General features: G+C 71.8%; 44 protein-coding genes (1 of these 44 running past the window's edge). 22 read left to right on the top strand and 22 right to left on the bottom strand.

The features are described 5' to 3' along the window. The 3 genes from C0010_RS00220 to C0010_RS00210 all read right to left on the bottom strand — a co-directional run. Positions 1 to 568 carry the beginning of an ammonium transporter gene (locus C0010_RS00220; protein WP_105565064.1) on the bottom strand. Its footprint begins 671 nt before the window's first position, so the window shows 568 of its 1,239 coding nt (coding positions 1–568); its start codon is at positions 566 to 568; the stop codon falls past the left edge of the window. 150 nt (positions 569 to 718) lie between these two features. Continuing rightward, positions 719 to 1,744: a cell division protein ZapE gene (zapE, locus tag C0010_RS00215; protein ID WP_105565063.1), complete on the bottom strand. Its 1,026-nt coding sequence runs from the start codon at positions 1,742 to 1,744 to the stop codon at positions 719 to 721. 98 nt (positions 1,745 to 1,842) lie between these two features. Continuing rightward, positions 1,843 to 3,021, bottom strand: a complete 1,179-nt coding sequence (locus tag C0010_RS00210; RefSeq protein WP_105565062.1) for an alpha/beta hydrolase family protein — start codon at positions 3,019 to 3,021, stop codon at positions 1,843 to 1,845. A 25-nt stretch (positions 3,022 to 3,046) separates the two neighbouring features. Between C0010_RS00210 and C0010_RS00205 the strand changes: the two genes are divergently transcribed. The 4 genes from C0010_RS00205 to C0010_RS00190 all read left to right on the top strand — a co-directional run bounded on the left by C0010_RS00205 (position 3,047) and on the right by C0010_RS00190 (position 8,239). Continuing rightward, complete coding sequence (locus C0010_RS00205; RefSeq protein ID WP_105565061.1) at positions 3,047 to 3,625, top strand: DUF3000 domain-containing protein; 579 nt, start codon at positions 3,047 to 3,049, stop codon at positions 3,623 to 3,625. After that, positions 3,618 to 4,820, top strand: coding sequence for an HRDC domain-containing protein (locus C0010_RS00200; protein WP_408631057.1), 1,203 nt, complete (start codon positions 3,618 to 3,620; stop codon positions 4,818 to 4,820). The genes C0010_RS00205 and C0010_RS00200 overlap by 8 nt, the downstream gene beginning before the upstream one ends. Before the next feature lie 72 nt (positions 4,821 to 4,892). Beyond that, positions 4,893 to 6,098 carry a thiolase family protein gene (locus tag C0010_RS00195; RefSeq protein WP_105565060.1) on the top strand — a complete coding sequence of 402 codons (1,206 nt, stop codon included), beginning with the start codon at positions 4,893 to 4,895 and terminating at the stop codon, positions 6,096 to 6,098. 5 nt (positions 6,099 to 6,103) lie between these two features. Next, entirely contained in the window at positions 6,104 to 8,239 is a 2,136-nt protein-coding gene (locus tag C0010_RS00190; protein ID WP_105565059.1) for a 3-hydroxyacyl-CoA dehydrogenase NAD-binding domain-containing protein, read from the top strand. Positions 8,240 to 8,302: 63 nt separating this feature from the next. On the opposite strand, the gene C0010_RS00185 is transcribed toward C0010_RS00190, so the two are convergent. From C0010_RS00185 to C0010_RS00170, 4 genes are all read right to left on the bottom strand, one after another. Then, positions 8,303 to 10,117, bottom strand: coding sequence for an ABC transporter ATP-binding protein (locus C0010_RS00185; RefSeq protein ID WP_105565058.1), 1,815 nt, complete (start codon positions 10,115 to 10,117; stop codon positions 8,303 to 8,305). Further along, positions 10,114 to 11,988 (bottom strand): ABC transporter ATP-binding protein, encoded by a 1,875-nt coding sequence (locus C0010_RS00180; RefSeq protein ID WP_105565057.1) that lies wholly within the window; start codon positions 11,986 to 11,988, stop codon positions 10,114 to 10,116. Before C0010_RS00180 ends, C0010_RS00185 begins: the two co-directional genes overlap by 4 nt. 101 nt (positions 11,989 to 12,089) lie before the next feature. Beyond that, entirely contained in the window at positions 12,090 to 14,054 is a 1,965-nt protein-coding gene (gene dxs, locus C0010_RS00175; RefSeq protein WP_105565056.1) for a 1-deoxy-D-xylulose-5-phosphate synthase, read from the bottom strand. Between the two features lie 165 nt (positions 14,055 to 14,219). Next, a complete protein-coding gene (locus C0010_RS00170) occupies positions 14,220 to 15,113 on the bottom strand; it encodes an aldo/keto reductase (RefSeq protein ID WP_105565055.1) in 894 nt (297 codons plus the stop codon). 61 nt (positions 15,114 to 15,174) lie between these two features. Between C0010_RS00170 and C0010_RS00165 the strand changes: the two genes are divergently transcribed. After that, the gene (locus C0010_RS00165; protein ID WP_198410840.1) at positions 15,175 to 15,543 is read left to right on the top strand and encodes a MerR family transcriptional regulator; all 369 of its coding nucleotides are present in this window, start codon (positions 15,175 to 15,177) and stop codon (positions 15,541 to 15,543) included. A gap of 180 nt (positions 15,544 to 15,723) precedes the next feature. Next, complete coding sequence (locus tag C0010_RS00160; RefSeq protein WP_105565054.1) at positions 15,724 to 16,638, top strand: dihydrodipicolinate synthase family protein; 915 nt, start codon at positions 15,724 to 15,726, stop codon at positions 16,636 to 16,638. A 578-nt stretch (positions 16,639 to 17,216) separates the two neighbouring features. Here the strand turns inward: C0010_RS00160 and acnA are convergent. The 4 genes from acnA to dut all read right to left on the bottom strand — a co-directional run bounded on the left by acnA (position 17,217) and on the right by dut (position 22,066). After that, positions 17,217 to 20,012 carry an aconitate hydratase AcnA gene (acnA, locus tag C0010_RS00155; RefSeq protein ID WP_408631063.1) on the bottom strand — a complete coding sequence of 932 codons (2,796 nt, stop codon included), beginning with the start codon at positions 20,010 to 20,012 and terminating at the stop codon, positions 17,217 to 17,219. A gap of 157 nt (positions 20,013 to 20,169) precedes the next feature. After that, entirely contained in the window at positions 20,170 to 20,952 is a 783-nt protein-coding gene (locus C0010_RS00150) for a DUF3159 domain-containing protein (protein WP_105565052.1), read from the bottom strand. Then, positions 20,949 to 21,593, bottom strand: a complete 645-nt coding sequence (locus tag C0010_RS00145) for a DUF3710 domain-containing protein (protein WP_105565051.1) — start codon at positions 21,591 to 21,593, stop codon at positions 20,949 to 20,951. Before C0010_RS00145 ends, C0010_RS00150 begins: the two co-directional genes overlap by 4 nt. Continuing rightward, the gene (gene dut, locus C0010_RS00140; RefSeq protein ID WP_174150311.1) at positions 21,590 to 22,066 is read right to left on the bottom strand and encodes a dUTP diphosphatase; all 477 of its coding nucleotides are present in this window, start codon (positions 22,064 to 22,066) and stop codon (positions 21,590 to 21,592) included. Before dut ends, C0010_RS00145 begins: the two co-directional genes overlap by 4 nt. An 18-nt stretch (positions 22,067 to 22,084) precedes the next feature. Here dut and C0010_RS00135 point away from each other — a divergent pair, with 18 nt between their 5' ends. Next, entirely contained in the window at positions 22,085 to 22,552 is a 468-nt protein-coding gene (locus C0010_RS00135; RefSeq protein ID WP_105565049.1) for a DUF3093 family protein, read from the top strand. 60 nt (positions 22,553 to 22,612) lie between these two features. Here the strand turns inward: C0010_RS00135 and C0010_RS00130 are convergent, their stop codons facing one another. Further along, complete coding sequence (locus C0010_RS00130; RefSeq protein ID WP_105565048.1) at positions 22,613 to 22,903, bottom strand: DUF4193 domain-containing protein; 291 nt, start codon at positions 22,901 to 22,903, stop codon at positions 22,613 to 22,615. 224 nt (positions 22,904 to 23,127) lie between these two features. Here C0010_RS00130 and sepH point away from each other — a divergent pair, with 224 nt between their 5' ends. The 6 genes from sepH to glgX all read left to right on the top strand — a co-directional run bounded on the left by sepH (position 23,128) and on the right by glgX (position 33,885). Then, a complete protein-coding gene (sepH, locus tag C0010_RS00125) occupies positions 23,128 to 24,219 on the top strand; it encodes a septation protein SepH (RefSeq protein WP_105565047.1) in 1,092 nt (363 codons plus the stop codon). A gap of 152 nt (positions 24,220 to 24,371) precedes the next feature. Then, positions 24,372 to 26,807 carry a glycogen/starch/alpha-glucan phosphorylase gene (locus tag C0010_RS00120; RefSeq protein ID WP_105565046.1) on the top strand — a complete coding sequence of 812 codons (2,436 nt, stop codon included), beginning with the start codon at positions 24,372 to 24,374 and terminating at the stop codon, positions 26,805 to 26,807. A gap of 44 nt (positions 26,808 to 26,851) precedes the next feature. Then, positions 26,852 to 29,032 (top strand): 1,4-alpha-glucan branching protein GlgB, encoded by a 2,181-nt coding sequence (gene glgB / locus C0010_RS00115; RefSeq protein WP_105565045.1) that lies wholly within the window; start codon positions 26,852 to 26,854, stop codon positions 29,030 to 29,032. Positions 29,033 to 29,034: 2 nt separating this feature from the next. Beyond that, positions 29,035 to 30,318, top strand: coding sequence for a glucose-1-phosphate adenylyltransferase (glgC, locus tag C0010_RS00110; RefSeq protein WP_232531646.1), 1,284 nt, complete (start codon positions 29,035 to 29,037; stop codon positions 30,316 to 30,318). Between the two features lie 10 nt (positions 30,319 to 30,328). Next, positions 30,329 to 31,786: a glycogen synthase GlgA gene (gene glgA, locus C0010_RS00105; RefSeq protein WP_105565043.1), complete on the top strand. Its 1,458-nt coding sequence runs from the start codon at positions 30,329 to 30,331 to the stop codon at positions 31,784 to 31,786. Further along, on the top strand, positions 31,783 to 33,885 hold the full coding sequence (gene glgX, locus C0010_RS00100) for a glycogen debranching protein GlgX (protein WP_105565042.1): 2,103 nt from the start codon (positions 31,783 to 31,785) through the stop codon (positions 33,883 to 33,885). The genes glgA and glgX overlap by 4 nt, the downstream gene beginning before the upstream one ends. Positions 33,886 to 33,898: 13 nt before the next feature. On the opposite strand, the gene C0010_RS00095 is transcribed toward glgX, so the two are convergent. Further along, on the bottom strand, positions 33,899 to 35,032 hold the full coding sequence (locus C0010_RS00095) for an alkaline phosphatase family protein (RefSeq protein WP_105565041.1): 1,134 nt from the start codon (positions 35,030 to 35,032) through the stop codon (positions 33,899 to 33,901). A gap of 107 nt (positions 35,033 to 35,139) precedes the next feature. On the opposite strand from C0010_RS00095, the gene C0010_RS00090 reads away from it, so the two are divergent. Beyond that, positions 35,140 to 37,587, top strand: coding sequence for a DNA gyrase/topoisomerase IV subunit A (locus C0010_RS00090; RefSeq protein WP_232531645.1), 2,448 nt, complete (start codon positions 35,140 to 35,142; stop codon positions 37,585 to 37,587). A gap of 67 nt (positions 37,588 to 37,654) precedes the next feature. Here C0010_RS00090 and C0010_RS00085 read toward each other — a convergent pair whose 3' ends face one another. Continuing rightward, positions 37,655 to 39,739: a DNA gyrase/topoisomerase IV subunit B gene (locus C0010_RS00085; RefSeq protein WP_105565040.1), complete on the bottom strand. Its 2,085-nt coding sequence runs from the start codon at positions 39,737 to 39,739 to the stop codon at positions 37,655 to 37,657. 182 nt (positions 39,740 to 39,921) lie between these two features. On the opposite strand from C0010_RS00085, the gene C0010_RS00080 reads away from it, so the two are divergent. Beyond that, positions 39,922 to 40,140, top strand: coding sequence for a DUF7455 domain-containing protein (locus C0010_RS00080; RefSeq protein WP_105565519.1), 219 nt, complete (start codon positions 39,922 to 39,924; stop codon positions 40,138 to 40,140). Between the two features lie 81 nt (positions 40,141 to 40,221). Here the strand turns inward: C0010_RS00080 and C0010_RS00075 are convergent, their stop codons facing one another. After that, on the bottom strand, positions 40,222 to 41,262 hold the full coding sequence (locus C0010_RS00075; RefSeq protein WP_105565039.1) for an alanine racemase: 1,041 nt from the start codon (positions 41,260 to 41,262) through the stop codon (positions 40,222 to 40,224). Further along, positions 41,259 to 41,921 carry an alanine racemase C-terminal domain-containing protein gene (locus C0010_RS00070; RefSeq protein WP_232531644.1) on the bottom strand — a complete coding sequence of 221 codons (663 nt, stop codon included), beginning with the start codon at positions 41,919 to 41,921 and terminating at the stop codon, positions 41,259 to 41,261. Before C0010_RS00070 ends, C0010_RS00075 begins: the two co-directional genes overlap by 4 nt. Positions 41,922 to 42,050: 129 nt before the next feature. Here C0010_RS00070 and C0010_RS00065 point away from each other — a divergent pair, with 129 nt between their 5' ends. The 4 genes from C0010_RS00065 (at position 42,051) to C0010_RS00050 (ending at position 48,860) form a co-directional block, all read left to right on the top strand. After that, a complete protein-coding gene (locus tag C0010_RS00065) occupies positions 42,051 to 42,755 on the top strand; it encodes a hypothetical protein (protein WP_158685203.1) in 705 nt (234 codons plus the stop codon). Next, positions 42,752 to 44,365 (top strand): DNA polymerase Y family protein, encoded by a 1,614-nt coding sequence (locus C0010_RS00060; RefSeq protein ID WP_105565036.1) that lies wholly within the window; start codon positions 42,752 to 42,754, stop codon positions 44,363 to 44,365. Before C0010_RS00065 ends, C0010_RS00060 begins: the two co-directional genes overlap by 4 nt. A 2-nt stretch (positions 44,366 to 44,367) precedes the next feature. Then, positions 44,368 to 47,745 carry an error-prone DNA polymerase gene (locus C0010_RS00055; RefSeq protein WP_105565035.1) on the top strand — a complete coding sequence of 1,126 codons (3,378 nt, stop codon included), beginning with the start codon at positions 44,368 to 44,370 and terminating at the stop codon, positions 47,743 to 47,745. A 98-nt stretch (positions 47,746 to 47,843) separates the two neighbouring features. Continuing rightward, positions 47,844 to 48,860 (top strand): sugar-transfer associated ATP-grasp domain-containing protein, encoded by a 1,017-nt coding sequence (locus C0010_RS00050; protein WP_105565034.1) that lies wholly within the window; start codon positions 47,844 to 47,846, stop codon positions 48,858 to 48,860. Positions 48,861 to 48,944: 84 nt separating this feature from the next. Here the strand turns inward: C0010_RS00050 and C0010_RS00045 are convergent, their stop codons facing one another. From C0010_RS00045 to C0010_RS00020, 6 genes are all read right to left on the bottom strand, one after another. Next, positions 48,945 to 49,247, bottom strand: a complete 303-nt coding sequence (locus tag C0010_RS00045) for a 4a-hydroxytetrahydrobiopterin dehydratase (protein ID WP_105565033.1) — start codon at positions 49,245 to 49,247, stop codon at positions 48,945 to 48,947. 61 nt (positions 49,248 to 49,308) lie between these two features. Beyond that, positions 49,309 to 49,680, bottom strand: a complete 372-nt coding sequence (locus tag C0010_RS00040) for a hypothetical protein (RefSeq protein ID WP_232531643.1) — start codon at positions 49,678 to 49,680, stop codon at positions 49,309 to 49,311. 23 nt (positions 49,681 to 49,703) lie between these two features. Further along, positions 49,704 to 50,381, bottom strand: a complete 678-nt coding sequence (locus C0010_RS00035) for a hypothetical protein (protein ID WP_105565031.1) — start codon at positions 50,379 to 50,381, stop codon at positions 49,704 to 49,706. An 80-nt stretch (positions 50,382 to 50,461) separates the two neighbouring features. Further along, a complete protein-coding gene (locus C0010_RS00030) occupies positions 50,462 to 51,157 on the bottom strand; it encodes a coenzyme F420-0:L-glutamate ligase (RefSeq protein ID WP_105565030.1) in 696 nt (231 codons plus the stop codon). Next, on the bottom strand, positions 51,157 to 52,407 hold the full coding sequence (locus C0010_RS00025) for an RNA polymerase sigma factor (RefSeq protein ID WP_105565029.1): 1,251 nt from the start codon (positions 52,405 to 52,407) through the stop codon (positions 51,157 to 51,159). Before C0010_RS00025 ends, C0010_RS00030 begins: the two co-directional genes overlap by 1 nt. Before the next feature lie 244 nt (positions 52,408 to 52,651). Next, positions 52,652 to 53,581: a proteasome assembly chaperone family protein gene (locus tag C0010_RS00020; RefSeq protein ID WP_105565028.1), complete on the bottom strand. Its 930-nt coding sequence runs from the start codon at positions 53,579 to 53,581 to the stop codon at positions 52,652 to 52,654. Between the two features lie 110 nt (positions 53,582 to 53,691). Here C0010_RS00020 and C0010_RS00015 point away from each other — a divergent pair, with 110 nt between their 5' ends. From C0010_RS00015 to C0010_RS00005, 3 genes are all read left to right on the top strand, one after another. Further along, a complete protein-coding gene (locus C0010_RS00015) occupies positions 53,692 to 55,170 on the top strand; it encodes a leucyl aminopeptidase (protein WP_105565027.1) in 1,479 nt (492 codons plus the stop codon). Positions 55,171 to 55,231: 61 nt separating this feature from the next. Further along, entirely contained in the window at positions 55,232 to 56,605 is a 1,374-nt protein-coding gene (gene lpdA, locus C0010_RS00010) for a dihydrolipoyl dehydrogenase (protein ID WP_105565026.1), read from the top strand. A 91-nt stretch (positions 56,606 to 56,696) separates the two neighbouring features. After that, the coding region (locus tag C0010_RS00005; protein WP_332835775.1) for a biotin/lipoyl-containing protein at positions 56,697 to 57,671 on the top strand (975 nt) is incomplete at its 3' end.

The raw sequence follows: 57,671 nt of genomic DNA, 5'->3' as shown, positions 1-57,671 counted from the left end.
CGCGCTTGCCGAGCACGAGGGCCAGTGCCAGCGCCGCCGCACCCGCGTTGATGTGCACCGCGGTACCGCCGGCATAGTCGATCACCTCGACGGCGCCGTCGAACATCCAGGCGCCCAGCTCCATGATCCAACCGCCGCCCCAGACCCAGGCCGCGACGGGGAAGTAGACGAGCGTGACCCAGACGCCGGCGAAGCCCATCCAGGGCCAGAACCGCGCCCGGTCCGCGATAGCGCCCGAGATCAGGGCGACCGTGATGATCGCGAACGTCGCGCCGAACGCGGCGCCGACGCCGAGCTCACCGGTCGGATCGTCCGCGATCGTGTTCACGAGGCCGAGGTCGGCGAAGGGGTTGCCCGCGAAGGCGAACGGGCTGTCGACGGCCGTCATCGCGAAGCCGTAGAGCACCCACAGCACGGCGGTGAGGGCGAGCCCGCCGAAGCTCATCATCATCATGCTGACGACGCTCTTGGCCTTGACGAGGCCGCCGTAGAAGAACGCCACGCCGGGCGTCATCAGCAGCACGAGCGCCGTGGCGATCATCAGCCACGCCAGATTTCCGCTGTCCATGAGGTGTTTCCGTTTCGTCAGTCGAGGATCCGGGTATTCCGGATGTCCTCATCCTGACGAGCGGGTGCTTCCGCCCTGCGGCGCCGAGGTTTCGCCTGCGTTACGGATCGGCCGGGGTGTTTCCGGCGCGTTACCGACCGCGCGGAATGCTCAGGCGTGGGTGGACGCGTTGAGGCGCGAGACGGCGCGCAGGTACTTCTTGCGGTAGCCGCCGGCGAGCATCTCGGCGCTGAACACGTCGTTCAGCGGCAGGCCCGTCGCCCGGATCGGCAGCTGCGCGTCGTAGACGCGGTCGACGAAGGCGACGAAGCGCAGCGCCTCCGATTGATCGGTGATCTGCCGCACGCCCGTGAGGCCGACGGCGTCGAGGCCGTCGATCAGGCGGATGTAGCGCGAGGGGTGCACGTGCGCGAGGTGGCCGAGCAGGTCGTCGAACGCGTCGTCGGAGACCGTCGCTCCGGCCGCGTCCAGCGCGGCGTCGTACTCGTCGGGGTCGAGGACGACCGAGGTGCCGTCGATCGAGCGCTGGCGGAAGTCGACGCCGTCGATCCGGATCGTCTGGAAGCTGTCGCTCATCGCGTGGATCTCGCGGAGGAAGTCCTGGGCGGCGAAGCGCCCCTCCCCGAGCGCGTTCGGCGGGGTGTTGCTCGTGGCGGCGAGGCGGGTTCCCGAGGCGACGAGCTCGCCGAGCAGCCGCGTCATCACCATGGTGTCGCCAGGGTCGTCGAGCTCGAACTCGTCGATGCAGAGCAGCGCGGACCCCTTCAGCAGCTCGACGGTGTTCTGGTAGCCGAGCGCGCCGACGAGCGCCGTGTACTCGATGAACGAGCCGAAGTACTTCCTCCGCGCGGGCACGGCGTGGAAGACGGCCGCGAGCAGGTGGGTCTTCCCGACCCCGAAGCCGCCGTCGAGGTAGACGCCCGGCTTCATCGGCTCGACCTTGGGCTTGCGCGAGAAGAGGCCGCGCTTGGGCGGCATCGCCCCCGCCGAGAAGCGCGCCAGAAGCTCCTTCGACTCCGCCTGCGAAGGGTACTGATCGTCGGCCCGGTACGAGTCGAAGGTCGCGGCGTCGAACTGCGGCGGCGGGACCAGACTCGCGAGCATCTCCTCCCCGGAGAGCTGGGGGTTCCGCTCGGTGAGGCGGACGCGGCCGGTCATGGTGCCGATGTGAGTCATATGCCGTTCGTTTCGCTGTGCATGGGCGCGCCGGGCGCCGGGGCGATGTGCCCCGTGAAGTCTACGCGGCCGCTCCTGCGCGGCCTCCCGGCGCCGGATCAGCGCGCGAGGCCCCGCGCGGCGAGCCAGTCGCGGATCGCCGCGGTCCACGCCTTCTCGTCGTGGTTCCAGATCTTCGTGTGCCTCGCCCCCGTGAAGCGCGGCATCGTCACGATGTCGGGGCGCGCCTCCGCGAGCGCGCGGGACGGGCCGACCGGCACGTAGCCGTCGTCGTCGCTGTGCAGGATCAGGATCGGCTCGCTCAGCTCGTCGGCGCGCGCCACCATGTCGAGGTCGTCGAACCGGATGCCGTCGCCGACCCGCACCGCGCGCGCCGCCCACGGGGTCTCGAGGAGCCCCAGCGTCGCTCGGGCGGCCGCCTGCGGGACGCGCATCTGCGTCGCCTGGAAGCCGAGCACATCGCGCCAGTCCACGACGGGCGACTCCAGGATGGCGCCGGCGATCCTCTCGCGGTAGGCCGAGTTCACGAGCGCCTGCATCGCGATCGCCCCACCCATCGACCATCCCATCAGGAGCACGCGCGCCGCGCCGTTCGCGAGGGCGTACTCGATCGCCGCCTCGACATCCGGCCACTCTGTCGTCCCGAGCCCCTGCAGGCCGGACGGGCCATCCGGCGCGACCCCGTCGGCGCGGTACGAGACGAGCAGCGAGGTGACGCCGGCGTCGCGCAGCAGGGGCACCGCCCTGAGCCCCTCGGACCGGGTGCCGCCCCTGCCGTGCACCACGATCGCCCAGGTGTCGCTTCCCTCGGCCCGCACCAGCCACGCCGGCGCGGGGCCCACGGGTGTCGGTATCGGCACATCGTCGTACGGGAGGTGCAGTTCATCCGGCGAGACGAAGTACCAGCCGCTGAACCGCCCCCAGCGCCCGATGTCCTCGCCAGCGCCGATCTGCGTGAGGAGCTTGCGCGTGACCGACGCCCCGTCGGCGCGCAGAACCGCCCCGAGCTTCAGGTAGGACTGCTCGCCGTTGGAGAACAGGCCGTAGCGACCCGCCAGCTCCGTGTCGGGCGTGCGGCTCAGCGTGATCGTCTGCGCCCGAGTGTCCACGCCCAGGATCTCGAGGTCGGCGACCGCCTTGGCGGGCGTGACGACGGAGCGGGCGACCCTGGTGATGCGGGAGCCGACGGTCGCGACGGCACCGGCGACGAGGCCGACGCCGAGACCGAGGAGGACGAGACCAGCGCCGAGCGAACCGGCGCGCCTGGAGGAGTTCATGTCATGCTCACTCTAATCTGTCGGCGTGATCGATTCCGGCCGTCTCGTTCCCTTCGAGTCGCTGGCCGCGCGCGTGCGCGACGTCGAGTTCCGCGACGACTTCGCGGTCAGCGAGATCCCCGCGCCGCGCGGCCTGGCGCCCGACGCGATCGCGCTCGCCGGTGACGTGCGCCCCGACGAGACGGGCGCGTCCGCCTACGGCACCGGCCGATTCGTGCTGCTGCGCGACGCCGACGAGCCGGATGCGTGGGACGGCCCGCTGCGCATCGTCGCGTTCGCGCAGGCCCCGCTCGAGACCGAGATCGGGACCGACCCGCTCCTGGCCGACGTAGCATGGTCGTGGCTGATCGACGCGCTCGCGTCACACGGGGCCGAGCACACCGCTGCTTCCGGCACCGCAACGAAAACGCTCTCGACGGGCTACGGAACGCTCGCGGGAGAGGGCGACGGCGCGCAGATCGAGCTGCGCGCGTCGTGGTCGCCCCTCGGCGATCCCCGCGCGCACGTCGAAGCCTGGGCGGAGCTGGTGTGCATGCTGGCCGGCCTGCCGCCCGGCTCAGAGAAGATCGCCGTGTTCGGCGCTCGGAAAGCAGAACGTGACTGATTCCTACGACGTCATCGCCTCCGAAGAACGGTTCCTGGAGGCGGTGGGTGCGCTCGCCGATGCCGACGGCCCCGTGGCCGTCGACGTGGAGCGGGCATCGGGGTTCCGCTACTCGCAGCGCGCGTACCTCGTGCAGGTGTTCCGCCGCGGCGCCGGCGTCTTCCTCTTCGACCCCGTCGAGATCGATGGCTTCGCCCCGCTGCAGGAGGCGATCGGCTCCGCGGAGTGGGTCTTCCACGCGGCCAGCCAGGACCTCCCCTCCCTGCGCGAGCTCGGCCTCGTGCCCGAGCGCATCTTCGACACCGAGCTCTCGGCCCGCCTCCTCGGCTGGCCGAAGGTCGGCCTCGCCGCCGTCACGGAGCGCACGATCGGCGTCGAGCTGAAGAAGGAGCACTCGGCCTCGGACTGGTCGACCCGCCCGCTGCCCGCCGCGTGGCTCGAGTACGCCGCCCTCGACGTCGCGCACCTCCTCGACGTGCGCGACGCCGTCGCGGATTCGCTCGACGCGGCGGGCAAGGCGGCGTGGGCCGCCGAGGAGTTCGAGCACGTCAGGGCGATGCCGCCGAAGCCGCCGCGCCGCGAGCCCTGGCGGCGGCTGAGCGGCCTGCACACCGTGAGGGGGCGCCGCGGGCTCGCGGTCGCCCGCGAGCTGTGGCGGGCGCGCGAGGAGTACGCGATCGAGCGCGACGTCTCCCCCGGCCGGCTCATCCCCGACCGCGCGATCGTCGCCGCGGTGAAGGCGGGGCCGACGTCGCGCGGCGCCCTCGCCGCGCTGAAGGAGTTCACGGGCAGGGCGAGCCGCTCGCAGATCGACCGCTGGTGGAGCGCGATCGACGCGGGCCGCCGGAGCCAGGAGCTCCCGCCGGAGCGCCTTCCCAGCGAGAGCGCGTTCCCCCCGCCGAAGGCGTGGCGCGACCGGAATCCGGACGCCGACAAGCGCCTGAAGGCGGCGCGCGCCGATCTCGCCGACATCGCCGAGCGGCTCGAGATGCCGGCCGAGAACCTGCTCACGCCCGATGCCCTGCGGCTCGTGGCGTGGGAGCCGCCCGCCGAGATCGCGGCAGAATCCGTCGGCGACGCGCTGCGCGCGTCCGGGGCCCGCGAGTGGCAGATCGAGCAGACGGCCGCCCCGATCGCCGCGGCGTTTGTGCGGGCCGCCCAAGCCGCCGACCTCGCCGAGGAGCGCGCTTCGTAGACACCGCCCAACCGACTCGCGCCGCGCATCCGGCACCGCCCTAGGCTGGGATGAACCAACTAGGGAGGCAGAGTGGCCAAGCTGTCTGACGTCTACTTCGTAGACGGAGTCCGCACGCCCTTCGGGCGCGCAGGAGACAAGGGAATGTACGCGCACACGCGCGCTGACGACCTCATCGTGAAGGCGACGATGGGTCTGATGGACCGCAACCAGGACGTGCCGAAGGACCGCGTCGACGACGTCGCCATCGCGGCGACCTCGCTCACGGGCGACCAGGGCCTCACGCTGGGCCGCACGACCGCGATGCTCGCGGGGCTGCCGCAGACGGTCCCCGGCCTCGCCATCGAGCGGATGTGCGCCGGCGCGATGACGGCCGTGACCACGATGGGCGCCTCGATCGGGTTCGGCGCGTACGACGTCGCGATCGCCGGCGGCGTCGAGCACATGGGGCGCCACCCGATCGGATCGAACGCCGACCCGAACCCGCGCTTCGTCGCGGAGCGCATGGTCGACGCCGACGCACTGAACATGGGCGTCACGGCCGAGCGCATCCACGACCGGTTCCCGCACCTGACGAAGGAGCGGGCAGACCGCTTCGGCATGCTGAGCCAGCGCAAGGTCCAGGCGGCATACGACGCAGGGAAGATCCAGCCCGACCTCGTGCCCGTCGCGATCGCGGACGCCGACGGCGCCTTCGGCCTCGCGACCGAGGACGAAGGGCGCCGGCCCGAGACCACCATGGAGGGCCTCGCCGGCCTGAAGACGCCGTTCCGCCCGCACGGCAGGGTCACGGCCGGCACCTCGTCGCCGCTGACCGACGGCGCGACCGTCGGCCTCCTGGCCGGTCGCGATGCCGTCAAGGAGTTCGGCCTGGCGCCGAAGATGCGCATGGTGTCGTTCGGATTCGCGGGCGTCGCGCCCGAGATCATGGGCATCGGCCCGATTCCGTCCACCGAGAAGGCGCTCGCCAAGGCGGGCCTCACGATCGACGACATCGGCATCTTCGAGCTGAACGAGGCGTTCGCGATCCAGGTGCTCAGCTTCACGGATCACTTCGGCATCGCCGACGACGATCCGCGCGTGAACGCGTGGGGCGGGGCCATCGCGCTCGGCCACCCGCTCGCGGCATCCGGTGTGCGCCTGATGATCCAGCTCGCGGCGCAGTTCGCCGAGCGCCCCGACGTGCGCTACGGCCTCACGGCCATGTGCGTCGGGCTCGGGCAGGGCGGCTCGGTCGTCTGGGAGAACCCGCACTTCGACGGCAGGAAGAGGAAGTGACCTCCATGACGAACTACGACGCGATCGACTTCGCCCCCCTCGACGCCGCCAGCGCGGACGAGGTCGTCACGCACTTCCCCGTGCGCGACGTCACCCTCGCATCGGGGCGCACCCTCGCCCTCATCACGATGCACAACGGGCGCGACCACAAGCGCCCCAACACCCTCGGGCCGCGCACGCTCACCGCGCTGAACGATCGGCTCGGCCAGCTGCAGGCCCGCGCCGCGGCGGGCGAGATCGACGCGGTCGCGATCACCGGCAAGCCGTACATCTTCGCGGCGGGCGCCGACCTGTCGCAGATCTCGGCGCTGCAGGACAGGGCCAACGCCCGGATGATCGCCCAGCGCGGCCACCAGGTCCTCGGCCGCCTCGGCGAGCTCGGCGTCCCGAGCTTCGCGTTCGTGAACGGCCTGGCCCTCGGCGGCGGCCTCGAGATCGCGCTGAACTCGACCTACCGCACGATCGACTCGTCGGCCGCGGCCGTCGCTCTGCCCGAGGTCTTCCTCGGCATCATCCCCGGCTGGGGCGGCGCGTACCTGCTGCCGAACCTGATCGGCATCGAGAAGGCGATCGACGTCGTCATCTCGAACCCGCTGAAGCAGAACCGGATGCTGAAGCCGCAGCAGGCGCACGAGCTCGGCATCTTCGACGCGATGTTCCCGCCGGCCGCCTACCTCGAGCAGTCGCTCGCCTGGGCGGACGGCGTGCTGTCGGGCGACATCGCGGTCGAACGGCCGAACGCACCCGGGCGCATCGAGCGCACCGTCAAGTGGCCAGCGGCGATCAGGATCGCCCGCGCGACGCTCGAGCAGAAGATCGGCCCCGTCCCGCTCAGCCCGTACCGCGCGCTCGATCTGCTCGAGCACGCGCGCACCGGCTCCAAGGAGGACGCCTTCGCCCTGGAGGACGAAGCACTCGGCGACCTGATCTGCGGCGACCAGTTCGCCGCGTCGATGTATGCCTTCGATCTCGTGCAGAAGCGCGCGAAGCGCCCCGTCGGCGCGCCCGACAAGGAGCTGGCCCGGCCCGTCAGCAAGGTCGGTGTCATCGGCGCCGGCCTGATGGCGAGCCAGTTCGCCCTGCTCTTCGTGCGCCGCCTGCAGGTGCCCGTCGTGATCACGGACATCGACCAGGCCCGCGTCGACAAGGGGCTGTCGCACATCCGGGACGAGATCGGGAAGCTCGAGGAGAAGGGGCGCATCGACGGCGACACCGCGAACCGCCTGCGCGCCCTCGTGAGCGGCACGGTCGACAGGACCGAGTTCGCCGACGCCGACTTCGTCATCGAGGCGGTGTTCGAGGAGACGAGCGTCAAGCAGCAGGTCTTCCGCGAGATCGAGCAGATCGTCTCGGAGGATGCGATCCTCGCGACCAACACGTCGTCGCTGTCGGTCGAGGAGATCGGGTCGGTGCTGGCGCACCCCGAGCGCCTGATCGGCTTCCACTTCTTCAACCCCGTGGCTGTGATGCCGCTCGTCGAGGTGGTTCGCACGCCGCAAGCGAGCGACGAAGCCGTCTCGACGGGATACGTCGTCGCGAAGAAGCTGCGCAAGAACGCGATCGGCTCGGCCGACGCCCCCGGGTTCATCGTGAACCGCCTGCTCGCGAAGGTCATGGGCGAGGCCGTGCGTGCGGTCGACGCCGGCACACCGCTCGCCGAGGTCGAGAAGGCGTTCGTGCCCTTCGGGCTGCCGATGGGTCCGTTCGAGCTGATCGACCTCGTCGGCTGGAAGGTCGCCGCGCACGTCCAGGACACGATGGCAGGGCATTTCCCCGAGCGCTTCCACGCGTCGGCGAACCTGCACGCGGCGGCCGAGATCGACCAGCCGCTCGAGCGCGACAAGCGCGGGAACGTCACCGGATGGTCGAAGAAGGCGGCGAAGGCCGTCTCGGTCGGCAAGAACCCGATGACCGCGGAGGAGATCCTCCGCGCCGTCGAGGACGAGCTCGCCCGCGAGATCCGGCTCATGCTCGACGAGGGCGTCGTCCCCGAGGTCGAGGACATCGACCTGGCGCTGATCCTCGGCGCCGGATGGCCCATGATCGACGGCGGCGTGACGCCCTACCTCGACAGGTCGGGCGCCTCGGACCGCGCGGCGGGAGGTTCGTTCCACTCCCCCGCCATCCGCGGCATCGAGTAGAGACGCACGACGAACGGCCCCCGGAGCATGAGATGTGCTCCGGGGGCCGTTCGTCGTGCGGGCCTAGACGAGCGAGTCGCGCCAGGCCTTGTGCAGGCGCGCGAACGTGCCGGTGCCCGCGATCAGCTCGGCGGGGGCGTCGTCCTCGATGATGCGGCCGTGCTCCATCACGAGCACGCGGTCGGCGACCTCCACGGTCGACAGGCGGTGCGCGATGATGATCGCCGTGCGGTCGGCGAGGAGCGTCTGCAGCGCCTCCTGGATCATCCGCTCGGACGGGATGTCGAGCGATGCCGTCGCCTCGTCCAGGATCAGCACCGCCGGGTCGGCGAGGAACGCGCGTGCGAACGACACCAGCTGGCGCTGGCCGGCCGACACGCGACCGCCCCGCTTGTTCACATCGGTGTCGTACCCGTCGGGCAGATGCTCGATGAACTCGTGCGCGCCGACGGCCTTCGCCGCCGCGACGATCTCCTCGTTCGACGCGCCGGGCCTGCCGAGCGCGATGTTGTCGGCGACGGTTCCGCTGAACAGGTACGCCTCCTGCGTGACCATCACGATGGCGCGGCGGAGGTCCTCCTGACCGATCTCGCGCAGGTCGACGCCGTCGAGCGTCACGCGGCCGGCGACCGGGTCGTAGAAGCGCGAGAGCAGCTTCGCGAGGGTCGACTTCCCCGCCCCCGTCGTGCCGACGACCGCGACCGTCTGGCCGCGCGGGATCGCGAGCCGGAACTCCGGGAGCACCGGCGCGCCGCTGCCGTACGCGAAGGTGACGTCATCGAAGAGCAGCTCTCCCTCCGCGCGCTCGAGCGCCACCGGCTCGTCCGGCTCCGGCACCGACGGCACCTCCTCCAGCACCCCCGAGACCTTCTCGAGGGCCGCGGAGGCGGCCTGGTATGAGTTCAGGAACATCGCCACCTCCTGCAGCGGCGAGAAGAAGTTGCGCACGTAGAGCACGGCGGCCAGCAGCGCGCCGACTGTGAACTCGCCCCAGGTGATGCGCACGCCGCCCCAGAGCACGACGGCGCCGATCGCGAAGGCCGAGATGGCCATGAGCGCGGGTTCGAACGTGCCGAACAGCCGGATGACGCGCATGTTCGCGTCGCGGTACGCGCCGGCCAGGCGGCCGAACTCCGCCTCGTTGCGCGGCTCCGTGCGGAACGCCTTGCCGGCCCGGATGCCCGTCATCGTCTCGACGAACTTCACGATCACACGGGCGCTGTGCACGCGCGTGCCGCGGTAGGCCGTCTGCGAGCTGCGGTAGAACCACCGCATCAGGAACGCGAGGGGGACGCCGCACGCGACGACGATGAGGCCGGACTCCCAGTCGACGAGCATGAGCGCGATGAAGGTGAACGCTCCGTACAGCACGGCGTTGACGAGCTCGGTCAGCCCGCCGCCGAACAGCTCGCGGATCGTCTCGAGGTCGCTCGTCTGCCGCGAGATGATGCGTCCCGAGGTATACGTCTCGTGGAACTCGAGGCTCAGCAGCTGCGTGTGCCGGAACACCCGCATGCGCAGGTCGAGGAGAACTGTCTGCGCGATGCGCGCGGCGAGCACGTCGTACCACGCCAACAGACCGGCTCCCAGAACCGCCGTTGCCGCGTACGCGCCGACGACCAGCCACGTCGGCCCCCAATCGGCGCCGTCGAGCACGGCGGGAAGCGCCTGGTTGATGCCGATCGCCAGCAGAGTGGGACCGAGCACGCGGAACCCGGTCTGGCCGACGACCACGATCGATACCAGCACAAGGCGCCATTTCAGCGGCCGCAGCAGAGAGATCAGCAGGCGGAACGAGCGCTCTCGGATCGCACGGCTCTCCTCCGGCGAGTACTCTTCGCGGTCCTCGCCCGCGACTCCGTGAACCGACGAGCTCATCGCTCGCCCCCTTCCTGCGCCGCGTGCTCCCGCAGCGCGATGATGTCGAGCTCGCTCGTCGGGTTCGGGTCCCGTGCGACGGCGCCGCCGAGGTCGATGCTGGAGATGACGGCGCGGTACTCGGCAGACGACGCCATCAGCTCGCTGTGCGTGCCGACGGCCGCGATCCTGCCGTCTCGCAGCAGCGCGACGCGATCGGCGAGCGCGACGGTCGACGGCCGGTGCGCCACGATGAGCGCCGTCGTGCCCGCCAGCACCCGGCGGAGCTCCCCCTGCACCCGCTCCTCGGTGTTGACGTCCAGCGCCGACAGCGGGTCGTCCATCACGACGACGCGGGGGCGCGCCGCGACGGCCCGCGCGAGGGCGAGCCGTTGGCGCTGCCCGCCCGAGAGGCTCATGCCCTCCTCGCCGACGGGCGTGTCCGCGCCGTCGGGCAGGTCGTCGACGAACTCGGCCTGCGCCACCTGCAGCGCCTCGCGCATGACGCGCTCGGCCTCGGCCGAACCGGGTTCGAGGTCGTCGCGCCCCAGCAGCACGTTCTCGCGGACCGAGGCCGAGAACAGGGTGGCGTCCTCGAATGCCGTCGCGATGCGGGTGCGCAGTTCGACGAGCGACATGTCGCGCACGTCGACGCCGTCGAGCGTGACGCGGCCCGAGGTCACGTCGTACAGGCGCGTCGGCAGAGTCGTCAGCGTCGTCTTGCCGCTGCCCGTCAGGCCCACGAGCGCCATCGTCTCCCCCGGTCGCAGGTCGAGGTCGACGCCGTCGAGCAGGTCGCGCTCGTGCTCCTTCGCGTCCTGGTAGCGGAAGTGCACGCCCTCGAAGCGGAGCTCCCCCGCGTCGACGGCCGGGACGACGGGCTCATCCGGGGTCGTGATCGTGTCGACGGCGTCGAACACCTCGAAGACGCGGTCCGTCGCGGTGCGGGTGTCGAGCATGAAGGAGAACAGGAAGCCGAGGGACTCCATCGGCCAGCGCAGGATCGTCGCCATCGCGAAGTACGCGAACAGCTGCGCCTGGTCGAGCTGGCCCTCGGAGATCAGCCAGATGCCCATGCCCAGGCACGCGGCGAACGCCAGCTCCGGCATCAGCACGAGCACGAAGTCGATCCCCGCGATCGAGCGCGCCTTGCTCAGCTCGGTCTCGCGCAGGCCCTCGGCCTGGCGGGCGAACCGGCGCAGCGCGTACGGGCCGCGCCCGAACGCCTTCAGCACGCGGATGCCGTGCACGCTCTCCTCGACGCTCGTCGCGAGGTCGCCCTGCTGGTCCTGGCTCCGGCGCGTCAGCAGCCCGTAGCGCTGCTCGAACCGGTACGCCTGGACGAAGACGGGGATGCCCGCGACGAGGAACACGACGCCGAGCGCCCAGTGCCACTGGAACAGCAGCACGGCGCCGATCACGACCGTGAGGCCGTTGACGACGAGCATGATCAGGCCGAACGCCATCCAGCGCCGGATGAGGCCGATGTCCTGCATCATGCGGCTGAGCAGCTGGCCGCCCTGCCACCGATCGTGGAACTCGATCGGCAGGGTCTGCAGCCTGTTGTAGAACGTCGTGCGGATGCGGTATTCGATCTTCGTCGACGGCGCGAGCACGAACCAGCGGCGCAGCCAGACCATCGCGGCCTCGATCAGGCCGAGCCCGAGCACGGCGAGCGCGCCCCAGACGACGGGCCCGGTCGCGCCGGACGTGAGCGGGCCGCCGACGATCCACTCGAGGGCCGTCGGGATCAGCAGCGCGACGATCGACGCGCACAGGGCGGACAGGCCGCCGAGCCCGATGCGCGGCAGCTCGCCCTTGGCGAACGGCAGCAGGCGCATCAGGGCGCGGTGGACCGGAGGGCGCGAGGCGCCCGTGGATGTCTGAGACATGGCTCACTCACAGCGATGGAAGGGGCAAAGCCCTCCAGCCTATAACGGCGATCGCGAGAGCGGGGCGCTCAGCGCGCCGGATTCGGGGAACCGGTGCCCGATCAGCGCATCGAGTCGGCGATGCCCGGCGAGGAATCCGCGCGGTCCGCGCCGCGTGCGCTGAGCTGCTCGGGGCGCGCGACGGGGACCCTGGTGCCCAGCACCTGCGCCACGACGTCCTGGGCGATCTTCGCCGCCGTCAGGCCCGCGTCGGCCAGGATCTCACCGCGTTCGGCATGGTCGAGGAACGCATCGGGCAGGCCCAGCTCGTCGACCGCGGTGTCGATGCTCGCCTCGCGCAGCACCTGGCGCACGCGCGTGCCGATGCCGCCCACCCGGATGCCGTCCTCGATCGTGATCACGAGGCGGTGGTGGGCGGCGAGATCGACGACGGACGGCTGCACGGGCACGACCCAGCGGGGGTCGATCACGGTGGCGCCGATCCCCTGCGCCTTCAGCCGGCCCGCGACGTCGAGCGCCATGGCGGCGAACGGCCCGATGCCGATCAGCAGGACGTCCTCCGTCTCGTCGCGCGCGAGCACGTCGACGCCGTCGTCCAGGCGCTCGATCGCGGGGATGTCATCCGGAACCGCACCCTTCGGGTACCGCACGACCGTCGGGGCGTCGGCGACGGCGACGGCCTCGCGCAGCTCCTCCCTGACGCGCGCGGCGTCCCGCGGGGCCGCGATGCGGATGTTCGGCACGATGTGCAGCAGCGCGAGGTCCCACATGCCGTGGTGGCTCGGCCCGTCGGGGCCCGTCACGCCCGAGCGGTCGAGCACGAAGGTGACGCCCGCCCTGTGCAGCGCGACGTCCATCAGCACCTGGTCGAACGCGCGGTTCATGAACGTCGCGTACAGCGCCACTACGGGGTGCAGCCCGCCGTGCGCGAGCCCCGCGGCCGAAGCGACGGCGTGCTGTTCGGCGATGCCGACGTCGTACACGCGCTTCGGGAAGCGCTCCGCGAACGGCGCGAGCCCCGTCGGGCGCAGCATCGCGGCCGTCATGGCGATGACGTCCTCGCGCTCCGCGCCGATCTCGACGAGCTCCTCCGCGAAGACGTCCGTCCAGCTCGTGCGGGAACCGCCCGAGACCGGCCTTCCCGTCTCGGGGTCGATCTTGCCCACGGCGTGGAACTGGTCGGCCTCGTCGTTCCTGGCGGGCTCGTAGCCGCGCCCCTTCTCCGTGATCGCGTGCACGATGACGGGTGCGCCGTACGACTTCGCGAGCTCGAGCGATTCCATCATCGCGTTCACGTCGTGGCCGTCGACGGGCCCGAGGTACTTGATGCCCAGCTGCGAGTACAGGGCCGAGTAGTTCGCGAAGCGCGACAGGAACCCGCGCGTTCCCCCGCGGATCCCGCGGTACATCGCGCGGCCGATCGAGCCGAACTTGCCGGCGACCCTGCCGGAGGTCTCGTCGAGCGACCGGTAGGTGCCCGCCGTGCGCAGCCTGTTCAGGTAGCGGGCCATACCGCCGATCGTCGGCGCGTAGGAGCGCCCGTTGTCGTTGATGACGATCACGAGGTTGCGCTCGTTGTCGTCGGTGATGCTGTTCAGCGCCTCCCACGTCATGCCGCCCGTGAGGGCGCCGTCGCCGACGACGGCGACGACGTGGCGGTCGCCGCGGCCCGTGCGCGAGAACGCGCGGGAGATGCCGTCGGCCCAGCTGAGGGAGCTCGAAGCATGCGACGACTCGACGACGTCGTGCTCGCTCTCGGAGCGCTGCGGGTAGCCGGCGAGGCCACCGCGCGTGCGCAGACCCGAGAAGTCCTGCCGGCCCGTGAGCAGCTTGTGCACGTACGACTGGTGGCCCGTGTCGAAGACGATCGGGTCGTCCGGGGAATCGAACACCCGGTGCAGGGCGATCGTGAGCTCGACGACGCCGAGGTTCGGACCCAGGTGCCCGCCCGTGCGCGCCACGTTGTCGATCAGGAACTCGCGGATCTCCCCGGCCAGCTGCTCGAGCTGCTCGGTGCTCAGTGCGTCGAGATCGCGCGGACCGCTGATCGTTTCCAGCAGAGTCATCCTCCGAGCGTACGCCAGCATCCGGGGAACACTCCGAGCCTCCCTGCGCAATGCGGGTATCCCCCGCAGCTGCGACCGCCCGCGGGTCTGCGCCGTTGTCGACGTCCGATGCCGCGGAGCTCGACAGCGGCACGGACCCGGCCGTGGCGCTCGACGCCGGGCCGCTCAGTCGCCGCTGATGCGCCGGAACCGCTCGTCGGTCAGCCACAGCGCACCCGCGGCCACGTTCTCCGCGACGTGGTCGACGGAGGTCGTGCCCGGGATCGGGAGGATGTTCGGCGCACGATGGAGCAGCCACGCCAGCGCGACCTGGCCCGGCGCGGCGCCGAGCTCTGCGGCGATCGTGGCCACCGGGCCTCCCTCGCGTGCCAGGTCACCGGTGGCGAGGGGGAAGAACGGCAGGAAGGCGATGCCCGCGGCGGCCGCGTGATCGACAACGGGATCGTGGCCGCGCGACGCGAGGTTGTAGAGGTTCTGGACCGCGGCGATCGGGGCGGTGCGACGGGCTTCTTCCAGCTCGTCGACGCTCACTTCTGACAGGCCGATGTGCCGAATCTTCCCCGCCTGCTGCAACTCCGCGAGCGCACCGACCTGCTCGGGTATCGGATAGGCGGGATCGAGCCTGTGCAGCTGGAGCAGATCGATCCTGTCGACGCGCAGGCGCCGCAGGCTCAGCTCGACCTGTTGTTTCAGGTAAGCGGGGTGCCCGAGCGGCACCCACTCTTCCGGGGAGGGCCGCAGGTTGCCGACCTTCGTGGCGATCACGAGGTCGTCGCGGTACGGATGCAGCGCCCGGGCCACGAGCGCCTCGTTGTCCCCGAGCGCGTACGCGTCCGCCGTGTCGATGAGCTGCACGCCCCGCTCGACCGCGCCGCGGAGCAGAGCGATCGCGTCGGACGAATCAGGGGCTCCGCGCCAGATCCGGGCTCCGGCGTGCGTTCCGTCCCCCGTGGCATCCGTCAGGCGCATCGCGCCGAGTCCGATGCGCCTGACGGGGAGGTCGCCCCCGAGGAGGAAGGTCTGCTCGGCGGCACGTGTTGCGTTTGTTGCTGTCGTCATAGCCACGAAGGTAGGGCCTGACGCTAGCGTCAGGTGCAAGTCCTCGTTGAAAGGAAACGACATGACCGATCCGGATCGGGTCGCCTTGAGCATCGGCGAGCTCTCCGAGCGAACGGGAGCGAGCGTTCGCGCGCTGCGCCATTACGAACAGCACGGGGTGCTGACGGCGCATCGCTCCGCTGCCGGGCACCGCCGCTTCGCCGCCGACGCCGTCGAGACGGTGCGACGCATCCGGATGTTCCTGGACGCAGGGCTCTCACTCGCCGTGGTCGCGCAGATCATGCCGTGCTTCGTCGACGACGGAGCCCGACTCGATGCCTGCATCGCGGGCTACCTGAGCGAACACATGGGCGCGCTGCGGCAGCGCATCGATCAGCTCGACGAGCAGCGAGGCACGATCGAGCGCCTGCAGGAGCTGGTCCTCGCGTGACGTCCGGTGCGCCGACGCTGATGCGGGGCCATCCGTGGAGTGCGTGGCCTCGGGCACGAGCGCGGCGACGAGTGCGTGAGATCCCTCGCGGTCTCGGGCAGGTCCTCGAATGCCTCGAACAGCACCCCGCCTGATCCAGCGGGGTCCACCTACGAGAGGCAGAACCAGGCAGGAGCATTCATGAGCAGCGACTTCACCGGCCTCAGTGCCTTCCCCCTCACCCCGATCGCGGACGACGCCGTCGACGAGCGGGCATTCGCCGGCCTGGTCGAGCGCCTCGCAGCGTCGGGCGTCGACTCGATCACCGCCCTCGGATCGACCGGATCGTACGCGTACCTCTCGCTCGAAGAGCGCGCCCGCGTCGCCCGCCTCGCCGTCGAGCATGCGGGCACCACGCCGGTCTTCGTCGGTGTCGGTGCGCTGCGGACATCCCAGGTCCTCTCGCATGTCGCCAGTGCTGAGGAGGCAGGCGCTGCCGGTGTGCTGCTGGCCCCGACGACGTATCAGGCGCTCACGGACAACGACGTGTTCGAGCTGTTCCGCGCCGTTGCCGAGCGCACCGAGCTGCCGGTCATCGTGTACGACAACCCCGGAACCACGCACTTCCAGTTCACGACCGAGCTGTACGCCCGCATCGCCGAGCTGCCGGGCATCGCGTCGATCAAGATCCCCGGCGTCCCTTCTGAGCCGGATAGGGCTCGCGAGCACGTCGCGGCGATCCGCCAGGTCATCCCCGAGCACGTCACCATCGGGGTGTCAGGGGACGCCTTCGCCGCGGCCGGGCTGAACGCCGGGTGCGAGGCCTGGTACTCAGTGATCGGGGGCACCCTCCCCGAGCCAGCCCTGACCATCACGCGTGCGGCGCAGGCAGGACGGGCCGAGGACGCCGCGTCGGAGTCGGGGCGCCTTGCGCCCCTGTGGTCGCTGTTCGCGGAGCACGGCGGGAGTCTCCGGGTCGTCGCCGCGATCGCCGAGCAGTTGGGCCTCGCCCCGGCGCGGTGCCTGCCGCTGCCGATCCAGGGCCTCGACGCCGCCCAGCGCGCCCACGTCGCCGAGGTGGTCGACGAGCTCGGCCTCATGGACGACCCGGCGTAGACGACCTGGCTCAGAGGCTCGGCTCTTCGAATGGCCGAATCGCCGACCCACCTCACTCACGTACGGACCCAGAACTCCGCGGGTCCCCGGCCTGCACCGCGCGACCGCAAGGGCACGCCTGCCCTTCGGGTCGCATGTCATTCGCACGATCCGGTGCTCGTACCCGTCGACGAGTGCCTCGGCGCCGAACGCGTCGCGCATGTCCGCCCCGCGGCACTCGGCTTGCGCAACCCCGACGCCGATCCTCGCAAGGTTCCGCTCGACCTCCTCGAGGATGCGATCCGACCACAGGGGGGGCGGAAGAGCCCCGCCTCGGCGAGCCAGGGCAGCGTCGTCGTGAGCCTGATGGGCACGAGCTCACAGGCGTCCAGTACAACGGCCGGTCGTGTCAGCGAGTGCTGTTGGGCGCGTCGGCGGGCAGGACGACGAATTTCCATTGCCGCGCCGATCCTGTCCGCTTGTGCCGTTGTCGGCGTATCACGTCGGAGACGTCGACAACGGCACGAATACAGCGTCCGGATGCACCGAACCCCGGCCGCGGGACGCGGCCGGGGTTCGGTGAGGTGCTGCGCGGCGGATCAGACCAGCGAGCGGAGCACGTACTGCAGGATGCCGCCGTTGCGGTAGTAGTCGGCCTCACCGGGGGTGTCGATGCGGACGACCGCGTCGAACTCGACCGTCTGCTTGCCGGCCGGCGAGTGCTCGGTCGGCTCCGCGACGACGTGCACCGTCTTGGGCGTCACACCCTCGTTGAGCTGCTCGAGGCCCGTGATCGAGAACGACTCGGTGCCGTCCAGGCCGAGCGAGTCGGCCGACTCACCCGCCGGGAACTGCAGGGGGACGACGCCCATGCCGATGAGGTTCGAGCGGTGGATGCGCTCGAAGCTCTCGGTGATGACGGCGCCGACGCCCAGGAGGCGCGTGCCCTTGGCCGCCCAGTCGCGCGACGAGCCGGAGCCGTACTCCTTGCCGCCGAGGACGACGAGCGGGGTGCCCGCCGCCTGGTAGTTCTGCGAGGCGTCGTAGATGAACGACTGCGGTGCGCCCGGCTGCGTGAAGTCGCGGGTGTAGCCGCCCTCCACGCCGTCGAGCAGCTGGTTGCGCAGGCGGATGTTCGCGAACGTGCCGCGGATCATCACCTCGTGGTTGCCGCGGCGCGAGCCGTAGGAGTTGAAGTCCTTGCGCTCGATGCCGTGGTCGCCCAGGTACTTGCCCGCGGGCGTGTCCGCCTTGATCGCGCCGGCCGGCGAGATGTGGTCGGTCGTGACGGAGTCGCCGAGCTTCGCGAGCACGCGTGCGCCCGTGATGTCCTTCACCGGCGTCAGCTCGAGCTGCATGCCGTCGAAGTACGGGGGCTTGCGGACGTAGGTCGACTCCTCCGCCCACTCGAAGGTCGAACCCTCGGGCGTCGGCAGGCTCGTCCAGCGCTCGTCGCCGTCGAACACGGTGGCGTACTGCGTGATGAACTGGTCGCGCGAGATCGACGAGTCGATGATGTCCTGGATCTCGCCGGGCTCGGGCCAGATGTCCTTCAGGAAGACCTCGTTGCCGTCCGCGTCCTTGCCGAGCGCGTCGGTGTCGAAGTCGAAGTGCATCGAGCCCGCGAGCGCGTACGCGACGACGAGCGGCGGCGACGCCAGGTAGTTCATCTTGACGTCGGGGCTGATGCGGCCCTCGAAGTTGCGGTTGCCCGACAGGACGGCCGTGACGGCCAGGTCGTTGTCGTTGATGGCGGCCGAGACCTCGGGGATCATCGGGCCCGAGTTGCCGATGCAGATCGTGCAGCCGTAGCCGACGGTGTAGAAGCCGAGGCCCTCGAGGTCCTTGTCGAGGCCCGACTTCTCGTAGTAGTCGGTGACGACCTTCGAGCCGGGGCCGAGCGTGGTCTTGACCCACGGCTTCGACTTCAGGCCCTTCTCGCGCGCCTTGCGGGCCAGGAGGCCGGCGGCGATCATGACCGACGGGTTCGAGGTGTTGGTGCACGACGTGATCGCCGCGAGCGCCACCGCGCCGTGGTCGAGTGTGTACTTCGCATCGGCCGTCTCGACGTGCGCCGGGTTGGTGACCGAGCGCGGCGTGCGCGCCTTGTTCTCGAACGAGGCGTGGGTCGAGTCCTCCGCCGTGACGGCCGAGGGGTCGGAGGCCGGGAACGACTCGTCGCCCGCCTCGTCGACGATGTCCGTCGGTGCCGACGCGTAGTTCAGGAGGTCCTTGTCGAACTGGTCCTTCGCGTCCGAGAGCAGGATGCGGTCCTGCGGGCGCTTCGGGCCGGCGATCGACGGCACGACCGTCGACAGGTCGAGCTCGAGGTACTCGCTGTACTCCGCCTCGCGCGACGGGTCGTGCCAGAGGCCCTGCTCCTTCGCGTACTTCTCGACGAGCTCGACGGCCTGCTCCTCGCGGCCCGTGAGCCGCAGGTAGTCGAGGGTCACGTCGTCGACGGGGAAGATCGCGGCAGTCGAGCCGAACTCCGGCGACATGTTGCCGATCGTGGCGCGGTTGGCGAGCGGCACCGAGCCGACGCCCTCGCCGTAGAACTCCACGAACTTCCCGACGACGCCGTGCTGGCGCAGCATGTCGGTGATCGTGAGCACGACGTCCGTCGCGGTCACGCCGGCGGGGATGTCGCCCGTGAGCTTGAAGCCGACGACGCGCGGGATGAGCATCGACACGGGCTGGCCGAGCATCGCGGCCTCGGCCTCGATGCCGCCGACGCCCCAGCCGAGGACGCCGAGGCCGTTGACCATGGTGGTGTGCGAGTCGGTGCCGACGCAGGTGTCGGGGTAGGCCCGCAGAACGCCGTTCGCGGGGCGGTCGTAGATGACCTTCGCGAGGTGCTCGATGTTGACCTGGTGCACGATGCCGGTGCCGGGGGGCACGACCTTGAAGTCGTCGAAGGCCGTCTGGCCCCAGCGCAGGAACTGGTAGCGCTCGCCGTTGCGCTCGTACTCGATCTCGACGTTGCGCTCGAGCGCGTCCTCGCGGCCGAACAGGTCGGCGATGACCGAGTGGTCGATGACCATCTCGGCGGGCGAGAGCGGGTTGATCTTGTTCGGGTCGCCGCCCAGTGCGGTGACGGCCTCGCGCATGGTCGCGAGGTCGACGATGCAGGGCACGCCCGTGAAGTCCTGCATGACGACGCGCGCCGGCGTGAACTGGATCTCGGTGTTCGGCTCGGAGGACGGGTCCCAGTTGCCCAGGGCCGTGATCTGCTCCTTGGTGACGTTGGCGCCGTCCTCCGTGCGGAGCAGGTTCTCGAGCAGAACCTTGAGGCTGTAGGGCAGCTTCTGCTGGCCCTCAACCGCATCGAGTCGATAGATCTCGTAGTCGGTGCTGCCGACCGTCAGGGTGCTCTTGGCACCGAAGCTGTTCACCGTGGACACCGGTTCGTCTCCTTCGGAATTGACCGCGGACTCTGCCACACATCCTGCTCCTCTTGCCGCCGTGCGGCTAGCAAGGGAGGCCTAACTCTGGTGGGGCCCGGGGCGTCCGGTCATGGGGGCAATTTATCTTGACGTCAAGATAAATCTATTATGCCTGATCCGCGGTGCCGTCCGCTCCATCCGGCTCCGCGCGCCGCGGATACAGGCGGCGCGCGGCGAGCCAGGTGACGGCGAGGAGCGACGCGAACAGTGGGATGCCCATCACGAGCTTCACCGTGCCGAGCGTCGCGATGTCCTCGGCGAAGTAGAACGGCAGCTGCACGCCGAGCCGCAGGAAGAAGAGCGCGGCCCACGCGGCGGAGAGCCAGCCGAACGTGCGGCGCTTCCTGCGGTCCTGCCGCCAGGCGACGCCTTCGCCCATGAGGAAGCCGGCGATGAGGCCGATGATCGGCCAGCGGACGATCGCCGACACGAGGAACGCCGAGCCGTACAGGATGTTCGTCGCGAAGCCGATGACGAACTGGTCCTCCGCGCGCCCCGTCAGCAGCGGCAGCCCGGCCGCGATCGCGGCGACGAGCAGACCGGACAGGGCAGCCACCGGCGGCGACTTGGTCGCGAGCCGGATGATCGTGAACACAGCGGCGGCCCCGACCGAGATGCCCAGCGACAGCAGGAGCTCGCCCGTGACCGTGTACGCCACGACGAAGCCGACCAGGGGCAGCACCGACTCCGCGACTCCGCGCCATCCGCCGATGACGCTCCACACGACGCGCGCCGTCGATTCGTCGGCGTCGGGGTCGATGCCGGCGCGTCGGGCGGCGCCGCCGAGCGCCCTTCCGAAGATCTCCGGGGCGCTCTGATCATCGGCGGGCGGCGGCGTCAGCGGCGTCGCCTCGCCTCGCCGCTCGTCGTCCGCATCCGGGGTCGTCACGCGCCGCCCGGCGATGCCGGGACCTTGAGCGGGATCAGGTCACGGGGAGGCATCGGGTTCTGGCCGCGCACCACGACGAGCGAGCGGAAGAGGTCTTCGACCTGCGCGGCGGCGCCCGGCTCGCCGGCGGCACGGCCGCCGATCACGCCGCGCAGGAACCAGCGCGGCCCGTCGACGCCGACGAAGCGCGCCAGGCGCATCGTCTGCTTGCCCGACTCGTCAGCCGTCGGCACCTCGGCCAGCAGCTCCGCACCGAGCGGCCCATCGCGCTCCTCGACGCGACCGCCCTGGCCGCTGACCTGGTCGCGCAGCTGGGCCCGCGTCTCGTCCCACAGCCCCGACGAGCGCGGCGCGGCGAACGGCTGCACCTGCAGCGTGGAATCGGCGTAGTCGAGGCCGACGGCGACGATGCGCTTCGTCTTCTCCTCGACCTCGAGTCGGAGGTTGAGGCCCTCGCGCGGCAGCACCTTCAGGCCGCCCAGGTCGATGTAGGGGCGCACGGGGTTCGCCTCCGAGGCATCGAACGGCCCCGCCTCCGCGCGGTCCTGCGGCGCCGACTTGGCCGGCGGCGCGTCGTCGACGGCCTCGTCGGGCTCCGCGACCTGGTCGCCGGGGGTCTCGTTCGTCGTCTCGTCGCTCACTTGCTCTGCGTCTCCTCGTTGGATACGGCGGTCTCGCCCGCCTGATAGCCGGTCGAACCGAATCCGCCCTCGCCGCGCGCGCTGTCCGGCAGCTCGTCGACCGGCACGAACACGGCCTGCTGCACGGGCATCACGATCAGCTGCGCGATCCGGTCGCCGACGGCAACATCGTACGCCTCGCGGCTATCCGTGTTCAGAAGGGCGACCCGGATCTCCCCGCGGTAGCCGGCGTCGATCGTGCCCGGCGCATTGACGATGGTGATCCCGTGCTTCGCGGCCAGGCCGCTGCGCGGCACCACGAAGGCCGCGTGCCCGTCCGGCAGGGCGATGCGGACGCCCGTGCCGACGAGAGCGCGCTCGCCGGGCTCGAGCCGCACGGCCTCGGCGGCCACGAGGTCGGCACCGGCGTCGCCTGCGTGGGCGTACCGCGGAGCGGACGATGCGACAATGGGCACGTTCACGGGTTCAGTCACGCATCGAGAGTACTAGCTATGCCGCAACAGGCCGCCACCGTCCGCCCCGCATACTCCGAGCGGCTCGCGCCGTCCCTCTGGCTCATCGTCGCCGCCGTCGTCGTGGCACCGATGGCGTCTCTCGTGTTCATCCGGATGAACGAGGTCGCGGCCCTCGCGATCGGGTTCGCCGTGGCGCTCGCGGTCGTCGCCGGACTCATCGCCCTCGCTCCGCGGATCACGATCGAAGGATCGGAGCTCCGCGCGGGGCGCGCCCGCATCGACGTCGCGCTCCTCGGCGCCCCCGTCGCGCTCGAGGAGGAGGAGGCGCGCGCCGCGCGGGGCCCCGGCCTCGACGCGAACGGCTGGCACCTCATCCGCGGCGGCATCGACGGGGTCGTCGTCGTGCCGGTCATCGACGCCGACGACCCCACGACGGCATGGACGATCTCGACGCGCACACCGCAGCGGCTCGCCGCCGTGATCGAGCACGCGCAGCGGCGCTGACGCGCGGGTACGACATCGGCCCGGCCGCCTCTCGGGCGGGCCGGGCCGAAGCAGTTCGGATCAGGCGCAGTCCTTGCAGTACGGGCCGTTCGCGTCGGAGCCGGCCAGCTGCGAGCGGTGCTTCACGAGGAAGCACTGCATGCAGGTGAACTCGTCGTCCTGCGCGGGCAGGACCACGACGTCGAGCTCGACGTTCGAGAGGTCGGCACCGCCGAGCTCGAAACCGGGGTTGTCCGAGTCATCGGATTCCGCGTTGCCCGGCTGGGGGTTGTTCCGCGCGGCCTTCAGTGCTTCGATCGACTCGTTGTTGTCGTCTTCAGACTTGCGCGGGGCGTCGTAGTCGGTTGCCATCTCGGGGCGTCACACTTCTTTCATCGTGGCTGGAGGGCCCCTCATCACGATGAGGAGCGGCGATAGTTTGCACGAGTGCGCGTCGTTTCGCAAATGCGGGCGGTCGGCCCGGCGCGTTCGCTCGCGTCCAGCGATGAAACTCGCGGCGCGCCCAGTGTATTCCTGGCACCGGCGCGCGCACGTGGAACCATGGCGGCAGACCGCAACCGCGGAGGGAGCACAGCATGGAACAGCTCACGATCATCGGATCGGAGGACGGCCGCCTCATCCTGGCCGACGAGTCGGGCCAGCGGTTCGCGCTGGCCGTCGACGACGTCCTGCGCTCCGAGGTCCGCTCCAACGGGCGGGAGCAGAAGCCGGCACCCGTGCTGAGCGCGAGCCCGCGCGACATCCAGGCGCGCATCCGAGCGGGCCTGTCGGCCGAGGAGACCGCGGAACTGCTCTCGGTCGACATCGACGTCGTGCGCAAGTTCGAGACGCCGGTGATCGCCGAGCGCGAGCACATCGTCGACCGCGCGCTCGCCGTGCCCGTCGTGATCGGCAGCGAGTTCGACCCGGAGGAGAACCCGACGTTCGGCACGGCACTGCGCGCCAAGCTCGCCGACCTCGGGGCGACCGGCGAGCGGTGGACCAGCTGGAAGGACGATTCCGGCTGGACCGTGAAGCTCGAGTTCACGGCGAACGAGGTCGAGCACGACGCCCGCTGGCAGTTCGAACCGCGCCGCAGCGCTCTCGCGCCGGCGAACGGCGACGCCACCCAGCTCTCTCGCCAGGGCCCCCTCCCTGAGGGGCTCATCCCCCGCCTGCGCGCCGTCGACGCAGACCCCGCGACGCCGCGCGGCGCCTCGGCCGCGGCGTCCCCGCGGCCCGAGCGCCCCTCGGCGCCGGCCGCTCCGGCGGACGAGCCGAGCGCCGACACCGTCGACCTGCTCGAAGCGCTGCGGCGCAAGCGCGGGCAGCGGGAGGCCGCCCCCGCCACGGAGCTCGATGAGAGCACCGCCCGCCACCCCGCCAAGGGCAGGCCGACGGCACCCGTCTCGCTCTTCGACCTGGTGCGGGCCGACGAGCCAGCGGGCGACGAGGGTTCGCCCTCCCCCGTCGGGGCCTCACATCACCTGAATGCCGCGGAGCGCCCGACCGGCGGCGCCGAGCGCGAGGAATCGGCGCATGCCGGGCCCGTCGCCGAGCCGGCACCCGACGAGGGCGACGAGCGCCAGGACGCCCAGCGCAAGCAGGAGTCCTCGAAGCGGCGCGGCCGGCGAGCCGCACTGCCGTCGTGGGACGACATCGTCTTCGGCGCCCGCGGCGACGACTGACGCCCCGTCTCGCCGCCCGCGCCGCGCCGAGCCGAAATCCCCTGTTCTCGAGCAGTTAACCTGCCGACCTCCGCGCGTGCCTAGGCTGGCGGCGACGCGGGCGGCTGCGCTCGCGGAGGAGGCCGCGTTCGGCCGCGACACGGGGAGCGTCCATGCCCGAGATCCTGCGCACGGCCGAGGCCGACAGCCGCACCGACGAACTGAGCAGGATGACCCCCGCGCAGTTCCGCGCCGCCCTGCTGCACCACCTGCGCGTCACGGTCGGCAAGTCGCCGACCGCTGCCTCGCGCGCCGATTGGCGCGTCGCGGTCAGCCGGACGATCCGCGACGCCGCCGCCGAGCCGTGGCTCGATTCCGCACGCCGGGCCCGCCAGGAGGATCGGAAGCGCGTCTATTACCTGTCGATGGAGTTCCTGCCCGGCCGCCTGCTCGAGGACACGGCGATCAACCTCGGCCTGCGCGACGCCGCGGAAGAGGCGCTCGCGGGGCTGGGCCAGAGCTTCGATCGCATCGCGGATGACGAGGCTGACCCCGCGCTCGGCAACGGCGGTCTCGGTCGCCTCGCCGCGTGCTACCTGGAATCGATGGCGACGCTCGCGTGCCCGGCGTTCGGCTACGGGCTGCGCTACGAGCGCGGCCTGTTCCGACAGGCCTTCGACAGCGGCAGGCAGGTCGAGCACCCCGAGAGCTGGCTCGACGCCGGCGACCCCTGGTCGTTCACCCGGGCGGAGACGGCCTACGAGGTCCGCTTCGGCGGCCACGTCGCCGACGGCGACGCGCCGATCTGGCATCCGGATGCGCGCATCGCGGCCGCGGCGCACGACACCCCGGTCGTCGGTTACGGCGGGCACTGGGCGAACACCCTGCGCCTGTGGGCGGCGCTCCCGGATGCGGCGCTGTTCGACCTCGGCCGGTTCAATGCGGGCGACTTCACGGGAGCGGCCGACCCGGAGACCTGGGCGCGGACCCTGACGAGGGTCCTCTACCCTACGGACGAGACCGACGCCGGCAAGTACCTGCGGCTCTCCCAGGAGTACTTCCTGACCTCCGCCTCCGTGCAGGACGTCGTCGCCCGCTTCCTGCGCTCGCACCGCAACCTGCGCCGCCTCCCCGAGCACGTCGCGATCCAGATGAACGACACGCACCCCGCGATCGCCGGGCCCGAGCTCATCCGGATCCTGACGGACGACCACGGGTTCGAGCAGGACGCCGCGGCCGACCTCGCCACGAAGGTGCTCGGATACACCAACCACACCCTGCTGCCCGAGGCCCTGGAGCGCTGGCCCGTCGATCTGATGCGCGCCCTGCTGCCGCGCCACCTGCAGATCATCGAGCGCCTCGACCGCCGCCAGGTCGAGGTGCACGGCGACCGCGCCGCGGGCCTCGGCCTGATCGAGCACGACCACGTGAAGATGGGCGATCTCGCCTTCGCCACGAGCCATCGCGTCAACGGCGTCTCGGCCCTGCACACCGACCTCGTGCGCCAGAACCTGTTCCCCGCGCGCGAGGCCCTCTCTCCCGGCCGCATCGTCAACGTCACCAACGGCATCACGCCCCGCCGCTGGCTGAAGCTCGCGAACCGGCCGCTCGCGGCGCTCGTGACGGACACGATCGGCTCCGGCTGGGAGACCGACCTGGACCGCCTCGCCGAGCTCGAGGACCACGCGTCGGACCCGGCGTTCCTCGACGCGTTCGGCGAGACCAAGCTGCGGGCGAAGCAGCGGCTCGCGGCGTGGCTCTCCGACGAGCACGGCATCGACGTGCCGCTGCACGCGCTGTTCGACGTGCAGGTCAAGCGCATCCACGAGTACAAGCGACAGCTGATGAACATCCTGTGGACCATCGCACGCTGGCAGAGCATCAAGGCCGACCCCGGCGCCGGATGGGTGCCGCGCGTCAAGGTCTTCGGCGGCAAGGCGGCGCCGAGCTACGCGGCGGCGAAGGACATCATCCGCCTCATCAACGACGTCGCCGCCGTCGTGAACGCCGACCCCGCGACGGCGGACGCGCTGCGCGTCGTGTTCCCCTCGAACTACAACGTGTCGATGGCCGAGCACCTCATCCCGGCCGCCGACCTGTCGGAGCAGATCTCGACGGCGGGCATGGAGGCATCGGGGACCGGCAACATGAAGTTCGCGCTCAACGGGGCCCTCACGATCGGCACCCTCGACGGCGCCAACGTCGAGATCCGGGAGCGCGTCGGCACGGACAACTTCTTCCTGTTCGGCCTCACGGCCGACGAGGTGGCCGCGAGGCGCGCGCAGCCGGAGCACGCGCGCCGGTCGATCGAGGGCAGCGAGACCCTCCGCGGCGTGCTGCAGGCGATCGCGGACGGCGTGTTCAGCCCGGACGAGCCCGGCCGGTACGGCGGCCTGGTCGACCAGCTCTGGAACCACGACTGGTTCCTCGTCGCGAGCGACTTCGACGCGTACGACGCCGCCCAGGGCGCCGTGGACGCCGCGTACCTCGACCCGCACCGCTGGCAGCGGATGGCCGCCCTGAACACGGCGCGCATCGGCTACTTCAGCTCCGACCGCGCGATCAGGGAGTACATGAGCGAGATCTGGGACGTGACCCCCGCGCTGTGACCGCCCGTTCCCCCCGTCGGAGACGGAATCGATGAAGGACGCCGATGGCTCATAGCGAACCCGCCCACCTGCCCGCCGCGACGACGGCCGCCCTCCTCGCGTGCGGCGCGCACCCCGACCCCTTCTCGGTCCTCGGACCGGTCGACGAGGGGCGCGGCGTCGTCGCCCATATCCCGGGCGCCGTGCGGGTCTGGGCGGTCAACGACACGGATGAGGTCGAGCTGGTCCGGCATCCGGACGAGCCCGCCGTGTTCGCGGGGCCATCGCTGCCGTTCTACCGACTGCGCGTGGAATGGCCTGGTGGCGTCACCGCCGAGCGGGAGGACCCGTACCGGTTCGGGCCCGTGCTCGGCGAGGTCGACGAGCACCTGTTCGCCGAGGGCACCCACAGGCGCCTGTGGGACGCGCTCGGGGCGCACCTGATCCGCCACGACGGGATCGAGGGCGTGCACTTCGCCGTCTGGGCGCCGAACGCCTCGCGCGTCTCGGTCGTCGGCGACTTCTGCGCGTGGAACCCCGCCGAGCTGCCGATGCGCACCCGCGGCTCCACCGGCGTGTGGGAGCTGTTCGTGCCCGGCGTCGCGGAGGGCGCCTCGTACAAGTACGACGTGCGCGACGCGGGCGGCGGAGCGCTGCCGCAGAAGGCCGACCCCGTCGGCTTCGGCGCCGAGCACCCGCCGGCGACGGCATCGGTCGTGCGCCGGCTGGCCCCGCGCGCGCACCGCGGCGCCGATCGCCGCGCGGCGCGCATCCGGATGAACGCAGCGGACGCCCCGATCAGCGTGTACGAGGTGCACCTCGGGTCGTGGCGGCGCGCCGACGGGCACCGCCCGCTCTCGTACCGCGAGCTCGCCGAGGAGCTGGTCGGCTACGCCGCCGACCTCGGGTTCACCCACATCGAGGTGATGCCCATCAGCGAGCACCCGTTCGACGGGTCGTGGGGGTACCAACCGGTCGGGCTGTTCGCACCGACCATCCGGTACGGAACCCCGGAGGAGTTCGCCGCCTTCGTCGACGCAGCGCACGACCGTGGGCTCGGCGTCATCGCCGATTGGGTGCCGGCGCACTTCCCCACGGATGCGCACGGGCTCGGCCGCTTCGACGGCACGGCGCTCTACGAGCACCTCGACCCGAAAGAGGGCTTCCACCCCGATTGGAACACCCTCATCTACAACTTCGGCCGCCCCGAGGTCCGCTCGTTCCTCGTCGCCAATGCCCTGTACTGGCTCGACGAGTTCCACCTCGACGGCCTGCGGGTCGACGCCGTCGCCTCGATGCTCTATCGCGACTACTCGCGCTCCGAAGGCGAATGGATCCCCAACAGCGACGGCGGCAGGGAGAACTACGAGGCGATCGCGTTCCTGACCGAGGTCAATGCCGCCGTCCGCGACGCCGCGCCCGGCGCCGCCATGATCGCGGAGGAGTCGACGGCGTTCCCCTCTGTGACCCGAACGGCCGACCACGGCGGCCTCGGCTTCGCGTTCAAGTGGAACCTCGGCTGGATGAACGACTCGCTGACGTACTTCGGCAAAGACCCCGTCTACCGCCGGCACCACCACGACCAGCTCACGTTCGGCCTCACGTACGCGTTCAGCGAGCGCTTCGTGCTGCCGATCAGCCACGACGAGGTCGTGCACGGCAAGGGCTCGCTGTACGGCCGGATGCCGGGGAGCCACGCCGACAAGCTGGGCGGCCTGAAGGCCTTCTACGGCTACATGTGGGGCTTCCCCGGCAAGAAGCTGCTCTTCATGGGCCAGGAGTTCGGCCAACCTGCGGAGTGGGACCACTCGGGCGAGCTCGACTGGGGCGCGCTGCGGGATCCGGGTCACGCCGGGGTGCAGTCCCTCGTGCGCGACCTGAACCGTCTCTACCGCGCCGAGCCGGCCCTGCACCGGTACGACGCCGAGCCGCGCGGCTTCCAGTGGCTGCTCGTCGACGCCGTCGACGAGCAGGTGTTCGCCTGGCTGCGTCGGGGCGCGCCCGGCGAGAAGCACGTCGTCGTCGTGCTCAACCTCACGCCCGTCGAGCGCCGCGGATTCCGGGTCGGCTTCCCCGTTCCCGGCCGCTGGCGCGAGGCCCTGAACACGGATTCCCGCCTGTACGGCGGCGCGGATCGCGGCCACGGCGGCGCCATCGAGACCGAGCCCGTTCCCGTGGGCACCGAGCAGCAGTCCGCACTGCTGACCCTGCCGCCCCTGTCTGCCATCTACTTCGTGGAGGAATGATGTTGTCCAAAACAGCGCAGCCGGGCGCACCGACCAGGCTGACGAATCAGACGATGGCGTTCGTGCTCGCCGGCGGCCGCGGCAGCAGGCTCAAGGAGCTCACGGACCGCAGGGCGAAACCCGCCGTGCACGTCGGCGGCAACATGCGGATCATCGACTTCCCCCTGTCGAACGCGCTCAACTCGGGCATCCGGAAGATGGCCGTCGCCACGCAGTACAAGGCCCACTCGCTGATCCGGCACATGCAGAGGGGCTGGGGCTTCCTCCGCGCCGAGCGCAACGAGTACCTCGACATCCTGCCGGCCAGCCAGCGCGTCGCCGAGCACAAGTGGTACCTCGGCACCGCGGACGCCGTCACGCAGAACATCGACATCGTCGACGACTACGGCGTGAAGTACGTCATCGTGCTCGCCGGCGACCACGTCTACAAGATGGACTACGAGGTGATGCTGCGGCAGCACGTCGAAACGGGCGCCGACGTCACGGTCGGCTGCCTCACCGTCCCGCGCGAGGAGGCGAGCGCGTTCGGCGTGATGCACACCGACGCGGCCGGACGCATCGTCGAGTTCCTCGAGAAGCCGGCGGATCCTCCCGGCACGCAGGACGACCCGAGCGTCGCGCTGGCGTCGATGGGCATCTACGTCTTCGACTGGGCGTTCCTCCGCGACCGCCTCATCGCCGACTCCGAGGACCCGGAATCCGGCCACGACTTCGGCAACGACATCATCCCCGCCCTCGTCGAGCAGGGCAGGGCGCACGCGCATCGGTTCAGCGAGTCGTGCGTGATGACGGGCCTTGAGACGGAGCCGTACTGGCGCGACGTCGGGACGATCGATGCCTTCTGGCAGGCGAACATCGACCTCACCGAGTTCGTGCCGCCGCTCGACCTGTATGAGAACGACTGGCCGATCTGGACGTACGCGGAGCAGCTGCCGCCGGCGAAGTTCATCCACGACGACGAGGGGCGCCGCGGCCAGGCGATCCAGTCGCTGATCTCGGGCGACACGATCATCTCGGGCTCCGACGTGCACAACTCGCTGCTGTTCACGGGCAATCGCGTGCACTCGTACTCGACCCTCGATCACGTCGTCGCGCTCCCGCACGTCGACGTCGGGCGGAACGCGCGCCTCGCCCGTTGCGTCGTCGACAGCCGCGTGCACATCCCGGAGGGCCTCGTCGTCGGCGAGGACGCCGAGGAGGACGCCCGTTGGTTCCGCCGCACCGACGCAGGGATCACCCTCATCACGCAGGACATGCTCGACCGCCGTGCGGCCGAGCTCGGATAGGTCGGGCCCCATGGCCGCCGCATCCGCTCGCCGCCGTGTCCTGTCCGTCGCGTCGGAGTGCACTCCGCTCGCCAAGACCGGAGGGCTCGCCGACGTGGTCGGCGCGCTGCCGGCGGCCCTCGCCCCGCACGGGTGGCGCTCGCGCGTGCTGATGCCCGCGTACCCGCACGTGCGCGAGCGGATCGGGCGGTCCAGGCGGCTGTGGCGCACCGACGACTTGTTCGGCGGTCCCGCCGCGGTCCGGTCGTGCTCCGTCGACGGCATCGACCTCCTACTCCTCGACGCACCCCACCTGTACGACCGCGCTGGCGGCCCGTACGGCGTCGACGGGCGCGACCACCCGGACAACCACGTGCGCTTCGCCGCCCTGAGCTGGGCCGCGGCCCGGATCGTGGTCGAGGGCCTCAGCGACAGGTGGCGCCCCGACGTCGTGCACGCCCACGACTGGCAGGCGGGGCTCGTGCCCTCCTACTTGAAGTACGCCGGCAGCGGTACCCCGACCGTGATGACGATCCACAACATCGCCTTCCAGGGCGTCTTCGCGCCCGACCAGCTCGACCGCCTGCGCCTCCCGACCTGGGACTTCCACCCCGACGCGCTCGAGTACCACGGCCTGGTCAGCGCGCTGAAGGCGGGCATGGTGCACGCGTCGCGCGTGACCACCGTGAGCCGCACGTACGCCGAGGAGCTGACGACGCCGCAGTTCGGGTTCGGGCTCGAGGGCGTCGTCGCGGCCCGGAGCGCGCGCGGGGAGATGGGCGGCATCGTGAACGGCATCGACACGGCGATCTGGGATCCCTCCGCCGACCCGCACGTCGCGGAGCCGTACTCCGCCGACGCGCCGGGGGCCAAGCAGGCGGCCCGCACGGCTCTCCTCCGCGAGTTCGGCCTGGGCGATCCGGACGGCCCGCTCGCCGTCGTCGTGACCAGGCTCACGCACCAGAAGGGCATCGATCTGCTGCTGGAGGCGATTCCCGGCTTCGTCGCCGAGGGCGGCGCCGTCGCCGTCCTCGGCTCAGGGGAAGCCGACTACGAGCACGGCCTGCGCGAGCTCGCGGGTCGCTTCCCCGGCTCGGTCGGCGTGCACATCGGCTACGACGAGCCGCTGAGCCACCGGATGTATGCCGGCGGCGACATGGTCGTGGTGCCATCGCGCTTCGAACCGTGCGGGCTCACTCAGCTGTACGGCCTGCGCTACGGCGCCGTGCCGCTGGTCGCCTCCACCGGCGGGCTGCGCGACACCGTCGCGGACGCGGACGCCGACGCCATCGCCAGCGGAACGGCGACGGGCTTCGTGCTCTCGCAGGCAACGGTGCAGGGCCTCGCAGAGGCGCTGGACCGCGCCCGCAGCCTCTACGCCGATCGCGCCGCGTGGCGGCGCGTGCGCGAACGGGGCATGCGTGCGGAGGTCGACTGGTCGGACTCCGGCCGGCAGTACGCCGAACTCTTCGCGGAGCTGGCGCGATGACCCCTGACCGGCCCCGGGTGACGCCGGGGCGCTCGTGGCCCCTCGGCGTCACACCGGACGAGGGCGGGGCGAACGTCGCCGTCTGGGCGCCGCACGCCGAGCGCGTCGAGCTGTGCCTCTTCGACGACGACGGCGCCGAGACCCGCGTGCCCCTCCCCTACAACGACGGCGGCATCTGGCACGCGAGCATCGCCGGCGTCGCGCCGCTCGCCCGCTACGGACTCCGCGTCTCGGGGCCCGCTTCGCACGTGGCCGCGGCGCACAACGAGCACAAGCTCCTCATCGACCCGTACGCGCGGGCGCTCGACACCCCCGCGCGCTGGCACCCCCGGATGGACGCGGTCGTCGACCTGCCGGTCGGGCACGACGTCGCCCCCGCCCGCGACGATCGCGACAGCGCCGACGTCGTCCCGAAGGGCATCGTGCTGCCCGGCCCGACGGGCCCCGACCCTGCCGCGAACCGGCCGCTCCACGACCGCGCCGACCTCGTCGTGTACGAGGCGCACGTCAAGGGTCTGTCGATGCGGCATCCGGGGGTTCCCGAGCACCTCCGCGGCACGTACGCGGGCGCTGGCCATTCCGCCGTCCTCGAGCACCTCGTCGCGCTCGGTGTGAACGCCGTCGAGTTCCTGCCGCTCCAGGCCTTCTTCGACGACCGCGGCGTCGTAGACCGGGGGCTCACGAACTACTGGGGCTATCAGCCCATCGCGTGGCACGCCCCCGAGCCCCGCTACGCCGCGGCCGACGCCGACGCCGAGCTGCGCGGCCTCGTGCACGCGCTGCACGAGGCGGGGATCGAGGTGATCGTCGACGTCGTCTACAACCACACGGGCGAGGGCGGCGAGGGCGGACCCGTGCTCAGCCTGCGGGGCCTGAACGAACCCGGCTACTACCGCATGCACCACGGCGCATACATCGACGACACGGGCACGGGGAACACCCTCGCCGCCGAGCGCCCGATGGTCCTGCGGCTGATCCTCGACAGCCTCCGCCACTGGGCGCGGCGGTACGGCGTCGACGGCTTCCGCTTCGACCTTGCCGCGGCCGTCGGCCGCGGCTCCGATGGCTTCGACCCCATGGCGGCCTTCTTCCAGGCGGTCAGGCAGGATCCGGAGCTCGCGGGGCTCCGGCTGATCGCCGAACCGTGGGACGTCGGGCCCGGCGGGTACCAGCTCGGCGCGTTCGGCCACCCGTGGTCGGAGTGGAACGACCGGTTCCGCGACGACGTGCGCCGCGCCTGGCGGGGAGACCCACTCGCGTTCGCGGCGCTGAGCAGGCGCGTCCTCGGCTCCGCCGAGACGTTCGACCACGGCCAGCGCGCGGCGACCGCCAGCATCAACTTCGTCACGGCGCACGACGGGTTCACGCTCGCCGACCTGGTCTCCCACTCCCGGCGCCACAACGACGCCAACGGGGAGGACGGGCGCGACGGACACGCCGAGAACTTCTCCGACGGGCTCGGCGTCGAGGGCGACACCGACGACCCCGACATCCTGGCGGCCCGCTCCCGACGGGCCAGGGCGATGCTCGGGACGCTGCTGGTCGCGCAGGGCGTGCCGATGCTGCTGGCGGGAGACGAGCTCGGCAACGGCCAGCGAGGCAACAACAACGCCTACGCCCAGGACAACGAGACCGGCTGGCTCGACTGGTCGGGGCTCGGCGGTGAGCTGCTGGACTTCGTCCGGTGCGCCGTCGCCGCCAGGCACCGCCTCCCCGTGCTGCGGCAGGAGACGTTCCTGCACGGCGGCACCCGCGCGGACGGGCGCCGCGACGTGGAGTGGGTGCGCGCGGACGGCGGCGCCGTCACGGACGACGACTGGCGGGACCCTGACTTCCGCACCGTCGTCGTCGTGCTCAGGGGCGCGGCGGACGATCCGCGCGGGGCGAGCCTTCCCGGAGCCGTCGCGATCCTGATCAACACGGGCGGCGACGTCGACGCGGTCGTGCCCGGGTCCGACTCCGGAGCACCCTGGCGGGTCGAGTTCGACACGGCGCGCCCCCAGAGCTTCGCCGCCGGTTCCGAGGCGGGCGCGCACGACCCGGCCGCGGGACCGTACCCGGTTCTGGCGCAGTCGGTCGTCCTGCTGTCCTGCGGCTGAGCCGGCCCGCGCCTCAGCGCGCGTACGCGCCGAGCCGGATGAGCGGAACCGTCATCTCCTCCGGCGTCACGGAGCCGTGCTGGCCGATCATGTTCTGCGCCTGCTTGTTCGCCAGGCGATCGTCGTAGAACGCCCAGAGACCGCGCGCGGCGACGAGGAGGTCGCCGATCCGATCGCGCACGTGCGGCGCGACCTCCGAACCGAAGAGGCCGCCCCCGATCGCCTCCTCGCGGGTCGCGACGTCCGCCGCGGCGCCCGACTCCTCGCGCCACACGGATGCGGCGGCCGCCGAGTCGGCGCCCGGCTCGAGGTAGACGTGCAGCAGGCGCGGCTCGCCGCCGAGCGCGCGCACTCCGGCCAGGCGCGGGTCCCCGTCGCGCAGCAGCACGTGCCTGTGCCGCGGAACGTCGACCATGCCGTGGTCGCTCGTGACGATCGCGCCGATGCCGCTCGGGGCGTCGACGGCCGGCGCGAGCGCAGCGTCGATCAGCTCGAGGGCACCGCGCCACTCCGCCGAGTCGACGCCGTGCTTGTGGCCGGCCTGATCGAGCTCCGGCAGATAGCAGTATACGAAGGCGCCGTCGTTGCGGTCGGCTAGCGACAGCGCGACCCGCACGCGCTGGGCGGCGTCGTCCTCCCCGACGAACTCCGCGCCGCGCATGATGGCGCGCGTCAGCCCCTTCTCGGCGTACCTGCGGCGGCTCACGGCGAAGGGAGCGAGCCCCTCCGCGGCGGCTCGCTCGAACACCGTCGGCTCGCGCTGCCACGCCACGGGATCGAGGCCGTCCTTCTCGTAGCCGTCGATCTGCCCGACGACGCGGCCGCGGTCCGGGTCCATCACCCGGTAGCCGGCGAGGCCGTGGACCCCCGGCTCCGCACCGGTCAGCAGTGTCGTCAGTGCGGCGGCCGTCGTCGAGGGGAACACCGTGGCCGCGATGTCCTTCTTCGCCATGGCCCGCGACAGCACCCGGGCGTGGCCGGCGTGCTGCCGCAGCTGGATCGCGCCGAGCCCGTCGACGACGAACATGACGGCCCCTCGCGCGGCCGGGAGCCACGTGCCCGCGCCCCGCAGCGAGAGCAGGATCTCGGGCGAAATTCCGGCGAGGCTGCGGGCGTGCGGCGGGGCCCCGACTACGATCGATGACATCCGGATCAGTCTCCCACAGCGCCGCCCGAGCGCGGAGGCCGCCGGAGCCCCACGACACGGCCGCCGCCCGCTCGGCGCCGCCGCACTCAGAGAGAGGTCACGACCCCATGGCGCGGAAGCAGTCATCGCCCGCCGAACCGGTTGTCGAGCGCATCGAGGACATCGACCTCGAGGCCGAGATGCAGGGCTCGTACCTCGAGTACGCCTACTCCGTGATCTACTCGCGCGCCCTGCCCGATGCGCGCGACGGCCTGAAGCCCGTGCAGCGCCGCATCCTGTTCCAGATGGCGGAGATGGGCCTGCGCCCCGACCGCGGGCACGTCAAGAGCGCGCGCGTGGTCGGCGACGTGATGGGCAAGCTGCACCCGCACGGCGACAGCGCGATCTACGACGCCCTCGTGCGCCTCGCGCAGGACTTCGCGCTGCGCCTGCCGCTCGTCGACGGCCACGGCAACTTCGGCTCGCTCGATGACGGACCCGCCGCCGCGCGCTACACCGAGGCGCGGATGGCGCCGGCCGCGCTCGCCCTGACGGAGCACCTCGACGAGGATGTCGTCGACTTCGTGCCGAACTACGACGGCCAGTTCATGCAGCCGGACGTGCTGCCCGCCGCGTACCCCAACCTGCTCGTCAACGGCGCCAGCGGCATCGCGGTCGGCATGGCGACCAACATGGCCCCGCACAACCTCATCGAGGTGGTGGGCGCCGCGACGCACCTGCTCGAGAACCCCGAGGCCACGACCGCCGAGCTGATGGAGTTCGTGCCGGGCCCCGACTTCCCCTCCGGCGGGATCGTGATGGGCCTCGACGGCATCACCGACGCGTACGGGACCGGGCGCGGCGCCATCAAGGTGCGCGCGAAGGCCTCCATCGAGCAGATCGGCCCCCGGCGCACCGGCATCGTCGTGACGGAGCTGCCGTACATGGTCGGCCCCGAGCGCGTCATCGAGCGGATGAAGACGGCCGTGCAGTCGAAGAAGCTGCAGGGCATCGCCGACGTCAACGACTTCACGGACCGCACGAACGGGTTGCGGCTCGTCATCGGCGTGAAGACGGGGTTCGACCCGCAGGCCGTGCTCGAGCGCCTGTACCAGCTGACGCCGATGGAGGACTCGTTCTCCTTCAACAACGTCGCGCTCGTCGGCGGCCAGCCGCAGACGCTCGGCCTCAAGGAGATGCTGCGGGTCTACCTCGACCACCGCATCGAGGTCGTCACGCGCCGCAGCCGCTACCGCCTCAAGCGCCGGCAGGAGCGCCTGCACCTCGTGCGCGGCCTGCTCACGGCCATCCTCGACATCGACGAGGTGATCGAGGTCATCCGGTCGTCCGAGACGGCCGACCAGGCGCGCTCGCGCCTCTGCCAGGTGTTCGACCTCGACGAGGTGCAGGCCGAGTACATCCTCGAACTGCGCCTGCGCCGGCTGACCAAGTTCTCGCGCCTCGAGCTCGAAGCGGAGCGCGACAAGCTGCTCAGCGAGATCGCGGCGCTGGAGGAGCTGCTCGGCAGCGAGACGCTGCTGCGCGCCCAGGTCGCCCGAGAGCTGGAGGCCGTCGCCGAGGAGCACGGCACCCCGCGCCGCACGCTGCTGCTGAACGCGAAGCCCGCCGCGCCGAAGGCGAAGCGCGGCCAGGAGGTCGATCTGCAGATCGCCGACGGCCCGACGCTCGTCGCGCTGTCGACGACCGGTCGCGTCGTGCGCATCGACCTCGCCGACGGCCAGCAGGTCACGGTGCCGACCCGCCGCAGCAAGCACGACGCGATCCTCGCGACGGCGATGGGCACCGTCAGGGGCGAGCTCGGCGCGATCACGTCCCGCGGCAGGCTCATCCGGTTCTCCCCCGTCGACCTGCCCTCCGTTCCGCCGACGTCGGTGCAGCTCGGCGCCGGCGAGAAGCTGCGCGACTACATCGGGCTGGTCGACAAGTCGGAGACGGTGCTGACGATCGTTCCCCTCGGCTCCGACGCGCCGGTCGCGCTGGGCACGGCGCAGGGCGTCGTCAAGCGCATCGTGCCGAGCGCGCTCGCCGAGAAGCCGGAGATCGACGTGATCGGCCTGAAGCCGGGCGACCGCGTCGTCGGCGCCGCAGCGGCCCCCGACGGCACGGAGCTCGTGTTCGTGACGAACACCGCCCAACTGCTGCGGTTCGCGGCCGACAGCGTGCGCCCGCAAGGCGCGCCCGCAGGTGGAATGACGGGCATGAAGCTCGCGAGCGGCGCCGAGGCGATCTTCTTCGGGGCGACGACCGGCGCCGACACCGTGGTCGTGACGATCTCGGGCGACGCCACCGCGATCCCCGGGACGGAGGCCGGCAGGGCGAAGATCAGCGACTTCTCCGAGTTCCCGGCCAAGGGCCGTGCCACAGCGGGCGTGCGGGCGCACTCCCTCCTGAAGGGCGAGAGCGCGCTGTCGCTGGCGTGGGTCGGGCCCGACCCCGCGCACGCCGTCGACGCGACGGGCTCGGCGCGGAAGCTCCCGGAGACGCTCGCCCGCCGCGACGCCTCAGGGCAGCCGCTCGATGCCGTGATCGCATCGATCGGCCGCGCACTCGCCTGATCCATCTCTACATTTCTGGCACATCTCCGGTGGTAGTCCCACCCGGAGATGTGCCAGAAATGAAGAGTCAGGCGTCGATGGCGTCTCGGTCGAGGCGGTCGGCGCTCGACACGATGAACTCGCGGCGCGGCGCGACGTCGTTGCCCATCAGCATCTCGAACACCCGGCCAGCGGCCTCGGCATCCTCGACGCGCACGCGGCGCAGCAGGCGCCCGTCGCGCTGCATCGTGGTCTCCGCCAGCTGGTCGGCGTCCATCTCGCCCAGGCCCTTGTACCGCTGCACCGGCTCCTGCCACTTCTTGCCTGCCTTGGTCAGCTTCGTCAGGAGCTTGTGCAACTCGGCCTCGCTGTACGTGTAGATCGTCTCGTTCGGCTTCGAGCCGGGGTTGATCACGACGACGCGGTGCAGCGGCGGCACGGCCGAGAACACGCGGCCCGCCTCGATGAGGGGGCGCATGTAGCGGTAGAACAGCGTCAGCAGGAGCGTCCGGATGTGGGCGCCGTCGACGTCGGCATCGCTCATCATGATGACCTTGCCGTAGCGAGCGGCGTCCACGTCGAAGCTGCGGCCTGATCCGGCGCCGATCACCTGGATGATCGACGCGCACTCGGCATTCGAGAGCATGTCGCTGATCGACGCCTTCTGCACGTTCAGGATCTTGCCCCGGATGGGCAGGAGCGCCTGGAACTCGCTGTCGCGGGCGAGCTTGGCGGTGCCCAGAGCCGAGTCGCCCTCGACGATGAACAGCTCGGAGGAGTCGGTCTCCTTCGTGCGGCAGTCGACGAGCTTCGTCGGCAGCGTGGAGCTCTCCAGCGCGTTCTTGCGGCGCTGAGTCTCCTTGTGCGTGCGCGCGGAGATGCGCGCCTTCATCTCGGCGACGACCTTGTCGAGCAGCATCGAGACCTGGCTCTTGTCGTCGCGCTTGGTCGAGGCGAACATCGCCTTCATGTTCTCGCGCACGACCTTCGCCACGATCTGCTTGGCCGCAGGCGTGCCGAGCACCTCCTTGGTCTGGCCCTCGAACTGCGGCTCGGGGAGCTCGACCATGAGCACGGCGGTCAGGCCCGCGAGCACGTCGTCCTTGTCGAGCTTGTCGTTGCCGGCCTTCAACCGGCGCGCGTTCTTGTCGACCTCGGCGCGCATCTGCTTCAGCAGCTCCTGCTCGAAGCCCTGCTGATGCGTGCCGCCCTTGGGCGTCGCGATGATGTTCACGAACGAACGGGTCGTGGTGTCGTAGCCGGTGCCCCAGCGCAGCGCGATGTCGACGCGGCACTCGCGCTCGACCTCCGTCGAGCGCATCGACCCGTCGGCCTGCAGCGTCGGCACCGTCTCGGTGAACGAACCGGAGCCCTGGAAGCGCCACGTGTCGGTGACGGGTGCATCGGCTGCGAGATGGTCGACGAACTCCGAGATGCCGCCCTCGAACTTGTAGGATGTCTCGACCGGGGCCGCATCCGGATCGCGCTCATCGCGGATCGAGATCTCGAGGCCTGGCACGAGGAAGGCCGTCTGCCTGGCGCGCGTCATCAGCTCCTCGAGCTGGAACGCGGCGTCCCTCGTGAAGATCTGCCGGTCGGCCCAGTAGCGCACCCGCGTTCCCGAGACGCCCTTCTTGGCCTTGCCGATCACGCGCAGCTCGCTCGACTGCTCGAACGGGCGGAACACGGCGTCGGGGGTCTTCTCGCCGGAGTCGGCGAAGATGCCGGGCTCGCCCCGGTGGAAGCTCATGGCGTAGGTCTTGCCGGCGCGGTCGACCTCGACGTCGAGGCGCTCGCTGAGCGCGTTCACGACGGAGGCGCCGACGCCGTGCAGGCCGCCGGATGCGGCGTAGGAGCCGCCGCCGAACTTGCCACCCGCATGCAGCTTCGTGAAGACGACCTCGACGCCCGTCAGGCCCGTGCGCGGCTCGACGTCGACGGGGACGCCCCTGCCGCGGTCCTGCACCTCGACGCTGCCGTCGGAACGCAGGATGATGTCGATCCGGTCGCCGTTGCCGGCCACCGCCTCGTCGACGGAGTTGTCGATGACCTCCCACAAGCAATGCATGAGGCCCGGCGAGCCGTTCGAGCCGATGTACATGCCCGGTCGCTTGCGGACGGCCTCGAGCCCTTCGAGGACCTGCAGGTGGTGGGCGGAATACTCGGCAGTCACAAGCTACGACTCTACCCGCGTGCGGCGTTCGGGCCCGCTGGACACACAGTCGCGCTCGAGGCTCGCATTCCCCGCTTCGCGGTGAGCGAAACGCGCCGCCGAGCGGAGCCCTCCCCCAGCCGCGCGTGGTTACATGAATGCACACGGTTCACCGCATGAGGCAACCCGAGGAGGCCGACACCATGACTGCAGCAACCGCCGAAGCCCCCGTGACCCACCGCCTCACGGCGCTCGACCGCTGCGACGCCTGCGGCGCGCAGGCGTACATCGCCGCGACGGTCGGCGACAGCGAGCTCCTGTACTGCGCCCACCACGGTCGCAAGTTCGAGGAGAAGCTCCGCGCCGTGGCGACCGAGTGGCACGACGAGACCGACCGCCTGGAATCGGTGTCGGCCCTCTGACCCCGCGCTGAACGGACAATCACGCACGAACGCCCCGGATGATCCTCCGGGGCGTTCTCGTGCGTTCGCGCGAACGCCGCCTCAGACGTACTCGCGGCGGATGCGCGACGAGAGCCTGAGCAGGGGCTCCTCGCCGACCGTGTCGATCGCCTCGGCCTGATCGGTCGAGGTCGGCGCGCCATCGGCGCGCGCGCCGAAGATCGCGACCTCATCGCCGATGGCCGCGCCGGGCCAGGCGGCCACGCGGGAATCGAAGGGGCCGACGCTCTCGAGCGCGCGGCGGCCACCGGGGGCGGCGACGTCGACGCGACCGGCCCACGTCGAGAAGACGCCGTCGGCTGACCCGATGTCGACGGTCGCCGTGCCGCCGCCGACGGCGGTCACGGGCGCGGTCAGCGTTGCGACGGCCTCGAGCCCCTCGAGCTCGGGGCCGTCGGCCGAGCGCACGCCGTAGCAGAATGCGCCGATGCGCACGAGGTCGTACCGGAACTCCGGCCGGTGCCACGCCGCGGCGCTCGCGGCGAGGTGTCGCACCGCGGGCGCGAGCCCGACGGCCCGCGCCTGTGCCACGGCCCCGTCGAACACGGCGCGGGACGCGTCGTCCTCGTCGTCGCTCGCCTCTGCGATGTGGCTCCAGAGCCCCACGACCCTGATGTCGCCAGCCGCCTCCAGCTCCGCCGCGCGAGCGCACACCGACGGCCAGGCCTCGGGGCGGATGCCGTTCCGGTGCAGGCCCGTGTCGATCTTCAGGTGCACGGGCGCCGGCTCTCCGCCGCGGGCGGTCTCCGCGACCCGCTCGAGGTAGCCGGCATCGCCGACCCCCAGCTCGAGGCCGGCGGCGAGCATCTCCGCGACCTCGGCATCGGTCGCGGTCAGCCAGCTGAACACCCGGGCGGCATCCCCGGCGACGGCCTTCGCCCGCAGGGCGCTGGCGGGGTCGATCGCGCCGAACCACGTCGCACCGGCGTCGACGGCCGCGCGGACGATCGGCTCGACGCCGTGCCCGTAGGCGTCGTCCTTCACGACGACGAGCACGTCGGCGGGCGCCATGCGCTCGCGCACGGCCGCCACGTTCCTGCGGAACCGGGCCAGGTCGATGCGGAGCCTCGCTCCCGTCGTCATGCGATCGCCTCCCGTTCGACGCTGCGGCCGACGCAGGCGGCCAGCTCGAGCTCCGTCATGCCCGTCGCGGCGGCCCACGCCGCCAGCAGAGAAGGATCGCCCTCGCCGAACAGCACGCTCTCGTCACCCGGTTCGGCGCCGGCGCCCTCCAGGTCGACGACGTGGACGTCCATCGCGATGCGGCCGACGATGCGTCGCCTGGAGCCGTTCAGCAGGGTCTCCGCGTGCCCGCCGATCGCACGCACGAGGCCCTGCGCGTAGCCGCCGGCGACCAGGGCGATCGTCGTGTCCCGCTCGGCGCGGAACCGGTAGCCGTACGAGACGCCCTCGCCCGCGCGCAGCGGCTTCGTCGAGAGCACGGGCGCGGCGAGCGTCATCGCCGGGGTTCCGCGGCCGGCGAGCCCGTACACGGCGTCGAGCGGAGCCAGCGAACGGGCGCCCGCGGGGTCGTCGCCCTCGGAGTAGATGCGCACGCCGAGCTCGCGCGCCACTCCGGCGACGAGGTCGGCGCCGTGCCCGCAGGCGTCGCGGCGCAGGTCGATCGCGATGTCGGTGGTCCAGCGCAGGATGTCCTCGATGTTGCGGCGCAGCGCGCCGCGGGACACCCGCACGCGCGCCTCGCGCGTTCCCATGCCCCTGGCTGTTCGCTCCACGCTCATCCGCTCCACCCTAGCGCGCGGGCGCGTCGGCCGCCTCGCACGCCGGGCTGACTCACCTTCAACCCGAACTAGAACATAGATCCAGGCTCTCCCCTCGCGAATGTCGTACATAGTTTCTAAACTGGTGGCATGGGGACGGCTCGAGGTGATCTGGCGCGGGTGGCGGAGCTGCGCGAGCGCATCGCGTCGATGCAGCAGCGCCGCGCCGCGCCGGCGACCCTGCCCGCTCCCGGCCCCCTCGCGGGCCTCTTCCCCGACGGCGGTCCCCGTGTCGGGGCCGCATACGCGCTCGGGGGCGGCGAGCTGTCTCTGATGCTCGCCCTGCTCGGCGCGGCCTCCACCGCGGGCGAGTGGTGCTGCGTCGTCGGCGTTCCCGAGCTCTCGGTCGAAGCCGCGGCGGGGCACGGCGTCGACCTGGGCAGGCTCGTGCTCATCCCCGAACCGGGCTCTCGATGGCTGCAGGCGGCCTCGTCGGCGTGCGAGGTGTTCCCGCTGGTCGCCGTGCGCCCGCCTCGATCCCCCGCCCCCGCGGAGGCGAGCCGGCTCGACGCGCGCCTGCGCGACCGATCCAGCACGCTGCTGGCGCTCGGCGGCTGGCCGGGTTCCGAGGCCGAGATCGAGGTGAGCGGCGAGGAATGGGTCGGGATCGGCCGCGGGCACGGGCTGATCTCGGGCCGCGCCGCGACGGTCTCCCTGCGCGGGAGGCGCGCGCCGATGCCCCGCACCTCCCGCGTGCTGCTGCCGGGCCCGACGGGCGCCGTCGAGTCGCTCACCGCCGAACAGCCCGCCGCTCGGCACTCCGAGCGGCCGTCGCTGAGGCTGGTGGGCTCATGAGCGGCGTCCGCACGATCGTGCTGTGGTTCCCCGACTGGCCCGTGACGGCGCTGCTGCGGGCGCGCGCTCGGGAGCTCGACGCGCGCGCCTCGCAGGAGGGCGTCGCCCCGGATGCCCCGATCGCGCTCGTGCACGGCAACCGCGTGGTCGCGTGCTCGGCGGCGGCGCGGTCGCAGGGCGTCCGCGCGGGGCAGCGCCGGCGCGACGCGCAGTCGGCCTGCCCGTCCCTCGTGATCGCACCGGCCGACGACGGCCGCGACGCGCGCGCGTTCCACGACGCCCTGCGCGTCCTCGAGGAGCTCTCCCCCGGCGCGCAGGCGCTGCGCCCCGGCCTCGCGGCGCTGCGGGCCCGCGGGCCCGCCCGGTTCTACGGCGGCGAGGAGGCGGCCGCCGCCTCGCTCCTGGAACCGCTGCGCGGCTCGGGCTTCGCCGACGTGCGCGCCGGCATCGCCGACGGCGTGTTCGCGGCCGAGCAGGCGGCCAGGCTCGCCGGCGGCGCGGGCACGGGCGGTCGGGCGGCTCCCGGCGCGGAACCGGGCGCGCGCACCCTCGTCGTCGCACCGGGCGGCTCCGCCCCGTTCCTCGCCCCGCTGCCCGTCTCCGCGCTGGGCGACGCCGACGCCGGTGCGCTGCTGGCGCGCCTCGGGGTGCGCACGCTCGGGGAGTTCGCGGCACTCGATGCACGGCTGGTGCGCGATCGGATGGGAACGGCCGGCGCGACCCTGCACGCGCGGGCCGCGGGCGCCGACCCCCGCGAGGTCTCCCCCCGCGTGCCGCCGCCGGAGCTGGCGCGCGAGATCGCCCTCGAGCCGCCCCTCGAGATCGCCGAGCAGGTCGCCTTCGCCGCCCGCCGCACCGTCGAGGAGTTCCACGAGGCGCTCGGCGCCGCGGGGCTGGCGTGCACGGCAGTGCGCATCGTGCTGGTCGACGACGACGGCCGCCGCTCGGAACGCGTCTGGCAGCATCCCGTCTCGTTCGACGCCCCCGCGACGGTCGACCGCATCCGGTGGCAGCTGCAGGAGGCGGCGGGCGAGGCCGCACCGGGGCAGGTCGCGATGCGGGGCGGTGTCGCGCTCGTGCGGATCGAGCCGGAGGCGGTGGACGCCGCGAACGCCCACCAGCCGGCCCTGATCGGGCACGGGCCGAACGAGCGCGCCCACCACGCCATGACCCGAGCACAGGCGGTGCTCGGCCACCGCGGTGTGCTCAGCCCGCGCGTCGGCGGCGGGCGCACGGCGGCCGAGCGCGAGGTGCTGCTGCCGTGGGACGACGACGCGCCGCCGGATGCGACGGCCGGCCGGCCCTGGCCGGGCGCCCTCCCCGCACCGCTTCCCGCCGAGGTCTTCCGCGAGCCGATCCCCGTCGAGGTCGCGGGCGCGGGCGGCGCGGTGTGCGCCGTCGACGAGCGGGGCGCGCTGACGGCCGAGCCGGCGAGCCTGTCGGGCCGGCCGATCGTGTCGTGGGCGGGCCCGTGGCCCCTCGTCGAGCGCGATTGGGATGCCGAGCGGGCCCGCTGTCTGCACCGCTTCCAGCTCGTCGACGGCGACGGGGGCGCCTGGCTCGCCGTGCTCTCCCCCGCCGGCTGGGCGCTCGAGGGGAGGTACGCGTAGCGATGGGCTGGCGGAACCCCCCGATGTCATGGCGCGAGATGGAGCGCACGCTCAGCGGCAGGCTCCCACAGGGCCCCGCTCCGGCCCCGCCGAAGGCCGCTGCGCCGGCCGCCGAGGCCGAGCGGCCCGAGGGCGGCGCGCGCTACGCCGAACTGCACGCGCACTCGTCGTTCTCGTTCCTCGACGGCGCGTCCTCCCCGGAGGACCTCGTCGCCGAGGCCGAGCGGCAGGGCCTCGAGGCGCTCGCGCTCACCGATCACGACGGCTTCTACGGCATCGTGCGCTTCGCGGAGGCCGCCGAGCGCACGTCCCTCAGGACGGTCTTCGGTGCCGAGCTCTCCCTGCAGCTGACGGCTCCCCAGAAGGGCGAGGCCGACCCAGAGGGCGAGCACCTCCTCGTGCTCGCCCGCGGCGCCGAGGGGTACCACCGGCTGGCAGAGGCGATCACGCGGGCCCAGCTGCGCGGCGGCGAGAAGGGGCGCCCGTTATACGACCTCGACGAGCTCGCCGAGCTCGGTCGCGGCCACTGGGCCGTGCTCACCGGATGCCGCAAGGGCGCCGTCGGGCGGGCGCTCGCGGGGCCCATCGCCGGCGGCGGCGCCGACCTCTCCGCCGCCGAGCGCGCCATGGGCGGCCTCGTCGACCGCTTCGGCCCCGACGGCGTCTTCGTCGAGCTGACCCGCCACGGCGACCCGCTCGACGACCGCAGGCTCGACGCCCTCGCCGATCTCGCCGGCCGCGCCCGTCTCCCGCTGGTTGCGACGAACGCCGTCCACTACGCGACGCCCGACGGGGCCCGGCTCGCCCGTGCGACCGCCGCCATCCGGGCCACGCGCAGCATGGACGACCTCGACGGCTGGCTGCCGGCCCACAACGCGGCGCACATCCGGTCGGGAGACGAGATGGCGCGCCTGTTCGCGCGTTTCCCCGGCGCCGTCGAGCGCTCCGCCGACCTCGCGCAGGACCTCGCCTTCCCCCTGCGCCTCAGCCGTCCGCGCCTCCCCCGACAGGAGGTGCCGGAGGGGCACACGCCGATGTCGTACCTGCGCGAGCTGGTGCGGCGCGCCGTGCCCTCCCGCTACCCGAAGGCGGGCCCGGATGCCCTGGCCCGCATCGAGCACGAGCTGAACGTGATCGAGCAGAAGGACTTCCCCGGCTACTTCCTGATCGTGCACGACATCGTGGCCGAGGCCAGGCGGCGCGGCATCCTGTGCCAGGGGCGCGGCTCGGCCGCTGCCAGCGCCGTCTGCTATCTGCTGGGCATCACGGCGGTCGACGCGATCGCCTACGGCCTGCCCTTCGAGCGCTTCCTCTCGGCGATGCGCGACGAAGAGCCGGACATCGACGTCGACTTCGACAGCGACCGCCGCGAGGAGATCATCCAGTGGGTGTACGACAGGTACGGCAGGGACAGGGCGGCGCAGGTCGCCAACGTCATCCAGTACCGGCCGCGCAACGCCGTGCGCGACGTGGCGAGGGCCCTCGGCTACTCGGCGGGCCAGCAGGACGCCTTCTCGCGCCGCGTCGAGCGGCACGGCGATCTGGGCGACGGCCGCGGCATCCCGCCGCAGGTCATCGAGTACGCCGCCGAGCTGATGAAGGCGCCGCGGCACCTCGGCATCCATTCCGGCGGCATGGTGCTCACCGACCGCCCCGTCGGCACCGTCGCGCCGGTCGAGCACGCCCGGATGCCCGGCCGCACCGTGATCCAGTGGGACAAGGACGACGCCGCGTGGATGGGGCTGGTGAAGTTCGACCTGCTCGGGCTCGGCATGCTCTCGGCGCTGCAGCACTCCTTCGACCTGATCAGGGGCGCGACGGGCGAGGAATGGGAGCTGCGCGAGCTGCCGCGCGAGGAGCCCGCCGTCTACGACATGCTCTGCCGCGCCGACTCGATCGGCGTCTTCCAGGTCGAGTCGCGCGCGCAGATCGGGCTGCTCCCGCGGCTGCAGCCGCGGCGGTTCTACGACCTCGCGATCCAGATCGCGCTGATCCGGCCCGGCCCCATCCAGGGCGGCGCCGTGCACCCCTTCGTGCGCCGCAAGGCCGGCGACGAGCCCGTCACCTACCCGCATCCGAAGCTCGCACCCGTGCTCGAGCGCACGCTCGGCATCCCCGTCTTCCAGGAGCAGCTGATGCAGATGGCCGTCGCGATCGGCGACTGCACGGCGGAGGACGCCGACCTGCTGCGCCGCGCGATGGGCTCGAAGCGCGGCCTCGAGCGCATCGACCGGATCAAGGACGCGCTGTACGCGGGCATGGAGCGCAACGGCCTGAGCGCCGAGGCGAGCGACGCCATCTACGCGCAGATCCAGGCCTTCGCGAGCTTCGGCTTCGCCGAGAGCCACTCGCTGTCGTTCGCGCTGCTCGTCTACGCCTCGAGCTGGATCAAGCTGCACTACCCCGCCGCTTTCCTCGCGGGCCTGCTGAGGGCCCAGCCGATGGGGTTCTACTCCCCCGCCACGCTCACGGCCGACGCCCGCCGCCACGGCGTCGAGGTGCGCAGGCCCGACATCAACGGTTCCGGCGCCCAGGAGGAGCTCGAACCGGTCGGTCCGGGCGCGGCGGGCCCGAGCGGCTCCGCCGCCTGCATCAGCGACTGGTCGGCGGAGGAGCCGACCGAGTTCGATCCGGATGCGCCCGACGATTCGGCGGCGCACCGGCGCGACGCCGGGTTCGCCGTGCGGCTCGGGCTCGCGGGCGTCACGAGCGTCGGGCTGCCGACCGCCGAGCGCATCGTCGCCGCCCGCGAGGAGGGCGGGCCGTTCGCCTCGCAGCACGACCTCGTGCGCCGCACGGGGATCACCGAGAAGCAGCTGGAGGCGCTCGCGACCGCGGGCGCATTCACGGGGCTCGGCGAGGGCATCCGGGAATCGCTCTGGGCGGCGGGTGCGGCCGCCGCCGACCGCCCGGAGTACCTGCCGGGCACGGTGCAGGCCGTGCAGCCGCCGCTGTTCGCCGACCCCACCAGCTACGAGCGGCTCGTCGGCGACCTGTGGGCGACGGGGGTCTCGATCGACGACCACCCGATCGCCCATTTCCGCGCGGGCCTCGACGCGCGCGGCGTGCTGCCCTCGACGGCGCTGCGCACGCACGAACCAGGTCGGCGGGTCTCGGTCGCCGGGCTCGTGACTCACCGCCAGCGGCCGGGCACGGCGTCCGGCATCACCTTCCTCAACCTCGAGGACGAGCACGGGCTCGTGAACGTGATCTGCTCGCCCGGCCTGTGGGCCAGGCATCGCGCCGTCGTGCGCGACAGCCCCGCGCTGATCGCGCGCGGCATCCTGGAGCGCTCACCCCAGGGCGTCGTGAACCTGAACGCCGACGGCTTCGAGCCGCTGAGCACGGGGGCGCCGCACCGCTCGCGCGACTTCCAGTGACGGCGGGCCCCAAGGTTCTCGCCAGCGCGCGGCGCTAGGCTCGGGCGGGTGCGCCGGCACCACGGGCGCACGCACCTCGACGCCGACCCGGAGAACACATGCCTCTCGCCATCGGACCCAAGATGCGCTACCTGTACGAGCGCGCCCGCCGCATCGACGTGAAGTCGGTCATCGAGCGCGCGAAGGAAGTGCACGCCGAGCACGGCAAGGCCGTCCCCACGACGGTCGTCGACATGCTCTGGTCGGCCGGCAAGCACGACGTGGCGTTCCAGGACTACGTCGACTTCGACTTCGCGATCCTGAACAGAGCCGAGCGGGCCACGTTCATGACGCACCCCGTCTCGATGCAGCTCGCCGCGCGCTACTCGCAGCCGGAGGGTCGGAAGGTCTTCGAGGACAAGATCGCGTTCAACCGCCGCTTCGCCGACTACATCGAGCGCGAGTGGATGGTCGTCACTGAGGACAACGCCGCAGAGGTGCAGGCCTTCGCCGAGCGCCTCGGCACCGTGATCGCCAAGGTGCCCGTCAGCCACATGGGCCTCGGCGTGCGCCGCTACCACGCCGCCGACGTGACCGACTGGGCCGAGTTCCACGCGAAGCTGCTGGCCGACGGCGAGATCCTCCTCGAGGAGGTCATCGCGCAGCACGACGAGCTCGCGGCCGTCTGCCCCGGCACCGTGAACACCACGCGCATCGTCGCCTTCTTCGACGGCACGGACGTGCACATCCTCGCCGCGACGCAGAAGTTCGGGCGCGGCCAGGTGAGCGACCAGATGTCGTTCGGCGGCTTCTACACGATGCTCGACCCCGACACGGGCCGCGCGATGAGCGCAGGCTACGACTCGCACGGCCACGTGCACGAGACGCACCCCGACACGGGCTACCGCATCGCCGACCTGCAGCTGCCGCACTACGACCAGGCGATCGACCTGATCAAGCGCGCCGCGCGCGAGGTGCCCGAGGTGCAGTACGCCGGATGGGACGTGGTCGTCACGGCTGACGGCGCCGACCTCGTCGAGGGCAACTGGGGCGCGGGCGTCTACGAGAACAAGCCGAGCGTCTCCGGCATCCGCACCGGCCACAAGCCCCGCTACCGCCAGGCCATCGGGTTCTAGCCCCGACGTGCCGCTAGGCGGGGTCGCTGGGTGGGCGCCCTTCCGCGTTCCGAAACGACGGCAGGTCGAGCTCGCCCGCGGCGCCTATGCCGCGGGGATGGAGCGTTCGCGTGCAGCCCGCGAGATCTGCCGCGCCAGGTCGGCGTCCCGCACCGTGAGCCCGCCGGCATCGTGCGTGGTCAGGGTGACCGTCACCTCCGGGTATGTGAGAAGGACGTCGGGGTGATGGTTCGCGGCGTCGGCGAGCGCCCCGATGGCCGCGACCAGCTCGACGCCCGCCGCGAACGATCCGGTACGGAACCGCGCACGGGCGTGATCGTCGGCCGCGTGCCAGTCGGCGACCTCCGGCAACGCCGCGAACTGCTCGGCTGAGATGCGTTCGGCCATGGCCTCATGGCTATCACAGTACGGGCGCGGGCGACAGCGGTCGCCCTCTCTTCGGCGCGCGTCAGCCCACGGCCGCGATCGCCCACACCGCTGCCACGGCCACGGCTGCCGCCCAGAGATAGGACGTGAGCGTACCGACGAGGAAGCGTTCGGAGACCCCGCCCGTCGGCTCGTCGCGCAGCGCAGAGAATCGACCGAGGCCCTTGATCGCCACCACGACGGCGATTCCCGCCGGGTAGGAGAGCAAAATGCATCCGGTCACGGCGAGGCGTTCCAGGATGCCGATCCACAGCCCGCCGCGCAGGATCTCCTCCGGCGCCGGGGCTTCGGCCTCCGGCGGACGCCGCCGACCGCCGGCCAGCTTCAGGATGCCGGCTGTCAACGGCGCGCCCGCACCCGCCGACAGCGCGAATGCGGCGATCGCGATGAGCACAGTCCACAGCACGTCCATTCCGGTCATCCTGCCGTGGCGGCGTCCAGTCGGCGCAGCAGACCCGCCGCGAGCGGCTCGACTCCTCGGACTTCGTCCCAGAGAGCCGCCTGCAGCCTCTGGCTCGCGGCCTGGGGGGAGATCCCGAGCGCCTCGGCGGCGGCCCGCGCAGTCGGTGCCTGCAGGCGCGCGTCGATCATCTCCCAGCCGGCCTCCGTGCGCCGGCGCACCACGGCTGCCATCAGTTGGAGCAGTGCTTCGGCGTCGCGCACGAGCACGGCGGCGGGCTCAGCGCGGTGGGCGGCGCGGCCCGCCCCCTGGTCGGCGGCGCGTTCGGCCGCCCCGCCCGCGACCACGGCCACCGGTGCCGGCGCGCTCCGACTCCCGGCCCGTTCCACCGCTTCGCGGGCGGCGATGAAGACCGCGCCGGAGGACGAGCGGGAGTCGTCGGCCAGATGCTCGACCTCCCCCACGCCGATGCCCACCGCCCACTCCCGCAGGCGCTGCAGCTCCAGAGCGAGCCGGACCGTGGTGTCGGCGTCGGTGAGGACCGCCTGGACCTCATCGCCCACGGTGCGTTCGAACGGGCGGAGGACGCCCGGCAGCCCCTCCGTCTCGATCAGCGCTTCCAGGGCGGCCAGCAACGGCTCCACTCGCTCCCCGGTGCGCCGGGAAGCGTCCTGATCGGCCGTAATGACGAACATGAATCCAGCCTAGAGGCGGGCAACTGGTCGATCAAGACCTGAACCTTGATTATGTCCGATCAAGAGTGCAGGCTAGATGTTCACGCCTTCCGGATGATGCCCATCGGTGTGGACTCGTGCCCCTGGCCGAGCGGGTTGTCCTGGAGGATCTTCAGGAGGCGCTGCTCCCCCGCCTTGTCGAGCGTGGAACCGAGGATGTTGCCGCCGAGGTCGTTGATGTCGACGACCGCGACGTCGCAGCCGACGAGCCGCTTCATGTCGGCCGCGACCTGCTTCGGCTTCTCGGGGCCGAGCACGACCGCGTTGTTGTACGGCGGGATCGTGTGCGGCGTCGGGCCGTCGATCGCGCGAGCCTTGTCGCCGGCGATGCGGTAGAAGTCACCGCTGCGACGGAGGATCTTCTTCGAGACCACGGACACGGCCGCGGCGAACAGGATCCGGGGCGCTCCGACCTCGCGGATCGCGAACTCCATCGTCTCGGGGATGCCGAGGCCGATGCCGAACGCCGTGCGCGTGACGTACTTCGACAGGAACACGGCCAGCTTGCGCGGGCGGATGTCCTCCATCATGTACGAGCGTCCCTGCATGATCGCGACGATCTTCTCCGTGATGAAGAGCAGGTCGCCCTCGCGCACCTCGCCGACCGCGTACTTCGACACGACGTCGTCGAGCTTCTCGCCCGGCATGACGACGTGGGTCCGGATCGGGATGCGCTGGTAGCTCGCGCCGTCGATGACGGTCTCGAGAGCCTTGCCCTCGTTCGCTGCCCCCGCCATCACTCGAGGTAGTCCCGCAGCGACTGCGACCGGCTCGGGTGGCGGAGTTTCGCCATCGTCTTCGACTCGATCTGCCTTATCCGCTCGCGGGTCACCCCAAAGGTGTCGCCGATCTGGTCGAGCGTCTTCGGCTGGCCGTCGCCGAGGCCGAAGCGCATCCGGATGACGCCCGCCTCGCGCTCGGAGAGCGAGTCGAGCAGGCTCTCGAGCTGGCGCTGCAGCATCGTGAAGCCGACCGCGTCGGCGGGGACCACGGCCTCCGTGTCCTCGATGAGGTCGCCGAACTCGCTGTCGCCGTCCTCACCGAGCGGCGTCGAGAGCGAGATCGGCTCGCGGCCGTACTTCTGCACCTCGACGACCTTCTCGGGCGTCATGTCGAGCTCCTTGGAGAGCTCCTCGGGTGTGGGCTCGCGACCCAGGTCCTGCAGCATCTGCCGCTGCACGCGGGCGAGCTTGTTGATGACCTCGACCATGTGCACCGGGATGCGGATCGTGCGGGCCTGGTCGGCCATCGCGCGAGTGATCGCCTGACGGATCCACCAGGTCGCGTAGGTCGAGAACTTGAAGCCCTTGGTGTAGTCGAACTTCTCGACGGCGCGGATGAGGCCGAGGTTGCCCTCCTGGATCAGGTCCAGGAACTGCATGCCGCGGCCCGTGTAGCGCTTCGCGAGCGACACGACCAGGCGCAGGTTGGCGCCGAGCAGGTGGCTCTTGGCGCGGCGGCCATCGCGCACGACCCACTGCAGGTCGAGGCCGAGCTGGCTCGTCTTCTCGGTCGCCGACATCTTCGACAGCTTGTCCTCGGCGAACAGGCCCGCCTCGATGCGCATGGCGAGATCGACCTCCTCCGCCGCGTTCAGCAGCGGGACCTTGCCGATCTGCTTGAGGTAGTCCTTGACCGGGTCGGCGGTGGCGCCCGTGATCTGGGTCGAGTAGACCGGAACTTCCTCTTCCTCGGCCTGCGAGATGACGATCGCGCCCGTGGGCAGCGGCTCCGCCTTCTCCTTGCGCTTCGCGTCGTCGCCGTCCTCGACGACCTCGATCGCCGCGGTCTCGGGGGTCGCCTCGTCGGCAGACTTCTCCGCCTTCTTGCCGCCGGACTTCTTGGCGGTCGTCTTCTTCGCGGCGGTCGTCTTCTTCGTCGTCGTCGCGGTCTCTGCGGCCTCGTCCGGGGCCTGAGCCTCGGTCGATTCCTTCGTCGAAGCGCTCTTCTTCGCGGTCGAGCGCGGAGTCTTCGTTCCTGTCGTCACGTCAGACCTTTCACCGACGGCGCTTGCGCGTCGCCCCCGGGTGTTTTTGGGCAGGAGTAAGACCCATGTCAAGTCCCCGCGCTCGCACCCGGGGTTGACAACGGGTCTGTCCGCTTAGTATGGCACAGCCCGCCCCGCAATCGACAATCGCGGAGCAAACCTCACAGGGAGCAACGCCGGGGCGGAGCCGGCTATTCCGGATGGGCGCGCCGATTCCGGCGCCCGAACCGCGCCGGCCCGGGGCTCAGGAGGACTTGTCGTCGTCGCGCGACGGGCGCGACGCGAGGTAGCGCTCCAGCTCCGCCGCGAGCTCATCCGCGCTCGGCAGCTTCGACTCGTCCATGCCGGCGTGCGGCGCGTGGCCCGCCGCGTCTCCCGCGACGTAGGCGTCGTGGCGCTCCTCGAGCGTCGCGATCATCCGGCGCAGCTCGTCGTTCCCGGAGATCTGCTCCTCGACCTTGCCGATGTACTCCTCGTTCTCCTCGCGGAGGTCGCTGAGGTCGAACACGAGGCCCGTCGCCGCCATGATCTTCTCGAGGCCGAGGGCGCTGGCGCCGGGGAACTCGGTGTCCGCGAGGTAGTGCGGCACGAACAGGACGAAGCCCGTGGTCGCGAAGCCCGCCTCGATCAGGCGCAGCTCGAGCAGGTGGCCGATCGTCGCGGGCGCCTGCGTGTGCGGGCGCCACACCGAGTGCTCCTCGATCAGGTCGCCCCGCGTGCCGCTCACGGTGGCGCCGAGTGCGCGCGTGTGCGGCACCGGCATCGGGATCGCGTGGACCCAGGTCACGGAGGCGACGTCGAAGTCGTCCGCGAAAGTTCGCACGGACTCGACGAAGGCCTCCCAGCCGAAGTCCGGCTCGTAGCCCGACAGCAGCAGGAACGGCTGACCGAGGGCGTCGTGCGCGAGCGACAGCTCGAGCCGCGGCGGGCGGAACTCCGTGAGGTGATCCTGGTCGAAGGTGATGATCGGCCGACGCGCCCGGTAGTCGAGCAGCGAGTCGTTCGAGAACGCCACGAGCGGCTGCGGGTCGAGATCCTCGCGCGCGAAATCCACGAGACCGGAGACGGCGCCGCCGGCGTCGGTGAAACCGGTCATCAGGATCACGAGCGGAAGCCGCTCCGGCACCGCCGGGGCGTTCGCGACTCGTTCGTACAGGGGACCGAAGACGGGCATATCCCCATGGTACGAGGCGCAGACGACACCGCGGCGCTCCGGGGGCGGGATACGCCAGCGGTGAACACGCTCCGGGCGCCCCTGCGCGAGGGAGTCCTAGGATGGAGGCCATGCCCCTTCCCGAGATCACGGTCACTCACGCGCCGTTCACCGCCCACGAGGCGGACGCTCTGATCATCGCCGTTCCGACGCTCGCCGACGCCGGCGAGCTCGAAGGGCTCCGCCCCGCGCTCGAGGCCATCGGCTTCACGGGCGCCGCCGGCTCCTACGCCAGGGTGCACGCACCCGAGGTCAGCGACAAGCCGATCGCCGTCGTGGGCCTCGGCAGCGACCCCAGCGCTGACGACGTGCGCGACGCCGTCGGGGCGGGGACCCGCCAGCTCACCGGATTCGCCGCGATCGCCGTCGCGGTCGCCGCCGACATCGACGGCGCCTCCCGCACGGCCGCGGAGGGCGCGCTCCTCGGCGCCTACGAGTTCACGGCGTACAAGAGCGACCGCGACGCGGTCGAGAAGGGCGCTCACGCGACCGCGATCCGACTGCACGCTCCCGAGAGCTTCGAAGACGCCGACCTGGCGGCGCCGCGCGCGCACGCCGACGCCGTCGCGCTCGTGAAGGACCTGGTGTCGACGCCCGCCGCCGACCAGACCCCGGCCCAGCTCGCCGAGGCCGCCGAGGCCCACACCGCCGACCTGCCGGTCACCGCCACGGTGTGGGACGAGGAGGCGCTCGCGACGGGCGGCTTCGGCGGCATCCTGGGCGTCGGCCGCGGCTCCGACAACCCTCCGCGCCTCGTGCGCCTCGACTACGCGCCCGAGGGCGCCGAGCGCCACGTCGCACTCGTCGGCAAGGGCATCACCTTCGACACCGGCGGGCTCTCCCTCAAGCCGGCGGCCAGCATGGTCGGCATGCAGGAGGACATGACGGGTGCCGCCGAGGTGCTCGCCGTCGTCCGCGCCGCCGCCCAGCTGGAGCTCCCCGTGCGGGTCACCGCGTGGATGTGCATCGCCGAGAACATGCCGTCCGGTCGCGCGACCCGCCCCGGCGACGTGCTCACGATGGCGAACGGGTCGACCGTCGAGGTCACGAACACCGACGCCGAGGGTCGCCTCGTGCTCGCGGACGGCCTCGTCGCCGCGAGCCGCGAGACGCCGGACGTCGTCGTCGACGTCGCCACGCTGACGGGCGCGATGCTCGTCGCCCTCGGGACCCGCTACACCGGCATCATGGGTGACGCCGACCCCGTCGACGCGTTCCTGCGCTCGGCCGACCGCACGGGCGAGCTCGCCTGGGCGCTGCCGCTCCCGGACTACATCGAGAGCGAGCTGGATTCGCGCGTGGCCGATATGCAGAACGCGAACGTCGGAAACCGCTCGGCCGGTTCCCTCTTCGCCGGCCTGTTCCTGCGCCGCTTCGTCGGAAACGGCGCGGGCGAGTCCGACGCACCGCGCATTCCGTGGCTGCACCTCGACATCGCCGGCTCCGCCATGAGCGCATCGAGCGCCTACGGCTTCACGGGCAAGGGCCCGACGGGCGCGTCGACGCGCGCGCTGATCGACTTCGTCGCCGCGGGCGGCCAGGTCGCGTGATCCGGATGCGGCCGGCGCCGGTCGGCGCCGGCCGCCCACCTCGTCAGGAAGAAGGCCCCACGTGACCGAGCACTCGTTCGACGTCGTCGTCCTCGGCGGCGGCTCCGGCGGCTACGCGGCCGCGCTGCGCTCCGCCGAGCTCGGCAAGTCGGTCGCGCTGATCGAGCGCGACAAGGTCGGCGGCACCTGCCTGCACCGCGGCTGCGTGCCGACCAAAGCGCTGTTGCACACCGCCGAGGTCGCCGACGCCGTGCGCACGGCCCGGACCGCCGGTGTCGGAGCGGAGCTGACCGGCATCGACGGCACGGCGGCCCTCGCGTTCCGCGAGGGCATCGTCGCCAAGAAGCACCGGGGCCTGACGGGCCTGATCTCCGCCAGGCGCATCACGGTCGTCGACGGGACCGGGGTGATCGAGGCCGACCGCGGCGTGCGGGTCGGCGACGACGTGTACCGCGGCACCGACGTCGTTATCGCCACGGGTTCGTTCAGCAGGACGATCCCCGGCATCGAGCTCGGTGGGCGAATCGTCACGAGCGAGGGAGCGCTCGCGCTGGCCGACGTCCCGACCCGCGCGATCGTGCTCGGCGGCGGCGTGATCGGCGCCGAGTTCGCCAGCGCGTGGCGATCGCTGGGCGCCGAGGTCACGATCGTCGAGGGCCTCGACCGCCTCGTGCCGAATGAGGACGCCGACGTCAGCCGGGGCCTCGAACGCGCGTTCCGCAAGCGGGGCATCGCCTCCAAGCTCGGCGTCAGCGTCGCGGGGGCGACCGAGACGCCCTCCGGGGTCGAGGTGCGCCTCGACGACGGCGAGGCGCTCGAGGCCGACCTGCTGCTCGTCGCCGTCGGGCGCGGCCCCGCGACATCCGGGATCGGCCTCGAAGCGGCGGGCGTCGCCGTCGAGCGCGGCCACATCGTGGTCGACGACCGGATGCGCACCTCGGTGCGGGGCGTCTGGGCCGTCGGCGACGTCACGCCCGGCCTCCAGCTCGCGCACCGCGGCTTCCAGCAGGGCATCCTCGCTGCCGAGGCGATCGCGGGCGAGCGGGTCTCACCCATCGACGAGAACCACATCCCGCGCGTCACGTACTCCCACCCGGAGGCCGCCTCCGTCGGCCTCACGGAGGCGCAGGCCGCCGAGGCCTTCGGTGCCGACGACGTCGTGACCCAGCGCTTCGACCTCGCGGGAAATGCGCGCAGCGAGATCATCGGCACGGGCGGCTTCGCGAAGGTCGTCCGCCGCAAGAACGGCCCCGTCATCGGCGTGCACCTCCTCGGCGACCGCGTGGGCGAGCTCATCACGGAAGGCCAGCTCGCCGTCGCGTGGGAGGCCCACCCCGAGGACATCGCCCCCCTCGTGCACGCGCACCCCACCCAGAGCGAGGCGCTCGGCGAGGCGTTCCTCGCGCTCGCCGGCAAGCCTCTGCACTCCCTCTGACCACCCGGCCCGGGCCGCGCCGGTTTTCGTGCGGCGGCTCGGGGATCTAAGCTGACATACGTCACCAACCTTTACCCAAGGAGACTTCGACATGAGCACTTCTGTAGTCCTCCCCGCGCTCGGCGAGAGCGTCACTGAGGGCACCATCACGCGCTGGCTGAAGAACGTCGGCGACACGGTGCAGGAGGACGAGGCCCTGCTCGAGGTCTCGACGGACAAGGTCGACACCGAGGTCCCCTCGCCCGTATCGGGCGTCGTCGAGGAGCTGCTCTTCGGCGAGGACGACACCGTCGAGGTCGGCGCCGTTCTGGCGAAGATCGGCGACGGCAGCGCCGCGCCGGCCGAGCCCTCCGCCCCTGCCGCCGTGGCGCCCGCGGCCGAGGCCACCCCCGCTGCTGAGGCGCCCGCCGCCCCGGCCCCCGCTGCCGAGGCGCCCGCCGCTTCCGGCGATGCAACCGACGTCACGCTCCCCGAGCTCGGCGAGAGCGTCACCGAGGGCACCGTGACCCGCTGGCTCAAGAACGTCGGCGACACCGTCGACGTCGACGAGCCCCTCCTCGAGATCTCCACCGACAAGGTCGACACCGAGGTCCCCTCGCCCGTCGCCGGCACCGTGCTCGAACTGCTCGCCGCCGAAGACGACACCGTCGAGGTCGGCGCAGTGCTCGCCCGCGTCGGCTCCGGCGCCGCAGCGTCCGCCGCTCCCGCGGCCCCGGCCGCGGCTCCCGCCGCACCGGCAGCGGCACCCGCCGCACCGGCTCCGGCCGCGCCCGCCGCCGAGGCCCCGGCCCCCGCCGCCGAGGCACCCGCCGCTTCCGGCGATGCAACCGACGTCACGCTCCCCGAGCTCGGCGAGAGCGTCACCGAGGGCACCGTGACCCGCTGGCTCAAGAACGTCGGCGACACCGTCGACGTCGACGAGCCCCTCCTCGAGATCTCCACCGACAAGGTCGACACCGAGGTCCCCTCGCCCGTCGCCGGCACCGTGCTCGAACTGCTCGCCGCCGAAGACGACACCGTCGAGGTCGGCGCAGTGCTCGCCCGCGTCGGCTCCGGCGCCGCAGCG

Origin of the sequence: Microbacterium halophytorum, assembly GCF_002970975.1 — a bacterium.
Taxonomy (GTDB): domain Bacteria; phylum Actinomycetota; class Actinomycetes; order Actinomycetales; family Microbacteriaceae; genus Microbacterium; species Microbacterium halophytorum.
This window is presented reverse-complemented; position numbering and strand designations above follow the sequence as displayed.

Coding starts and splice junctions, on each gene's coding strand:
- C0010_RS00060 (WP_105565036.1), top strand. CDS start 42,752: ATGAGCGGCGTCCGCACGATCGTGCTGTGGTTCCCCGACTGGCCCGTG.
- C0010_RS00075 (WP_105565039.1), bottom strand. CDS start 41,262: ATGACGACGGGAGCGAGGCTCCGCATCGACCTGGCCCGGTTCCGCAGG.
- C0010_RS00135 (WP_105565049.1), top strand. CDS start 22,085: ATGCCGCAACAGGCCGCCACCGTCCGCCCCGCATACTCCGAGCGGCTC.
- C0010_RS00030 (WP_105565030.1), bottom strand. CDS start 51,157: ATGGCGGGGGCAGCGAACGAGGGCAAGGCTCTCGAGACCGTCATCGAC.
- zapE (WP_105565063.1), bottom strand. CDS start 1,744: ATGACTCACATCGGCACCATGACCGGCCGCGTCCGCCTCACCGAGCGG.
- C0010_RS00170 (WP_105565055.1), bottom strand. CDS start 15,113: ATGACGACAGCAACAAACGCAACACGTGCCGCCGAGCAGACCTTCCTC.
- C0010_RS00180 (WP_105565057.1), bottom strand. CDS start 11,988: ATGTCTCAGACATCCACGGGCGCCTCGCGCCCTCCGGTCCACCGCGCC.
- C0010_RS00050 (WP_105565034.1), top strand. CDS start 47,844: ATGCCTCTCGCCATCGGACCCAAGATGCGCTACCTGTACGAGCGCGCC.
- C0010_RS00080 (WP_105565519.1), top strand. CDS start 39,922: ATGACTGCAGCAACCGCCGAAGCCCCCGTGACCCACCGCCTCACGGCG.
- glgX (WP_105565042.1), top strand. CDS start 31,783: ATGACCCCTGACCGGCCCCGGGTGACGCCGGGGCGCTCGTGGCCCCTC.
- glgB (WP_105565045.1), top strand. CDS start 26,852: ATGGCTCATAGCGAACCCGCCCACCTGCCCGCCGCGACGACGGCCGCC.
- C0010_RS00020 (WP_105565028.1), bottom strand. CDS start 53,581: ATGCCCGTCTTCGGTCCCCTGTACGAACGAGTCGCGAACGCCCCGGCG.
- C0010_RS00190 (WP_105565059.1), top strand. CDS start 6,104: ATGACGAACTACGACGCGATCGACTTCGCCCCCCTCGACGCCGCCAGC.
- C0010_RS00210 (WP_105565062.1), bottom strand. CDS start 3,021: ATGAACTCCTCCAGGCGCGCCGGTTCGCTCGGCGCTGGTCTCGTCCTC.
- dxs (WP_105565056.1), bottom strand. CDS start 14,054: ATGACTCTGCTGGAAACGATCAGCGGTCCGCGCGATCTCGACGCACTG.
- C0010_RS00055 (WP_105565035.1), top strand. CDS start 44,368: ATGGGCTGGCGGAACCCCCCGATGTCATGGCGCGAGATGGAGCGCACG.
- glgA (WP_105565043.1), top strand. CDS start 30,329: ATGGCCGCCGCATCCGCTCGCCGCCGTGTCCTGTCCGTCGCGTCGGAG.
- C0010_RS00160 (WP_105565054.1), top strand. CDS start 15,724: ATGAGCAGCGACTTCACCGGCCTCAGTGCCTTCCCCCTCACCCCGATC.
- C0010_RS00045 (WP_105565033.1), bottom strand. CDS start 49,247: ATGGCCGAACGCATCTCAGCCGAGCAGTTCGCGGCGTTGCCGGAGGTC.
- C0010_RS00090 (WP_232531645.1), top strand. CDS start 35,140: ATGGCGCGGAAGCAGTCATCGCCCGCCGAACCGGTTGTCGAGCGCATC.
- C0010_RS00165 (WP_198410840.1), top strand. CDS start 15,175: ATGACCGATCCGGATCGGGTCGCCTTGAGCATCGGCGAGCTCTCCGAG.
- C0010_RS00070 (WP_232531644.1), bottom strand. CDS start 41,921: ATGAGCGTGGAGCGAACAGCCAGGGGCATGGGAACGCGCGAGGCGCGC.
- C0010_RS00130 (WP_105565048.1), bottom strand. CDS start 22,903: ATGGCAACCGACTACGACGCCCCGCGCAAGTCTGAAGACGACAACAAC.
- C0010_RS00185 (WP_105565058.1), bottom strand. CDS start 10,117: ATGAGCTCGTCGGTTCACGGAGTCGCGGGCGAGGACCGCGAAGAGTAC.
- C0010_RS00015 (WP_105565027.1), top strand. CDS start 53,692: ATGCCCCTTCCCGAGATCACGGTCACTCACGCGCCGTTCACCGCCCAC.
- sepH (WP_105565047.1), top strand. CDS start 23,128: ATGGAACAGCTCACGATCATCGGATCGGAGGACGGCCGCCTCATCCTG.
- C0010_RS00035 (WP_105565031.1), bottom strand. CDS start 50,381: ATGTTCGTCATTACGGCCGATCAGGACGCTTCCCGGCGCACCGGGGAG.
- C0010_RS00120 (WP_105565046.1), top strand. CDS start 24,372: ATGCCCGAGATCCTGCGCACGGCCGAGGCCGACAGCCGCACCGACGAA.
- C0010_RS00065 (WP_158685203.1), top strand. CDS start 42,051: ATGGGGACGGCTCGAGGTGATCTGGCGCGGGTGGCGGAGCTGCGCGAG.
- C0010_RS00095 (WP_105565041.1), bottom strand. CDS start 35,032: ATGTCATCGATCGTAGTCGGGGCCCCGCCGCACGCCCGCAGCCTCGCC.